Origin of the sequence: Synechococcus sp. WH 8016, from assembly GCF_000230675.1 — a bacterium.
Taxonomy (GTDB): domain Bacteria; phylum Cyanobacteriota; class Cyanobacteriia; order PCC-6307; family Cyanobiaceae; genus Synechococcus_C.
In genome coordinates this window covers 828328-879160 of sequence record NZ_AGIK01000001.1, presented here as the reverse complement: position 1 = coordinate 879160, position 50833 = coordinate 828328, and the positions used below count along the sequence as shown (strand labels likewise).

At 51.6% G+C, this 50833-nt stretch carries 71 protein-coding genes and 1 pseudogene (1 of these 72 cut by a window edge); 49 read left to right on the top strand and 23 right to left on the bottom strand.

What is annotated here, in order from left to right; genetic code table 11:
* Positions 1-307: 307 nt before the first annotated feature.
* Positions 308-631 (bottom strand): hypothetical protein, encoded by a 324-nt coding sequence (locus SYN8016DRAFT_RS04675; RefSeq protein WP_006853150.1) that lies wholly within the window; start codon positions 629-631, stop codon positions 308-310.
* A gap of 103 nt (positions 632-734) precedes the next feature.
* Between SYN8016DRAFT_RS04675 and SYN8016DRAFT_RS04670 the strand changes: the two genes are divergently transcribed.
* On the top strand, positions 735-1037 hold the full coding sequence (locus SYN8016DRAFT_RS04670; RefSeq protein WP_006853149.1) for a TIGR03894 family protein: 303 nt from the start codon (positions 735-737) through the stop codon (positions 1035-1037).
* 102 nt (positions 1038-1139) lie between these two features.
* On the opposite strand, the gene SYN8016DRAFT_RS04665 is transcribed toward SYN8016DRAFT_RS04670, so the two are convergent.
* Positions 1140-2600, bottom strand: a complete 1461-nt coding sequence (locus tag SYN8016DRAFT_RS04665; protein WP_038013371.1) for a glycosyl hydrolase family 57 — start codon at positions 2598-2600, stop codon at positions 1140-1142.
* Positions 2601-2750: 150 nt separating this feature from the next.
* Here SYN8016DRAFT_RS04665 and SYN8016DRAFT_RS04660 point away from each other — a divergent pair, with 150 nt between their 5' ends.
* The 3 genes from SYN8016DRAFT_RS04660 to SYN8016DRAFT_RS15500 all read left to right on the top strand — a co-directional run bounded on the left by SYN8016DRAFT_RS04660 (position 2751) and on the right by SYN8016DRAFT_RS15500 (position 3948).
* Positions 2751-2969 carry a Nif11-like leader peptide family natural product precursor gene (locus SYN8016DRAFT_RS04660; RefSeq protein WP_038013808.1) on the top strand — a complete coding sequence of 73 codons (219 nt, stop codon included), beginning with the start codon at positions 2751-2753 and terminating at the stop codon, positions 2967-2969.
* A gap of 551 nt (positions 2970-3520) precedes the next feature.
* Positions 3521-3709, top strand: a complete 189-nt coding sequence (locus tag SYN8016DRAFT_RS04650; protein ID WP_006853144.1) for a hypothetical protein — start codon at positions 3521-3523, stop codon at positions 3707-3709.
* 83 nt (positions 3710-3792) lie between these two features.
* Entirely contained in the window at positions 3793-3948 is a 156-nt protein-coding gene (locus tag SYN8016DRAFT_RS15500) for a hypothetical protein (protein WP_006853143.1), read from the top strand.
* Between the two features lie 463 nt (positions 3949-4411).
* On the opposite strand, the gene SYN8016DRAFT_RS15495 is transcribed toward SYN8016DRAFT_RS15500, so the two are convergent.
* On the bottom strand, positions 4412-4570 hold the full coding sequence (locus SYN8016DRAFT_RS15495) for a hypothetical protein (protein ID WP_006853141.1): 159 nt from the start codon (positions 4568-4570) through the stop codon (positions 4412-4414).
* Positions 4571-4674: 104 nt separating this feature from the next.
* Here SYN8016DRAFT_RS15495 and SYN8016DRAFT_RS04645 point away from each other — a divergent pair, with 104 nt between their 5' ends.
* The 4 genes from SYN8016DRAFT_RS04645 to SYN8016DRAFT_RS04620 all read left to right on the top strand — a co-directional run bounded on the left by SYN8016DRAFT_RS04645 (position 4675) and on the right by SYN8016DRAFT_RS04620 (position 8965).
* Positions 4675-4914 carry a hypothetical protein gene (locus SYN8016DRAFT_RS04645; protein WP_006853140.1) on the top strand — a complete coding sequence of 80 codons (240 nt, stop codon included), beginning with the start codon at positions 4675-4677 and terminating at the stop codon, positions 4912-4914.
* A 315-nt stretch (positions 4915-5229) separates the two neighbouring features.
* The gene (locus SYN8016DRAFT_RS04640; RefSeq protein WP_216725575.1) at positions 5230-5619 is read left to right on the top strand and encodes a hypothetical protein; all 390 of its coding nucleotides are present in this window, start codon (positions 5230-5232) and stop codon (positions 5617-5619) included.
* A gap of 614 nt (positions 5620-6233) precedes the next feature.
* On the top strand, positions 6234-6518 hold the full coding sequence (locus SYN8016DRAFT_RS04635) for a DUF427 domain-containing protein (protein WP_038013806.1): 285 nt from the start codon (positions 6234-6236) through the stop codon (positions 6516-6518).
* Between the two features lie 2252 nt (positions 6519-8770).
* Complete coding sequence (locus SYN8016DRAFT_RS04620; protein WP_006853133.1) at positions 8771-8965, top strand: hypothetical protein; 195 nt, start codon at positions 8771-8773, stop codon at positions 8963-8965.
* Positions 8966-9074: 109 nt separating this feature from the next.
* Here SYN8016DRAFT_RS04620 and SYN8016DRAFT_RS04615 read toward each other — a convergent pair whose 3' ends face one another.
* From SYN8016DRAFT_RS04615 to SYN8016DRAFT_RS04590, 6 genes are all read right to left on the bottom strand, one after another.
* Complete coding sequence (locus SYN8016DRAFT_RS04615) at positions 9075-9440, bottom strand: AbrB family transcriptional regulator (RefSeq protein WP_006853132.1); 366 nt, start codon at positions 9438-9440, stop codon at positions 9075-9077.
* A 267-nt stretch (positions 9441-9707) separates the two neighbouring features.
* Positions 9708-9950 carry a hypothetical protein gene (locus SYN8016DRAFT_RS04610; protein WP_038013802.1) on the bottom strand — a complete coding sequence of 81 codons (243 nt, stop codon included), beginning with the start codon at positions 9948-9950 and terminating at the stop codon, positions 9708-9710.
* 62 nt (positions 9951-10012) lie between these two features.
* Complete coding sequence (locus tag SYN8016DRAFT_RS04605; RefSeq protein ID WP_038013368.1) at positions 10013-10240, bottom strand: hypothetical protein; 228 nt, start codon at positions 10238-10240, stop codon at positions 10013-10015.
* Between the two features lie 239 nt (positions 10241-10479).
* Positions 10480-10890: a YccF domain-containing protein gene (locus SYN8016DRAFT_RS04600; protein ID WP_006853128.1), complete on the bottom strand. Its 411-nt coding sequence runs from the start codon at positions 10888-10890 to the stop codon at positions 10480-10482.
* Positions 10891-10900: 10 nt separating this feature from the next.
* On the bottom strand, positions 10901-11530 hold the full coding sequence (locus SYN8016DRAFT_RS04595) for an isoprenylcysteine carboxylmethyltransferase family protein (RefSeq protein ID WP_006853127.1): 630 nt from the start codon (positions 11528-11530) through the stop codon (positions 10901-10903).
* Between the two features lie 191 nt (positions 11531-11721).
* The gene (locus tag SYN8016DRAFT_RS04590; protein WP_006853125.1) at positions 11722-11970 is read right to left on the bottom strand and encodes a DUF2973 domain-containing protein; all 249 of its coding nucleotides are present in this window, start codon (positions 11968-11970) and stop codon (positions 11722-11724) included.
* 118 nt (positions 11971-12088) lie between these two features.
* Here SYN8016DRAFT_RS04590 and SYN8016DRAFT_RS04585 point away from each other — a divergent pair, with 118 nt between their 5' ends.
* Positions 12089-12310: a hypothetical protein gene (locus tag SYN8016DRAFT_RS04585; RefSeq protein ID WP_006853124.1), complete on the top strand. Its 222-nt coding sequence runs from the start codon at positions 12089-12091 to the stop codon at positions 12308-12310.
* 19 nt (positions 12311-12329) lie between these two features.
* Here SYN8016DRAFT_RS04585 and SYN8016DRAFT_RS04580 read toward each other — a convergent pair whose 3' ends face one another.
* The 5 genes from SYN8016DRAFT_RS04580 to SYN8016DRAFT_RS04560 all read right to left on the bottom strand — a co-directional run bounded on the left by SYN8016DRAFT_RS04580 (position 12330) and on the right by SYN8016DRAFT_RS04560 (position 16260).
* The gene (locus SYN8016DRAFT_RS04580) at positions 12330-13163 is read right to left on the bottom strand and encodes an alpha/beta fold hydrolase (protein WP_006853123.1); all 834 of its coding nucleotides are present in this window, start codon (positions 13161-13163) and stop codon (positions 12330-12332) included.
* An 11-nt stretch (positions 13164-13174) separates the two neighbouring features.
* Complete coding sequence (sodC, locus tag SYN8016DRAFT_RS04575) at positions 13175-13702, bottom strand: superoxide dismutase family protein (RefSeq protein WP_006853122.1); 528 nt, start codon at positions 13700-13702, stop codon at positions 13175-13177.
* A 48-nt stretch (positions 13703-13750) separates the two neighbouring features.
* Entirely contained in the window at positions 13751-14959 is a 1209-nt protein-coding gene (locus SYN8016DRAFT_RS04570) for a glycosyltransferase family 2 protein (RefSeq protein WP_006853121.1), read from the bottom strand.
* Positions 14960-15223: 264 nt separating this feature from the next.
* Positions 15224-15964, bottom strand: coding sequence for a DUF924 family protein (locus SYN8016DRAFT_RS04565; RefSeq protein WP_006853120.1), 741 nt, complete (start codon positions 15962-15964; stop codon positions 15224-15226).
* Positions 15964-16260, bottom strand: a complete 297-nt coding sequence (locus SYN8016DRAFT_RS04560; protein WP_006853119.1) for a hypothetical protein — start codon at positions 16258-16260, stop codon at positions 15964-15966. The genes SYN8016DRAFT_RS04565 and SYN8016DRAFT_RS04560 overlap by 1 nt, the downstream gene beginning before the upstream one ends.
* 54 nt (positions 16261-16314) lie before the next feature.
* Between SYN8016DRAFT_RS04560 and SYN8016DRAFT_RS04555 the strand changes: the two genes are divergently transcribed.
* From SYN8016DRAFT_RS04555 to SYN8016DRAFT_RS04550, 3 genes are all read left to right on the top strand, one after another.
* Complete coding sequence (locus tag SYN8016DRAFT_RS04555; RefSeq protein ID WP_006853118.1) at positions 16315-16725, top strand: hypothetical protein; 411 nt, start codon at positions 16315-16317, stop codon at positions 16723-16725.
* A gap of 104 nt (positions 16726-16829) precedes the next feature.
* Positions 16830-17000 carry a hypothetical protein gene (locus SYN8016DRAFT_RS15490; RefSeq protein WP_170952814.1) on the top strand — a complete coding sequence of 57 codons (171 nt, stop codon included), beginning with the start codon at positions 16830-16832 and terminating at the stop codon, positions 16998-17000.
* Positions 17001-17021: 21 nt separating this feature from the next.
* Entirely contained in the window at positions 17022-17375 is a 354-nt protein-coding gene (locus SYN8016DRAFT_RS04550; protein WP_006853117.1) for a hypothetical protein, read from the top strand.
* A 252-nt stretch (positions 17376-17627) separates the two neighbouring features.
* On the opposite strand, the gene SYN8016DRAFT_RS15485 is transcribed toward SYN8016DRAFT_RS04550, so the two are convergent.
* A complete protein-coding gene (locus tag SYN8016DRAFT_RS15485; protein WP_006853116.1) occupies positions 17628-17786 on the bottom strand; it encodes a hypothetical protein in 159 nt (52 codons plus the stop codon).
* 51 nt (positions 17787-17837) lie between these two features.
* On the opposite strand from SYN8016DRAFT_RS15485, the gene SYN8016DRAFT_RS15935 reads away from it, so the two are divergent.
* From SYN8016DRAFT_RS15935 to SYN8016DRAFT_RS04475, 17 genes are all read left to right on the top strand, one after another.
* Positions 17838-17963, top strand: a complete 126-nt coding sequence (locus SYN8016DRAFT_RS15935) for a hypothetical protein (protein WP_256364593.1) — start codon at positions 17838-17840, stop codon at positions 17961-17963.
* A 15-nt stretch (positions 17964-17978) separates the two neighbouring features.
* Entirely contained in the window at positions 17979-18164 is a 186-nt protein-coding gene (locus SYN8016DRAFT_RS04545) for a hypothetical protein (RefSeq protein WP_006853115.1), read from the top strand.
* A 347-nt stretch (positions 18165-18511) separates the two neighbouring features.
* Positions 18512-18670, top strand: coding sequence for a DUF2256 domain-containing protein (locus SYN8016DRAFT_RS14420; protein WP_071778021.1), 159 nt, complete (start codon positions 18512-18514; stop codon positions 18668-18670).
* Between the two features lie 63 nt (positions 18671-18733).
* Entirely contained in the window at positions 18734-19684 is a 951-nt protein-coding gene (locus tag SYN8016DRAFT_RS04540) for a metal ABC transporter substrate-binding protein (protein ID WP_006853114.1), read from the top strand.
* A 14-nt stretch (positions 19685-19698) separates the two neighbouring features.
* Positions 19699-20451 carry a metal ABC transporter ATP-binding protein gene (locus tag SYN8016DRAFT_RS04535; protein ID WP_038013367.1) on the top strand — a complete coding sequence of 251 codons (753 nt, stop codon included), beginning with the start codon at positions 19699-19701 and terminating at the stop codon, positions 20449-20451.
* A complete protein-coding gene (locus tag SYN8016DRAFT_RS04530; RefSeq protein WP_038013800.1) occupies positions 20451-21272 on the top strand; it encodes a metal ABC transporter permease in 822 nt (273 codons plus the stop codon). Before SYN8016DRAFT_RS04535 ends, SYN8016DRAFT_RS04530 begins: the two co-directional genes overlap by 1 nt.
* 97 nt (positions 21273-21369) lie before the next feature.
* Positions 21370-22002 (top strand): hypothetical protein, encoded by a 633-nt coding sequence (locus tag SYN8016DRAFT_RS04525; RefSeq protein ID WP_006853111.1) that lies wholly within the window; start codon positions 21370-21372, stop codon positions 22000-22002.
* 62 nt (positions 22003-22064) lie between these two features.
* The gene (locus SYN8016DRAFT_RS15695) at positions 22065-22349 is read left to right on the top strand and encodes a DUF3721 domain-containing protein (RefSeq protein WP_038013799.1); all 285 of its coding nucleotides are present in this window, start codon (positions 22065-22067) and stop codon (positions 22347-22349) included.
* Positions 22350-22580: 231 nt separating this feature from the next.
* On the top strand, positions 22581-22922 hold the full coding sequence (locus tag SYN8016DRAFT_RS04515) for a c-type cytochrome (RefSeq protein ID WP_006853109.1): 342 nt from the start codon (positions 22581-22583) through the stop codon (positions 22920-22922).
* A 15-nt stretch (positions 22923-22937) separates the two neighbouring features.
* Positions 22938-23897 (top strand): permease, encoded by a 960-nt coding sequence (locus SYN8016DRAFT_RS04510; protein WP_006853108.1) that lies wholly within the window; start codon positions 22938-22940, stop codon positions 23895-23897.
* A 4-nt stretch (positions 23898-23901) separates the two neighbouring features.
* Positions 23902-24591, top strand: coding sequence for a TIGR03943 family protein (locus tag SYN8016DRAFT_RS04505; protein ID WP_006853107.1), 690 nt, complete (start codon positions 23902-23904; stop codon positions 24589-24591).
* Positions 24588-25976: a hypothetical protein gene (locus tag SYN8016DRAFT_RS04500; protein ID WP_006853106.1), complete on the top strand. Its 1389-nt coding sequence runs from the start codon at positions 24588-24590 to the stop codon at positions 25974-25976. Before SYN8016DRAFT_RS04505 ends, SYN8016DRAFT_RS04500 begins: the two co-directional genes overlap by 4 nt.
* Positions 25951-26703, top strand: a complete 753-nt coding sequence (locus tag SYN8016DRAFT_RS04495; protein WP_006853105.1) for a metal ABC transporter ATP-binding protein — start codon at positions 25951-25953, stop codon at positions 26701-26703. The genes SYN8016DRAFT_RS04500 and SYN8016DRAFT_RS04495 overlap by 26 nt, the downstream gene beginning before the upstream one ends.
* Before the next feature lie 28 nt (positions 26704-26731).
* Positions 26732-27478, top strand: coding sequence for a metal ABC transporter permease (locus SYN8016DRAFT_RS04490; RefSeq protein ID WP_006853104.1), 747 nt, complete (start codon positions 26732-26734; stop codon positions 27476-27478).
* A 49-nt stretch (positions 27479-27527) separates the two neighbouring features.
* On the top strand, positions 27528-28424 hold the full coding sequence (locus tag SYN8016DRAFT_RS04485; protein WP_006853103.1) for a metal ABC transporter substrate-binding protein: 897 nt from the start codon (positions 27528-27530) through the stop codon (positions 28422-28424).
* 38 nt (positions 28425-28462) lie between these two features.
* Entirely contained in the window at positions 28463-29401 is a 939-nt protein-coding gene (locus tag SYN8016DRAFT_RS04480) for a hypothetical protein (RefSeq protein WP_006853102.1), read from the top strand.
* Positions 29402-29440: 39 nt separating this feature from the next.
* A complete protein-coding gene (locus SYN8016DRAFT_RS04475; RefSeq protein ID WP_006853101.1) occupies positions 29441-29704 on the top strand; it encodes a 2TM domain-containing protein in 264 nt (87 codons plus the stop codon).
* 281 nt (positions 29705-29985) lie between these two features.
* Here SYN8016DRAFT_RS04475 and SYN8016DRAFT_RS04465 read toward each other — a convergent pair whose 3' ends face one another.
* Both SYN8016DRAFT_RS04465 and SYN8016DRAFT_RS04460 read right to left on the bottom strand, forming a co-directional pair.
* Positions 29986-30471 (bottom strand): hypothetical protein, encoded by a 486-nt coding sequence (locus SYN8016DRAFT_RS04465; RefSeq protein WP_006853099.1) that lies wholly within the window; start codon positions 30469-30471, stop codon positions 29986-29988.
* 342 nt (positions 30472-30813) lie between these two features.
* Positions 30814-31191 carry a hypothetical protein gene (locus SYN8016DRAFT_RS04460; protein ID WP_006853098.1) on the bottom strand — a complete coding sequence of 126 codons (378 nt, stop codon included), beginning with the start codon at positions 31189-31191 and terminating at the stop codon, positions 30814-30816.
* A 73-nt stretch (positions 31192-31264) separates the two neighbouring features.
* Here SYN8016DRAFT_RS04460 and SYN8016DRAFT_RS04455 point away from each other — a divergent pair, with 73 nt between their 5' ends.
* From SYN8016DRAFT_RS04455 to SYN8016DRAFT_RS04440, 3 genes are all read left to right on the top strand, one after another.
* Positions 31265-31564: a hypothetical protein gene (locus tag SYN8016DRAFT_RS04455; RefSeq protein ID WP_006853097.1), complete on the top strand. Its 300-nt coding sequence runs from the start codon at positions 31265-31267 to the stop codon at positions 31562-31564.
* A 409-nt stretch (positions 31565-31973) separates the two neighbouring features.
* The gene (locus tag SYN8016DRAFT_RS04450; protein ID WP_006853095.1) at positions 31974-32486 is read left to right on the top strand and encodes a hypothetical protein; all 513 of its coding nucleotides are present in this window, start codon (positions 31974-31976) and stop codon (positions 32484-32486) included.
* 586 nt (positions 32487-33072) lie between these two features.
* Positions 33073-33261, top strand: a complete 189-nt coding sequence (locus SYN8016DRAFT_RS04440) for a hypothetical protein (protein WP_006853093.1) — start codon at positions 33073-33075, stop codon at positions 33259-33261.
* Positions 33262-33378: 117 nt separating this feature from the next.
* On the opposite strand, the gene SYN8016DRAFT_RS04435 is transcribed toward SYN8016DRAFT_RS04440, so the two are convergent.
* The gene (locus SYN8016DRAFT_RS04435; protein ID WP_006853092.1) at positions 33379-33975 is read right to left on the bottom strand and encodes a PCC domain-containing protein; all 597 of its coding nucleotides are present in this window, start codon (positions 33973-33975) and stop codon (positions 33379-33381) included.
* Between the two features lie 93 nt (positions 33976-34068).
* On the opposite strand from SYN8016DRAFT_RS04435, the gene SYN8016DRAFT_RS04430 reads away from it, so the two are divergent.
* Positions 34069-34305: a CopG family transcriptional regulator gene (locus tag SYN8016DRAFT_RS04430; RefSeq protein ID WP_006853091.1), complete on the top strand. Its 237-nt coding sequence runs from the start codon at positions 34069-34071 to the stop codon at positions 34303-34305.
* 8 nt (positions 34306-34313) lie between these two features.
* Here SYN8016DRAFT_RS04430 and SYN8016DRAFT_RS04425 read toward each other — a convergent pair whose 3' ends face one another.
* Complete coding sequence (locus SYN8016DRAFT_RS04425; protein ID WP_006853090.1) at positions 34314-35378, bottom strand: transporter substrate-binding domain-containing protein; 1065 nt, start codon at positions 35376-35378, stop codon at positions 34314-34316.
* Positions 35379-35689: 311 nt separating this feature from the next.
* On the opposite strand from SYN8016DRAFT_RS04425, the gene pdeM reads away from it, so the two are divergent.
* The 7 genes and pseudogenes from pdeM (at position 35690) to SYN8016DRAFT_RS04400 (ending at position 40305) form a co-directional block, all read left to right on the top strand.
* Positions 35690-36418: a ligase-associated DNA damage response endonuclease PdeM gene (pdeM, locus tag SYN8016DRAFT_RS04420; RefSeq protein WP_050802712.1), complete on the top strand. Its 729-nt coding sequence runs from the start codon at positions 35690-35692 to the stop codon at positions 36416-36418.
* A complete protein-coding gene (locus SYN8016DRAFT_RS04415) occupies positions 36415-37920 on the top strand; it encodes a hypothetical protein (RefSeq protein ID WP_006853087.1) in 1506 nt (501 codons plus the stop codon). Before pdeM ends, SYN8016DRAFT_RS04415 begins: the two co-directional genes overlap by 4 nt.
* Before the next feature lie 89 nt (positions 37921-38009).
* Positions 38010-38210, top strand: coding sequence for a hypothetical protein (locus SYN8016DRAFT_RS04410; RefSeq protein WP_006853086.1), 201 nt, complete (start codon positions 38010-38012; stop codon positions 38208-38210).
* Between the two features lie 594 nt (positions 38211-38804).
* A complete protein-coding gene (locus SYN8016DRAFT_RS16020) occupies positions 38805-38912 on the top strand; it encodes a DUF4278 domain-containing protein (RefSeq protein WP_071778020.1) in 108 nt (35 codons plus the stop codon).
* 172 nt (positions 38913-39084) lie between these two features.
* Positions 39085-39306 carry a CCRG-2 family RiPP gene (locus SYN8016DRAFT_RS04405; protein ID WP_006853085.1) on the top strand — a complete coding sequence of 74 codons (222 nt, stop codon included), beginning with the start codon at positions 39085-39087 and terminating at the stop codon, positions 39304-39306.
* 119 nt (positions 39307-39425) lie between these two features.
* Positions 39426-39587 (top strand): annotated as a pseudogene (locus SYN8016DRAFT_RS14405) (DUF3104 domain-containing protein); the annotation flags it as partial.
* Positions 39588-39966: 379 nt separating this feature from the next.
* Positions 39967-40305 (top strand): DUF805 domain-containing protein, encoded by a 339-nt coding sequence (locus SYN8016DRAFT_RS04400; protein WP_006853083.1) that lies wholly within the window; start codon positions 39967-39969, stop codon positions 40303-40305.
* A gap of 166 nt (positions 40306-40471) precedes the next feature.
* Here the strand turns inward: SYN8016DRAFT_RS04400 and SYN8016DRAFT_RS04395 are convergent, their stop codons facing one another.
* Both SYN8016DRAFT_RS04395 and SYN8016DRAFT_RS04390 read right to left on the bottom strand, forming a co-directional pair.
* Positions 40472-40750, bottom strand: a complete 279-nt coding sequence (locus SYN8016DRAFT_RS04395) for a hypothetical protein (protein WP_006853082.1) — start codon at positions 40748-40750, stop codon at positions 40472-40474.
* A gap of 15 nt (positions 40751-40765) precedes the next feature.
* Entirely contained in the window at positions 40766-41239 is a 474-nt protein-coding gene (locus tag SYN8016DRAFT_RS04390) for a L,D-transpeptidase (protein ID WP_253909778.1), read from the bottom strand.
* A gap of 78 nt (positions 41240-41317) precedes the next feature.
* Between SYN8016DRAFT_RS04390 and SYN8016DRAFT_RS04385 the strand changes: the two genes are divergently transcribed.
* Complete coding sequence (locus tag SYN8016DRAFT_RS04385) at positions 41318-42505, top strand: hypothetical protein (RefSeq protein WP_038013361.1); 1188 nt, start codon at positions 41318-41320, stop codon at positions 42503-42505.
* On the opposite strand, the gene SYN8016DRAFT_RS04380 is transcribed toward SYN8016DRAFT_RS04385, so the two are convergent.
* Entirely contained in the window at positions 42502-42972 is a 471-nt protein-coding gene (locus SYN8016DRAFT_RS04380) for a CBS domain-containing protein (RefSeq protein WP_006853079.1), read from the bottom strand. The two genes, SYN8016DRAFT_RS04385 and SYN8016DRAFT_RS04380, sit on opposite strands and share 4 nt — an antisense overlap.
* Positions 42973-43003: 31 nt before the next feature.
* On the opposite strand from SYN8016DRAFT_RS04380, the gene SYN8016DRAFT_RS04375 reads away from it, so the two are divergent.
* Entirely contained in the window at positions 43004-43552 is a 549-nt protein-coding gene (locus tag SYN8016DRAFT_RS04375; protein WP_038013359.1) for a CDP-alcohol phosphatidyltransferase family protein, read from the top strand.
* On the opposite strand, the gene SYN8016DRAFT_RS04370 is transcribed toward SYN8016DRAFT_RS04375, so the two are convergent.
* Positions 43518-44465 carry an NAD-dependent epimerase/dehydratase family protein gene (locus SYN8016DRAFT_RS04370; protein ID WP_006853077.1) on the bottom strand — a complete coding sequence of 316 codons (948 nt, stop codon included), beginning with the start codon at positions 44463-44465 and terminating at the stop codon, positions 43518-43520. The two genes, SYN8016DRAFT_RS04375 and SYN8016DRAFT_RS04370, sit on opposite strands and share 35 nt — an antisense overlap.
* 83 nt (positions 44466-44548) lie before the next feature.
* On the opposite strand from SYN8016DRAFT_RS04370, the gene hisA reads away from it, so the two are divergent.
* The 7 genes from hisA to ruvX all read left to right on the top strand — a co-directional run.
* Positions 44549-45319 carry a 1-(5-phosphoribosyl)-5-[(5-phosphoribosylamino)methylideneamino]imidazole-4-carboxamide isomerase gene (hisA, locus tag SYN8016DRAFT_RS04365; protein WP_038013788.1) on the top strand — a complete coding sequence of 257 codons (771 nt, stop codon included), beginning with the start codon at positions 44549-44551 and terminating at the stop codon, positions 45317-45319.
* Positions 45320-45426: 107 nt separating this feature from the next.
* Positions 45427-45858, top strand: coding sequence for a Fur family transcriptional regulator (locus SYN8016DRAFT_RS04360; RefSeq protein ID WP_006853075.1), 432 nt, complete (start codon positions 45427-45429; stop codon positions 45856-45858).
* Positions 45859-45927: 69 nt separating this feature from the next.
* Positions 45928-47577 (top strand): DUF3685 domain-containing protein, encoded by a 1650-nt coding sequence (locus SYN8016DRAFT_RS04355; RefSeq protein ID WP_006853074.1) that lies wholly within the window; start codon positions 45928-45930, stop codon positions 47575-47577.
* A 14-nt stretch (positions 47578-47591) separates the two neighbouring features.
* Entirely contained in the window at positions 47592-48188 is a 597-nt protein-coding gene (locus SYN8016DRAFT_RS04350) for a thylakoid membrane photosystem I accumulation factor (protein ID WP_006853073.1), read from the top strand.
* Between the two features lie 59 nt (positions 48189-48247).
* On the top strand, positions 48248-49414 hold the full coding sequence (locus SYN8016DRAFT_RS04345; protein WP_006853072.1) for a hypothetical protein: 1167 nt from the start codon (positions 48248-48250) through the stop codon (positions 49412-49414).
* A gap of 17 nt (positions 49415-49431) precedes the next feature.
* Positions 49432-50496 (top strand): hypothetical protein, encoded by a 1065-nt coding sequence (locus tag SYN8016DRAFT_RS04340; RefSeq protein ID WP_253909777.1) that lies wholly within the window; start codon positions 49432-49434, stop codon positions 50494-50496.
* A 23-nt stretch (positions 50497-50519) separates the two neighbouring features.
* Positions 50520-50833, top strand: partial view of a Holliday junction resolvase RuvX gene (gene ruvX, locus SYN8016DRAFT_RS04335; protein ID WP_006853070.1) — the 5' portion only. 142 nt of this gene lie beyond the right edge of the window; only the first 314 of its 456 coding nucleotides appear in the window; the start codon lies at positions 50520-50522; its stop codon lies off the right edge, out of view.

Sequence of the window (50833 nt, the reverse complement as noted above, 5' to 3'; positions counted from 1 at the left end):
CAGCGCTTTTGTTCAATCGCTGATTGTTTCCCATTGAACTTTTGATCCGATGTTCAAGCTGTTTCCTTGGCAGGACATCATCTTTCCACTCACAATCATTGAGCTGTGTGACAGCAGGCTCACCTTATCCACGAACGGTCGTTCAAGTCACTTAGAAGAGTCTTGACCTGTATTGAGCATCGTCCATGCAGAACAGTTTTAGCAGGGAACTGGCACGTTCACTCGTGGTCATGCTCTTAGAAATGCAAGCTGAGATACGTGAGTTTTCCTATCAAATGGACCTTGAAGAACAGCGCTTTCAAAAAGCTCAGGCAAGATCTGGATCCAAGGGCAGCCCTTTGAGTGTGAGTGCGAATTGACGGGCAGCAAGCAACCCTGGATACAAATACTTGGCTCTTTTTTTATTTTGAAAGAGGCCGTTGAGCAAGGCCAATAGTGGATCGCTTGGTTTGAGCTGGCTGCAGAGAATTGAAATGGCTTCGCTCCCGTGCCAAATTTGATCTCCATCCATCAATACGGCTCCCTCGCTTAAATTGAATCCCCGTTTACGTAAATCGTTGCGGAGATCATGTTCAAGCCTTCCGTCCCGGATCAGCAGATCTGGAATGCCTCCTTTTAGTTCGCTGCGCAATGCAAATGCTTTGCAGAAAGGACAGCCACCGTCGTAGACGAGCGTCTTCAGAAACCCCTCCAGCCGTTCGTTCGGTAAGTTGATGTCATTGACAATAATTTAGATGGCGGACAAGGAGCTACTCAAGGAAGTCGGGCAGGAGTTGTGGGGTTCTGTCAAGAAGCTGCGCCCGGGTTTGCCTCGTGAGTCTCGATTGGAGCTCACCCTCAAGGCCTTGATGGTGATTGGTGATCTTTCTGATCAGCTTCAGGCTGCGGTGGTTGTGGGTCTTATTGCAGAGCAAGAACCGCCTGAAAACGAACCTGAGGGCAAAGATGTCACCACCAGCTCTGATAGCGAACCCGAGGTGGATCAGACCCCCGATGGTCGACGCGTCGTGCGTCGTCGATCACGTGCAGCAGGGTAACCAGCTAGGACATTTCGATTCCCTGCATGACGGGGGGATTCATCAGCTCTATGACACGTCAGAACGAGTCCTGACGTGTCTCCACCTTGGTCACGGGATGGGTTAGTTCAGCAAGGCCTTGCCTCGGCTGTGAATGCTGCGTGCGTATTCCGTCCATGCTCCTTGTCCCCAGTAACGAAAGCAGCTTGTTTCCAGTAGAAGCAGATGAAGCAGCGCGTTTCGGTAACTTTCGCCCGTTGTGATCGATGGATCTTTTGCTGTTTGCTGGTCGAAGCGTTGATGAAAGTCTGCGCTGAGTTGATTCATCGGTTCCAAGACGTTGTCGTAGCCCTCAACCCAACTGAGGTTGTTAGTCCAAGAGGCCCCCTCCATCGAGAAGCCGCTGTTATTGGCTTTGAGTTCATCGATTGCTGCGTTGACGGTTTCACGCGTCGAACAGCTGCCCACCTTCTCCCATAGCTGGTGCTGCTTCACGGCTTGTACTTCGGGGAAATCGGAGGCCGTAACTCCTTCCTGTTCAAGAAGTTCAAGCCATTCACTTCCGTTGATCGCCACCGTTTGGGCTTGTTCGTTGTCGGATGGGTTGCGATTGGATGCTTTGCGGTGCGCTTGAAGGAATGCCTCAGGGAATTCATTCATCATCACCCCCCCGTTTTCGCCATCAGCGATTTGGGTCACCAAGGATGGAACCTGTCTGTTTCCAAGCGGTTGTTTCCCAAGGGTGAGAGCCTCGTAATACGGCTGCATTTGGCCCACGAGCTTTGTGTCTGAGCCTTGTGTCTTGATTAAGACTGTGATCCTTGCAATGTCTCCTGTTGAGCTGCGTGCAACCAGTTGGTTGGGGAGATATCTCTGTGCATGGGAAAGAGGGGATCCATCCGGGTTTTCGACGCTGTGTTCTTGAACCATTAACCAGCTGTAGCCGCATTCATTGAGGGCTTGAATGAAGGCATGAAGGGTGTCTGGGTGATTGGGAAGATGCATTTCCGGTGGTGAAAACCCTTTCACCCTCTTGAGTGCCTCTTCCCCAAAGAGATCAACAAACTGGTGTTGCCAGGCACTGATCTGAAGCTTGAGATCCGGAATCGGTGTTGATGGAGCCACCGCATGGCTCCAGAACGTACCCAGCCATTCCACGTGGCGTTGCATCTCCAGATCACAGGCGAGATAGCGGAGTGCCCCCGTGATGTCTTCACGGCCCATCTGGTGAACTCCCCAAAGGAGGTTTCCGGAATAATCGAGCATGATTCTTGGATTGCAGCCCTCGCTGATCAGCTGCGGAATGAGATCAGCCATCCGTCGGTAGCACTGCGCGAAGGGTTCCGCGTTGTGGTTGTCTCCTTCTCCCTGGTTCTCGACCATGTATTGCAAATGGGAAACCAGTTCTCCGCTTTTGCCGGCGGGAATCGTTGGCTGATGCATGTGCAGAGCACAGGCAAAAGCTGAGCTGATCCCCTGAAGTCTCAAATTGGTGTCTTGGAGCCAGACGGGCTCGCGGTTCTGCAAAAGGGAATGCAGATCGGCTTCGCGGCCGGCGATCGCTGGAGATTGGTAATGGGTCATGACTTGATTCGTACTCCATCGAGCCTTCGACGTCAGCTCACGACCGATTTCATGTCTTGTTGAGGTTCTTGGGATTCGCTGGTAATCGATCCCTTTGTGCATTGGTTTCGTGATTCACTACACGGAGAAAAAGGGCATGGGACACCTGTTTTGAGCGCTCTCCAGTCCTTTTTGGAGCACTTGCAACGCGATGGTCGTTTGCAAAGCCGTGTTCAATCGGCAATGACAGCTGCTGAGGTTGCGATGATCGCTCAGGAGCTTGGCTATCCCGTGTCAGGAAGTGAGCTGCTTTTGCTATCAGGTAAGTCTCTGAGAGGGATGCGGGTGGTTCGTATTGATCATCCTGGTGAATATCCACACCGTTACTGAGGCAAGCTTCTGAGTAGAAACACTGATGTGTTGAGGAGATGGCATGCGCCATAACGAAAGAGCCCATTGGGAAGGGCTCAGATCAAGCTTGATGAATGCGTCTCGCGGGCCGTGGCCGGGGGGTCACGGTCTTTTTATTGGCCTGTTGTCTCTCTGATGGATGCGTTTTATTCCTGATCAGAATTTCCTTTGAATGTGCTGAAATCTTGAAAAATGGCGGTTGTTTGTCTCTATCACCACATGAATCATCCGTGATCCCGAAGACTTCTGATCAATGTGAGTGGTTTGCACCATGTTTTGCAGGTTGGGTGCATAAGTTGAGTACATACGAAAGTTCATTGATGTACAGAATTCAGGAGCTGAGCTCTTCCGGTTGGATGGATCACGGATCCAGAACAACAGAAATAGAGGCTTTTTGGGCTGCGCATGCTCTCAGCCAGCAGGAAGGACAATCCGCGAGAGTCCTCAACCCCTTGGATGAGATGGTTTGCATCATGAACCGAGCTGGTTCGACTGCGATTCAAACTGATCACGAGTTGGTGGCTTAACCGATGGCTTATTTCAGTCACTACAAACATTTCACGATTCGCTACAAGATGTCTGATGGCAGCAAGCAGGAGGCTTGCTTCTATGCATCCGATGCTTGGGAAGCTCGCATCCTTGCCATGGAGTTTTACGAACACATTCGGCGATGGCCTAACAGCATTGACCTGATCCATGAGGTAGGGTGCCGCTTCTGATCACTCACTGCCGAATCTTCCATTAAGTCAAGAAATCGCAAGGAATGGGGTCAGAGGCTTGAACTGGCTCCAAGATTGACTTCATGACATTGACTCACTGTCCTCTTTGTATCGGCTTAGCGCTGCTCTCAGCGATTCGAACCACGGCTCATCTGGTGATGATGGTTCAGCTTGAGCGTCGAACTGCAGAGCAGTTTGAGCATCCAGCCAGCGTGCTTGGAACGGTATTTGAACTCTGAGCTGTTTGACAGATGATGCGCACACGATGAGCACTTGCTCAGTGGTGTGCGTCCTAGAGACTCTTGTGGCGCAAGGCCCCATGGAGCTTGTTGGAACTGAGGCGTCTCGAGGCTTGGCTGTTGCTTTGGGCCTATTCGGCTTGGCATGCGGATTGAAGACGACTTTTAGGATCCTCGGATTCTGAGAACTTCTCGCACTCTAAAAAATTGGAACAACAATCAATAAGGGTGAATTGAAAATTCAATCCAAGGTTTGATGGCTGCTTTTACCAGGCTTTTTTTGTGGAAAATACTATCAGTAGAGGATGAGAATTAAAATGAGGTCTTTTAAGGGAGGGAGTACCAGTCAGCAGTCACACCTAACTGGAAATCACACTCTCCTTGTCATTGAATATCAACGGAACCAACTTGGTCGTCTCGTGGATCGTATCTTTCGAGGATGCAAGCTTGGACAAGCGATGGATCACTTATTGGCGATGACCCAGGCAGTGGCGACCCGTTGCTTTAAGTAGAGATCCGCAAGGTGTCTGGCTAGCTGTTGCAGTTCCGCCACGTCGGTGGTGGAGTCAATTTGACGCTTGATGGATTCGGTTTCGAACTGCTGGGAAAGAGTGGCTTCCATGGAAGTGACTAAAGTTGTCACTACCTTAAAAATTCTTCATGAAGACCGCGGGCCACGGTTGGCCGACGGAGGCGCCAAGATGTAACGAAATCGTTACAAACCCCATGACCGTCGGCGAACTCGTGCTCGAAACCCTTTCCACCGGAGTGATTACGGAAGATGAGGTCACTTGGCTCACTGATCATCTTCAGACCTTTTCAAGGCCTGAAGAAGCAGCTGCGCTTCGTCTAGGTCGTCTTATGGATGAAGGACAAGTCAACCTCGGATGCCGTGTCTCCAAGCGCTGGCTGCATCACCGTGAGGTCCTTGTGGATTGGATCGAACCTCTGGGACGCCATAGCTGACTGATCTTTCGAGAGACTCCTTTGTCATGCCCATGAAGGCCTGGACAGAGTGATCACTCCGACTTGAATTGAGTGATTGTTTTTATTGGTTGTCTGTCAAAGCTCCAACATAGGCTTTACTATTGTTCGAAATTCTTTTGCATTAGTTTTGGAAGTTGAGGCTTTTCGGGCTTTAGAGAATGGTTATTCAGCAATATTCAGGCTGCAAAGCTTTTTGATTAGGTCGTTTTGCTTATTCCATAAACCTTTTGCTAACTTTTAAGCTTCAATCAAGGTTTTGCTGGATTCTATAATTAAAATGCCTTTATCTGAGATTTGAACAATATGCTCGGAAAATTGCGTCTAGCGAATAGGCTTGAGTTATCAGTGGGGATTGGTTTCACCCTGATTGGTTTTTTTATCGGCTCACTTTTGATTAGAAGCACGTTAAATAATAAAATCAATCTGGAATCACCTCAAGAAGTGAGTGAGCCTGCTCCCAAGCCTTATGTGAGTGAAGTTTCTCCCAGTCGTGAGACTCCTAATACAACAAACCCGCAAGAAAAAGATGTTAGCCAAACACAAAATAAGAATCTACCCGCTGCTCCCTCCGCTTCCAACGATGAATTTAGTCGTTTGTCTCAGGAAGAGAAGAATTGCGTGATTTGGAAAAATGCATATCCTGAAGCTGCTTATAAGCTCAAGAAAGGGGATGCATGCTACTGATTTGCATGCCCATAGTTTTTATGCATGTTTCTATACTCTGATGACCTGAGTGAAAGGTCATGCCTGCCTGTTTCTCTTGCGATTTGTGCTGCGCTAAGCGTTGGATTGCTTAGCTCACTCGTTGCTCCTGAGTTCTCAGCATTTCATAGGCTTTCCACAAGCCATCCACTTCTGAGCATGTCAATTCTTTGTTACAAACTCGATATTTCCCATTCCCAACGGCATCAATGGTTGAACCTTTGGATGTAGCGCAGATTCTGCTGAGAAAGGTCACTGGAATGACTCAGTTACCTTTGGTCTAGATCAGGATCTAGGCATTGCGCTCGTTTTTCCGCCGTTCCTTTTCAGATCGAAATAGATTTTCGCGGAGAATAAAGACTGATGCGTTGACCGACTGCATGGCGTCGATGCGCAATACATCCCAAGATGTCCAGATCGTTTGGTTGCATTTAAATTTAGTCCTCAAAAATTTCGATGGACATAGTTTTAAGTCAATATTTTCTGCTTTCTGTCTTATTCCATTTGAATTTGTGTTGCTTGATTCATCGAATTGATGATCTGAAGCCTCACACTACAGTCCATACCTACTTATTATGGTGAAAAAACCAAACTCAATGAAAGCAGTTTTCAATGGTTGCGTTCTTGCCGAAAGCGACGATATTGTTTATGTGGATGGGAATCCCTATTTCCCTCGTGAAGCGATGCATGCTGAATATTTTCGCGATTCTCGACACACGACGGTGTGTGGATGGAAAGGGAAAGCACGCTACTGGGACCTCATTGTTGGTGACCATGTGATCACTAATGTGGCTTGGAGCTATGAAACACCAAAGCCTGACGCTGAGTCGATTCGTTATAGATTTGCTTTTTATTCCGGCAAGGACATCATTGTTTCATAATTCATTTAAAATATCTCCTAGCCTTCTAAGAATGAATGGCTGATTACTATTCATCGCTAATAGCGCCTAGATAGATTTAGTTTTCTTTTTTCAATCCTTGGCGGCTTTCACAGTTGATGGCGTATAATTAGAATATGGATGATTTTAAGTACATGGTAGGTGAATCATCTGAAGCTTTGCGGTCAATCTCTGATGGCTTAGATACTAAATCTTCTTCGTATCGTATTGTTCGCGATGATCTTCAAGAAGATTCGATCACGAAGTTTCGATTTGCTAATTACGATGACGCCTATGATGAATTAGAACGTTTTTATGGAGATCTTTGTTGCTCTGATGAGCGGGTTGAATACTCAATCGTTTCGATCTGACCTGATTTCTTTGCCTCGTGTGAGCTTTGGCTTCTTCATTGTCTTGGTTTTATGCGCTAGATCGCTGTCACATTTTATTGTGACAGCTGGTTGTAGATCTTCGAAAATCTGTTTGGCGAGTTTTTGCTTTTAAAGCTTTACACAATGTAGTCATAATCTTGAGTGAATCGAAACTCATGCACTCTTAGGGTGTGTTGTCCCTATGCTTTGCACATCACAACTCAATGTGATGCGAAAGGCCGGGTGATGGGGATTACTTGGTTGCAGGCCGCTCATGTGTTGAGCGGTTTTTTTGTGGTGTCACGTATCTCTCTTGCCCTCGTTCAATGCTTTGAGCCATTTTATAGAGCTTCAATGTTGTCTCCAGTGTATGAATGAACAGGAGTTTGACATGAATTCAACTGGCTTTTCTTTTCTGTACTCGCTATAATCTTTTCTATTGTTTTTGTTTTGTGAATCCCACCAAAGTTTTGCGTGTAATCGTTATTGTTGCTTCTCTCGGATCAGCTATTTTGGCGTTCCAACTCACGAGTGGATTGAACGATTCTGATTCTTCTAATGAGCTGCAAGAGGCTATGCCTGCTCTTCAATAATGATGCGTCGATTCACGCAGCTAGTGATTCGAAAATAGCTGCTTTTTGCATGCATCGAGTGTGATTGTATATCTTACGTTGTGCTTGTCGTCCACAACTCTATAAATTTTGCCAGTAGCCATACATTTTGTCCGAGCATCAACAAATGCTTTGAACTCAGTTTCTCTGGTTACTTCTGCTGTCCAGCTTTCATCAGAAAGGTGCTCAATCGTGTACATCTAGATCTAACCGTTATCGATATGTTGGCCTCTCGCGGGACAAAAGCGTGCGATCTACTGATTAACCTTGGAATCAGAAATAAATTCTGAATTAATCAAATGCATTTCTGTATTTTTTATTTAATTTCACTTAAATCGCCGCGGACTTGTGCGAAGAGCTTGAAGTGGTGGCCTGGATCTGGTGATGGTTTTATTTTGTACTTTCCGTTGGCTCAAGGCACCGAGTTTGTCGCTCAAAGGCTTGTGCCTGACTCATCTTGTTGAGCAGCTTATGGATGTCATGGGCAGAAAGCTCTCCATTCGATGCCCACTTCATCGATGACAATTCGTATTTTTGAAGAGGTGAGGGCATCGACCAGTCCAATAGGTAATTGAGCTTACGTTGGATCTTGAAATCCAAACGGTCTCAATCTCTCTTCTGCCCTTCAGAAATTCTGTAATTCGTTGTTTGCTTGACGGGCTTTCCCCTGATCCGATGGTTTTTCGTGGATTTCGTTTCTGTGTGTCTCTGACGGCTTGCCGGGGCTGTGGAGGTTGTGGCGTAAAGGTGCGCTGATCTGTCTATTGCGCAGCAGGAGCTCAAGGGAGCATGATAAAGAAAATCTGTAGTTATCTCTCGTGGCTCACGGACCCTGTTGCCCCCTCCATCAATCCACCCTCGATTCACCCGACTATTGGACTGATCCAGCTTTGATGCCATCGGCACTCCCAGCCTCTTCCTCGGAATGGCGACGTTGGGAAATTGAGAGTCGGAACCGTCACGCGAAGTGGGCGGCCCGTCATGGCTAATGACCGCCGACACCCGATCACGGCTAGGCCTTGTTGGCTTTGACGCGTATCTCGCACGATGCATTCAGCAGCTATCGAGGCTTTGTGATGGGGGTGATTGGCTGTGTATGGAGGCTTTGGTGCAACATTCTCTGAATGATGCTTATTGATGAGTTGAAAAGTCTTGCACCTGCAAGGATTTAATGGTTAAACGTGTTGTTGATGCAAGCTTCGATGCTTGCCTTCCAATGTGCCCTATCAGTTCACTCGATAAGGCAGACTGTATCTAGGTCTAGGATCCAAGCATGGCAACAGCAGAAGAGAAGCGCACCATTACGAAGAAGCGCCTTCAGGAACTTCGCAATATGTGTCGCGAACACTACAACGTTCTGATTGAAGAGGGCACCATGCCTGATGCCGCTGATGTTCGTGTGACCAATCAGAAGCTTGAGGAGTTGATGGAGCTCCTTGATGGAAAAATTAAATGGGATAATGCTTAATTATTGCTTTTTATCGTTCAATTTCTAGTTGTTCTGTTTTTGATATTTTTTAATGTAGTTCGCAAACAAAAAGAGGTGTGTAAAGCCTCCTTTTGTTTGCTGAGACTAATTAATCTTCGGTATCTTCACTGCCTTCGGGGATGAGACGGATTTGCTTTCGACCTAGCTTGATGGTGAAATTGTCGCCAGGGCTCAGATCAAGCATCGCTGTATAGGCTTTCCCGATTAAGAGGTTTCCATTGCCTTGCACTTTGGCGATGTAGCTGAGCTTGCGTCCGCCTTTGCCAATTCCCCCTGCTCCGCCTCCGAGATCAATACCTTTGGCGTTCAGAAGAGCCTCATAAAATGCAGTGAAATTTACACGATCACTTCCGTCTTTCTTCTTTGAGACGTAGCCACACTGAGTGGCTAAATCGGTCTTTGATACATCGCCAAGATCTTTGACCTTAGCGAGCAGGTCTGCACCAGTGAGCATTTGGGAATAAGCCTCAACAAACTATTACTAACAGCGCATCCTCATCTACGTCAACACTTTGGATTGATTTGATTTTTCTTTGTGTATTTCTGGCCTGTGGCTTGTCATTTCGATCCAGATGTCTTTTGTGCCTCTCGTTCTCTAGGTTTTGCTTTTGCCTGTTGATGTTGTTGCTTCGCTTCTTCGGCCTCTGTGCGCTTGCTCCAGGATTTGTGTGGTAGCGGCTAGCTGGTCGGCGGACCTGGAGGCCTCCACCTGGTCCTGGTCTCAGCTTGCCGACGGATCAACATCATGCAATTGGGACAACACGCGTGCGGCCAGTCCCCTTGAGATCCTTCTTTCAATCAATAGGTTGCAAACCCAAGTAAAAAGGGGGGGGTTGGCTGGGTTTGAGGTCAGTCGGTCTTGCAAGAGCATCAGCTCTGGTTTCGTTTTGATTCCTCGTAAGGCATCAATCAGCATGTCTTCGCCTGTTGTGGCTTGAACCGTGCGTTGAGCTGTGCTGGTCATCTGCCAAAGGCATGTGTTCTCTTGTTCTGGCACGTCTTGCGGTGACTTTGCAAGGCTTTTTCCTACTGATCAGCCAGCTTTTCAAGGGAATTAGCCGTTCGATACAACTGGTGTGATGCCTGCGGGCTGATTCCGTCAATGGAACTCGCGGAATAGATGCTTCCATCCCAAGCCAGATACTGAATCCCCTTGTCTTCGCTCCACATCCAACCGAGAACATTAATGAATGCACTGCCATCTCTAATGGCGTGGACGTTGGAGAAGGCTTGAAACTCGCTGGGAATGTTCATTGCGATTTTGATTATTGGCATGCTCGTCGTTTGTAGCTTGGCAACGGATGTCTAGAAGAACCACATCCGTTGCAAGCTGTCTTCACGCTTTCCTTAGCGATTGCCTTTCCATCGCAGCATGCTGATCCAGATCGCGAACAGCGTTCCAACGGGGATCACGATCACGAGGAGCTGAGCGATCACCAATTGTCGTACCTCTGGATCCATGGTGTCGGCTCTTCGTGATGAGTTCCTCGCTTTTAGTTGTTTTGATTGACTGGAACGATGGTCATTCCGATGGGAGCTATAGCAATCACAGCGAGTTTGATGTGCTGAATCCCGAAGGGGATCCCAATGATGGAGACGAAGCAGGCCAGTGCTGAGGTGAGATGGCCGATTGCCAGCCACCAGCCAGCCACTAAAAACCAAATCACATTTCCGATGAGACCCATCGGTCCGGTGCCTAAATCAACGCGCCCATTGAGCTCTCGTCGATTAATGGCTTCAAACCCAAAGGGCCATAGAGCAAATTTACCAATCACAAAACACGAGCGACTCCAAGGCAGGCCCACGATGCTGATGGCAGAGAGAAGACCCGCCAACCACCAGCCCAAGGCCATGGGCAGGCCACCAAGAATGACCCAAAGAATATTGAGAATTGATTTGACCATGCACGTATTCTTACCAAATCCCAGGAATTAAGCGAAAACTTGTAGATTTGTAATCCGAAAAATCCTGATATTTGATTCTCATTGATGCCTCTTTGTCGCGTATGCGTTGTAAGTACAAAAGAAAAACTGAGAGTGGCACTAAGAATGCCCAAAGGGAACCTGCTATCACACTAAAACTTAGGTAGCGCATCAAGTCTCCTGTGTAATTGATATGGCGTACACCACTCCAAATTCCTGTACGAACCAAACCGGTTCCGCTTTCTTTCGCTGTTGTTTTTTGGATGTCAGCAGCCGTGTTGATCAGGCTTCCGAAGTAAAAAAGTGGAATTGCCGTTGCCGTAGCTGCGATGGAAAGCTCTGTTGAGTTTGTAAAGGCTAAAAATGCTGGTAGTGAATAAAAAACTCCAACAATCACCAGTGCACCAACAAATCCAGAGAAATCAACTTTTTCTGTGAAAATCTGCTTGCGACGCTCTGGATAAATCCTTTGCTCTATAAGCCACCATAAGCAATAGCTAATGTGCATACACGCGTATAGGATTTGCCGCTGACCTTCGATACCAAATAGCCCTATCAAACCAAGAATCAAAAGGATCGTGACCGCTTTTGCCCAATTGATTGCAGTTAGTTGTGATGACATTGTTGACGCATTGTTATTTTCTTAGCAGTTTCAACACAACGAAAGCCGTGCAGATGGCGAGGATCCACCAAAGCCAGGTTGAACTCGTAACGATGGCAATGGAAATCCCTATGACCAAGAAGATCAAAAATTGATTGAGGGTCATGGGCCACAGGTATGGAATCCCATTCTGAATGGGACTTAGCCCCTCTTCAATCAGTGATGGACGCTTCGGGACGATCCTGGCCCGGGAAGTGCACGACCAGAAGATCTTCTCCGGTGATGGAACCGTTGGCGTCTAGGAGTTCGGGATGGGTGGTTAACAAACCTGTCCGGTCTGTCCGGCGTCTTGAATTGGCAGGGGCCGTAGAGCTAGAGCTCATGCGCATCATTCGAAAGGCTTGGACCAACAGGAAGACGAAGACGCTTCCATAAACCAAGGGAAAAAGTGCAGACAGCATGTGACAAATCCCTGTTATTAAGAAATATTAACGGGTTTGTTGTTGATTCGCGTTTCTGAATCAGCTGTAAACCGGAAGCTTCGTTGGTTTTGCTCGTGCTTTGGGCCAGCTTTGGGTCATGACGATCTCCCTTCAACTTGCCGTTGCTCGATGCACCGCTCGCGGTCTGATCAATGGAACGGCTGCTGCCGATTACAGCGAGGTCATCACCCTCCACCGAATGATGCAGCTTGAGGGTGAAACGGCTCTTGCCGCAGGCTTGTTAGCGCTGGCGCGCTCTTTGAATCCATCTGAGGCTATGCGTGATGTCTCTGCCCACAGACGACATCCCTCGGCGTAAGGGAATGCTCGATGCCTTTCTAATGACTGATGGAGTGATTGTTTGAAGGGTTTGATGGGTGTAATAACCAGCGTTGGAGTTGGCTCACACACTCGGACGTTGATTCATAGGGAAGAACGTTGCGTCCATGAATGCTTGCGCTCACAGCAGTTGGCATCTGCTGCGCATAGGTTTGGATGCGTTCTTGTGCGTCATCCCATTGCTTGGAGCGGCCGATTCCGGTGGCCTCTTGCCCGAACAACAGCCACACAGGTTGGTTGATTTTCTGCCATTGACTGATCCAGTTGCGTCTCCAAAAACCAGCTAAAAAAGAAAATGTTGCCCAACGCGTACTCATGTTGGCTGCTTCTTGTTCCAACGTGTCGAGCCATTCGTCGTCAACGTCTTTGTTGTTGGCAAATAAATTATTGACAGAAAACGATTTTAAAAAGGCTCGACGGCGTGCGTAGCGATAAAACCAAAAGCCGATTGGGCCCTGAAACAGCAATCTCCAGATCCATTGAGATTGTGTTTGCGGAAAGGGTTCCTCAAGAATGCGCCAACTCGGTGGGCTGATCGCAACCAGGCCGGCGACGAGTTCCGGTGCGGACTTGGCTACAGCCAAGGCAATGGGAAGAGAGGCTCCTTGTGAGACCAGAACCGTTGGTGTGTTGGTTTGGTCTCTTAGAAGATCGACCAGTGGGGCCGCCCAATCTTCGGGGGCAAGCTGTTGATTTGGATGCTCGTGTACACCGCATCCGAGTAGGTCTGGAGCCAGCAAGGTCGTCGTGTCGTCAGAAGCTTGCCAACACCTGATGAAACGATCCCAAAACCGACTGGATAAACCAACCCCAATCGGATGAATAAGAAGCAAGCGTGATGAGCTCAAGACCCCACACCGCAGGCAATACGAGCACCACCTCCACCTAGGGGAGGCGAGTCCGCATAGGTGTCTCCCCCTGCATGGACCACCAGAGCCCGTCCGCGCAGGTCGGAAGCCTTGAGCCGTGGTGCCACCACGCTTGTGGTGGTGTTGCCATCTCGGTCCACCACTAATCGGCTGAGGTCACCGCGATGGCCATTCCCGAAAGGTCCGAGATGGGTGTCGGTTTGATCTGGATCCCAATGTCCCAGTGCTGCAAGGCCTGCGACGGAGTCTCCTTCTGCGTTGGTTTGTGCAGCGCACTGATCGCCAGCATGCAAGTGGAACCCATGCTCGCCCTCACTCAGTCCACTGAGTTCAGGAATAATCACCAATCCTTGATCCGTGTCTCGTGCACTAATCGTGCCGATGGATTCGCCGATTCCCTCACTGGTGATGCTGTTGATCGTGATTTCAATCGTGCTGGCTTGCACGGTTGCAGGCATCAGCAATGCCAAGCACAGAGCCAGGAGTGCACCAAGTCGGTACATGGGGTGTTTACAGATGCATTCATTTTGTCTGGACGACGGCTCTAACTGTTAGAGCGCCTGAGCCTCGGCAAGGGAGCGGCCTTTCCAGGTCCAGCCCTTTCCCGTCAGGCTCTTCCAAACGGATGTGGGTGCGATCAGCCCGATGATGAGGCCGCCAATGCCCATGAGCCACCAATGGCGTAAGGGCACCGAAAATCGGGATCGTGTCCAGAGGCGAACGCTGAGTTGCATCAGGATTGCGATCAATCCGAGACCAGCATCTCCGAGCCAAAGACTTTGATCATGACTGCTCAGACACGCCATCGTCAGGCTGGTCGGCAGGAGTAGCCATGGCAGCGTGAACATCAACAGCACCACGCCGCCAGCTCCTAAGGATTTGCTGATGCTGCGATCCAGCCCAAGGAACCAGTTTTTGCTCCAGCCTTCCCAAAGAGCCTCGAAATTGGCGTACATCTGTAGGTCGACGGCATCAATTCCGAGCACGTATCGCAGGCGAAACCCCCCCTCCTTAATCAGCCGCGCCAAAGCCAGATCTTCGACAACTTCCCCCGCGAGGGCCCTGTGGCCGCCGATGGCGTTGTAGCTGTCCCTTCGGAACAACATGAAGGGTCCTGCCGCAAAGGCCACTGTTGAATCAGGATCGTTGGCTTCGAGGATCGGAAACCCAAGCCCTAGCAAGCTCGCCATGATGGGTTGAACCATCCATTCGGTGAGACATCCACAGGTCAAGCGTGGAGCAAGGCTGAAGAGATCGGCCTTCTCCTGGATGCTCTGGTGGAGTGCTCGACGGATGGCATCGGGTGCCAGGCTGACATCGGCGTCGATGAACAGCACCCATGTGCTTTGGACCTGCTCCATGGCTTGGCTGCAACCCCAGTTCTTTCCTACCCAACGCTCTCCCTTGGGGCGTGGACCAGCTTGGAGAACGGCTGCATTGGGTTGATCAGAACCGGCGAAAGCACGGATGGTCTGTTCCGCAATGTTGACCGTGTTGTCGCTCGACTGATCGTCGACAACAATCACCTCCCAGTGAGAGCAAGGCTTATCAGACTTCAGTACGTGCCTCAGACAACCGTCAATATTGAGCGCTTCGTTGAAGGCTGGGATCACAACGGTGAGACTGGTCTTGCTGATGTCTTGATCGTTGTGGTGCCAGAGCGTTGGAGCTGAGGCAAACACGCGCTGTAGGCCGAGAAGAAGGATGCTCAGTCCAAGCGCAGCCGCTAGGGCTGTGACTCCTACAACGCAAGCCACCATCTGGAACAGGGTCAAGAGTTGGGCCGCTTCTGCTGCCTACTTTGACCAACTTCGGCCTCGATGTTGTCTTTGCAGGTTGAGCAAAGCAGATGACCCTTGTGTTTCCAATAGGTGCGGGTGGAACGTTCGATTGTCTGCTTGCAGAGCAAACACTGAAACATGGGGCTCATGGTTGAAATGCCAGCACGTCTACCCCTTATCCCACGGGCCCCAAACACGTTTTGTTCATGGGGATTTTTTTCTTAGCTCAGATGGATTCGTTGTTTATCGGCGTTGTCGGTCGCGGCGGTTTGCTTTTCGCGTTCCCCCATATTGATAACCGGGATGGTTTTGCAGCTTGTTCCAGCAGCTGGGGCATGCCAATTGCCAGTGAGGTTGGGCTGCAGTTTTCACCCTGTAATGAATGGGCCCATGACTGGAGCATTGATCACAAGCATGAGATTGGGAGCGTTTGCGTTTGCCACGGGATTGCCAATCCTTTAAAAACTTCAGTTCCTCGTCGCTGGAAGCCCTCCCCAGGGCGGCATTGCGTTGGGGATAACGTCCGAAACGCTGGATCAGATTCTTGTGGCGTGAGGCGACTGCAACGGTGGCTGGGTCGCTCCAGCGTTCCAGGTGGGTGATCGCTTCCTGAATCACTGCCAAGTCCTCACTGTGCAGCATTGGCATCAACCAAAATTGGCGACGCACCCGTTCTGGTTCTTCGGCGATCCATCCCTCCGCGATCGCTTTGCGGGTCAGCCTTAGGGCATAAGCATCGCCAGCAAACGCACGGGGTTCGTGCCTCCATATCTGCCGGGTGAACTGATCCATCATCAAAACCAGTGCAAAAGCACTGGTCGCGTCCTTCTCCCAGTGGGTTAGTTCACCTTTCAATGCTGATGACGTGATCTTGCCGAAGCGGTCCAGCACCACCTGATCAAACTCCGCATTGCTGCGAAACCATTGGTGCGGGCGACAGTCTTGAAACCAGAAGTGGAGCACCGCTTTCGGGCTGGTCTCCATCAGTTGTCTTGACGCACTGCCTTCACAGCCAAGCCGGCTTCCGCGCTCGTCACAGCGGCGAGAACAATCAAACCGATCAGTCCAACGAGTTGGTTTTGCGGTTCAGCTGCAGTCGCGGAGTTTTGAGCCAAGACGGCACCCACCACAAACCAGGTTGTGGCCAGGAGAGAGGTGATCCAGTAAGCCTTCCAGCGTCGTTGGTACAAATAACCAGCCCCAAGACCGGGCACCACGTTGAGCACAACAGCCACCCAGCCAGCGGATGCGGCGAGCACCTGTTCTCTTGTTGGAGTCATCAAAACGCTTTGTCTTCACGACACTCTGTCGTGTTCAGTGCTTGGGTGGGGTGAATGACTTCGCCTGCCTTGCGCTCTCTGTTTTCGTTGTGTTTTGTGGCTTTGTTTTGGCTCGTGCCCTGTGCGCCTGTGTTTGCAGACAGCTATTGGTGTGAAGGAGACCTGCTGACGGCGGAGCGAACCAATTTGGGTCGGGAGGCGATCGGCGCTGTGGTGGAACCGATCCCTAACAGTGCCGATGGAACAGTGCCTGGCGATGGGATCCTGATCCATTGGCGAGACCTCAGCCTGCAACTGCCACGCACCAACAATGCAGGTCCACCCAGCTACACCGATGGCCGTTGGTGGTGGCGGGTGGAAGATGCGGATCATCCTGAATTCCGCCAGAGGAAAGCCTCGATTGAAACCTATGCCTGTGAGGCTCAGGTGGAGGGTGCTAACCCTCTCAACAACAAGAATTCATAGATCGCGACTGCGCTCACTAACAGTCCAATGGCTCCAACCACGAGCTTGCCGTTCATCGCAGAAATCCTCACAGCCACCATCATGGAGGTATTCACAATGTTGTCGTGCACGGTTCTGCTTGGATCTTGTTGGCTTGGTTCGTCGTCGCGATTGCCTGCGCAACCCGTTTCTGGCGGATCACAGCAGCCTTTCGTCGAAACAATGGATTGGCTGAGCCCTCTAGCAAAGCGATGAGAGAGGCCCTCGAACGGGCATGGGAGCGCAGTCCGCGCTGAAAACGGCGATAAATTGGGGGTATGGAACCTTCTTTCACTACGGACAAACTTGAACAAGAGCTCAAGCAGGCACAACAGTTCGGGCGCTGGCTGAGCGACGAAGAGCGTTTGGCCCTGGAAGAGGAGAAGATGCAAGCGTTAAGAATGATCGAACAGCAGCGTCATCGACGCCTGCGTCTCATCGTGTTGACGGCTGTTTGTCTGCTCATTCCTCCGCTTTGGGGCATTGCCGCAGGTCTCAGTTTTTATTTGCTGTTTCCAGAGACGGCAAAACGGCTCGCTTTGTTTGCTAGTGGTGGACTGATTGTTCTTGCCGTGTTATCAGCCCTGGTGATTGGATTCTTGTTAACAACTATTGCTAATCTGCTGTTTTAATTTTTGGTTTGATTGAATTTAAGTTGATTTGATTTTGTATTGCAACCGCCGGATCGCAAGCTAAGGTGTGTCTGCAAGTATTTAAAAATTAAGCTTAAAAATTAAATTTGAAAAGAAATTGCAAGCAAGATTTAAATTTTAAGAATCAGCCAAGCGAGTGTGCAGCTTACGACCAATGAAATGATTCCAGCAAGCGCTCTCCAGAAACGGGGGTCATTTGTTTGATACATGGAGAAAGACGCAACAGATCATTCAGGATGACAGCTGAATCGTTCCTGCTTCAATGCGTTTTAAGAGATTGCTTCTCAGCTTTTGATCTTGTTCATCCATTCCGCGGTTCAGTAAAACCTCGCGATAGTGCTCAACACTGATCTGGTTGTGCAAGGTGGCATCAAGGTAAAGCTCGACCATGACGTGTAGATAAGAAGTTATGTAAAGCTATGCGCCTGAATCGGCAACTGCGTGCAGTTTTTCGTTCGGTTCTCCACCGCTCAGGGATGGCAGCAGCTGGACGCTGCTGAGTTTGGCGGTCGTTGTGCAGGTTTTGCTTGGCTCCTCCCTCGCTGCACCCTGCTTGGTCTTCGATGATTATTGCTTTCGCTTATGGACCATCGCTTGCGTCAATACAGCCGTTTTGGTTTAAGAGCGTTGCGCATCGCGGCAAGCACTTTGGCCTTGGTTGAGTTGCTCCGCTCTGATTGGGTGGCGGGAGCAGGAGCCTCGTTGGCTTGGTTTCTGTTTGTTCAAGTTGAGCGACGCTGGACAGATCCAGCAGATGTCGATTCCTGAGCTTTGAAAGTTGCGGCTCGTGAAGACGTCACGCATCTGACGCTTGATCATGAGAAAGCGAGCACCTCTGTTTGAAATTCTTGATTGGAGTGTGAATGGGATTCATCCTTGGAATGATCTAGTCATGATTTCTGTTGATTGAATTGCCATTCATTGGCAGGAATGAAAGCAGCAAATAAACAATTGGTGCTTAAGAGACATTGCCGGCCACTTGAAGCAAAACCAAAGTGGCCTCCTCCTCTGCTTCACCATTCAATGAGGCTCAACTCAGCATCATCAGCCTTTAAAATGGGCAAGATCGAGGTTTTCTAAGCCTGATTAGCCGTTCCTTAGGGTGTTCTCGTCTGATGGCGCCATCGCTGGATCGCCCCACAAAAATCTGTGCCGTCTGCGGTCGCCCATTCCAATGGCGGCGCAAATGGAAAGATGTTTGGGAAGAGGTGCGTTATTGCTCTGAGCGCTGCAGACGCCGGCGTGGGGAAACTTCAGCACAACGGCCCTCATGAACCAATGATCTTTCCGTCACGGATTCAGCTGTTTTGAAGATCATCAGCATCTACCCAGCAAGGATGTTTGGACGTCGTTTTTTGCGACGCTTTACTGCACTTGCTATCGCTTTACCCCTTGCTGTTGCTTGCACAAAGCAGGATACCTTGCCTGGGAAACGAAGTCATCATTCTGATGATCGTCCGATTGTTTTGACAACATTTACGATCCTCGCTGATATGGCTCGTCAGGTTGCGGGTGATCGCTTACAAGTTAAATCCATTACGAAACCAGGAGCAGAAATTCATGGATATGAGCCTTCTCCCAAGGATTTAGAGCAAGCATCAGGAGCAGATTTAATTGTAGAAAATGGGTTGGGATTGGAACTTTGGGCTCGTCGTTTTGTTCAATCGGCTGGTGATGTACCCACGGTCACTCTCACCGAGGGGATGGAGCCCTTGCTCATTGAGGGGGATGCCTATGCCGGTAAGCCCAATCCCCATGCCTGGATGTCACCTCTTCGGGCTCAGGGATACGTGGATCGACTTGTGGATGCCTTTTCTCAACTTGATCCAGAGGGGGCCGAGTTGTATCGAAACAATGGCAACCGCTACAAGCTCCAGTTGGAACAATTGGATGCTGAGTTACGCAACCTGCTCGCTGTCATTCCCAAGCAACAACGTGTCCTTGTCAGCTGTGAAGGGGCATTTTCTTACCTCGCCCAAGACTATGGATTTGATGAGGCGTATTTGTGGCCGGTGAACGCTGAAAGTCAGATCACTCCAAAACGCATGGCCCGTCTGATCGAGCGTGTCAAGAACGATCAGGTTCCCGCCGTGTTTTGTGAAACCACAGTGAGTGATAAGGCCCAACGGGAGGTGGCTCGAGCTTCGGGTGCTCGATTTGGTGGCAGCTTTTATGTGGACTCTTTATCAAAACGCAACGGTCCTGCGCCAACGCTGCTCGACCTTCAACGCCACAATGTGAAACTTCTTAGGCAGGGGTTGGCTGCGTCCGCCGAAAAGTCCTCATGACTCAGAGTGAATTGATGCGGATTGAAGCCGATCAGATCTGTGTTGACTACAACGGCACAGTGGCTCTCTACGACGCTTCTCTTCATTTGCCTTCGGGATGCATCTGTGGATTGGTGGGCATGAATGGGTCCGGCAAATCGACACTCTTCAAGGCGCTAACTGGCTTTATCCGCCCCTCTCGCGGCCACATCAGAATCAATGGCCGCAGTGTTGCCCGGGCTCAGCGCGATCAAGCCGTTGCCTATGTGCCTCAGAGTGAAGGCATCGATTGTGATTTCCCCGTCTCTGTTTGGGATGTGGTGATGATGGGTCGCTATGGAGCCATGAATGTGCTCCGGATTCCACGACAGTCAGACAGGGTGGCCGTTCGCGATGCCCTGGAGCGCGTTGAGCTTCTTGATCTCAGGGATCGTCCGATCGCTGCTCTCTCTGGAGGTCAAAGGAAGCGGACATTTTTGGCAAGAGCCATTGCCCAGCGTGCATCGGTGTTGTTGTTGGACGAACCCTTCAATGGCGTGGATATACGTACGGAAAAGTTGATGGCCGAATTGTTTTTTCAGTTGCGTACGGAAGGACGCACTATTTTGATTTCCACCCACGATCTCAGTCATGTCAGAGACTTCTGCGATCTCACAGTTCTGATCAATAAAACGGTCTTGGCTTACGGTGAAACCTCTGAGGTGTTCACTCCGGAAAATCTTTCCTTGGCCTTCGGGGGCCTTCCTCCAGATTTATTGACCGGCCATAGTTCCTCGGAGGACGCTTGATCACATTTCTGCTTGAGCCTCTTCAGCACGCCTTCATGGTGCGGGCTTTGCTGATCAGTGCCACCGTCGGTGGCGTCTGTGGTCTCCTCTCTTGCTATATGACCCTGAAGGGTTGGGCTTTGATGGGTGATGCTGTTTCGCATTCTGTCTTGCCAGGGGTGATCTTGGCCTATGCATTAGGGCTACCTTTTTCGGTTGGGGCCTTTGTCTTTGGTGTGGGATCAGTGGCCACGATTGGTTTCGTTAAGCAGAAATCTCGAATCAAGGAAGACACCGTGATTGGCCTCGTGTTTACAGGCTTTTTCGCTCTGGGTCTGGTGTTGGTCTCGAAGACGCGTAGCAATATTGACCTCACACATATTCTTTTTGGCAATGTGCTTGGCATCTCTATTGCAGATATCCAACAAACCATGCTGATTTCAGCCCTTGTAACGGCTGTTCTTTTGTTGTTTCGTCGTGATCTGCTTCTGTTTTGTTTTGACCCTACGCATGCACGCTCGATTGGCATTAATACCGGCGTTCTCCACTATTTGCTTCTCTCCGTTCTTTCTCTAGCGGCGGTTGCTGGCTTGCAAACCGTAGGCATTATTTTGGTCGTTGCCATGTTGGTGACTCCTGGAGCTACCGCTTATTTACTCACCGATCGCTTTGATCGAATGAGTTGGTTGGCGATAGGAAGCAGCATCCTTTCCAGCATTCTTGGGGTTTATACAAGCTATTGGACGGATAGTTCCACCGCTGGTTGCATCGTTCTTGTGCAGACCGGTTTGTTCTTGGTTGCGTTCCTCTTTGCTCCTAAATACGGTATCGTTAGATACTAGTTTTCTGTTTGGTTGTGAATTTTTTTTAGCTAGGTCGATAAATCAGTGACATAGAATGTAAGGCTGGGAAGTTCAAGAATTGTCACTTTTTCTTCCAATGAAAATTTCGCATCTTCCTTTTTATGGAAGCGTTGTAGCAGCTCTTTCTGCAGTTGTTTTAGCACCCGCTGGGTTTGCTTCACCCAACCTCCAAGTTGAAGAAGTTGATGGGTTTGAACGAGCCAACCTCCAAGTTTTTGACAACACAATTACCCTCAATGAAGTCTTGGACGCGCAGAAAGCCTGGTGTGCAGGCTTGCTTGCAATTAGCAAGGCCTATCAGAAAGGTGGATATGATGCCGCAAAATCGGTCGCTGTGGATGTTATTGATGGGGCTTATGCCTACCAATTTGGACCGATAGCGTTTAAACCTACTTACACCAGAGGAGAGTCAACATTCCGTGCAGATCGCGCTGGCGCGATTGCTTATTTCGTAGGCCCTGATCCCTCGATTAGCCGATTTGGTAAGGATCAGGGCTTTGCTACTTATCGCAATTGGACCAGTTGCAAGATTGTGGATGATGTTGTCCAATTGATGGGCCAGACAGCTAACACAATGGGATATATAGAAATTGTTGATGCCAAGGGTGGTCTCGCAAGACCCGAGAAGACTTGGACGTTCTGGAAGCAAAAGAATGGAAGTATTCGTATTATTCTCCATCATTCTTCATTACCATTTGATGCTCGGTAACAAGCGAAGCGGTCCAGCGGGACCTGATGCAGCAAACTCAAAATGTTGCAATCAAATCTGAGATGCGTCGCTCCCCATCCGCTGGACTGCTTCTGAGCTTGCTGGCTTTGACGACTCCAGCAATTGCTCATCACGAGATTGGTTCTGACCACAGCGGCACGTTGCTTTCGATGGAGAAGCAGCCCTCCCCATCGAAACTCGGCACTGCGCCCATCAAAGCGATGTATGACACCAAGGCAGAGGCAGAGGAGGCCGCAACCTTGTTCAACTGCAAGGGCGCTCATCAGATGGGGGCGAAATGGATGCCTTGCGACGCTCATAATCACGGCCCCAACGCAGGCCCCTGAATAATCGCCCCTCTCCCCCTCCGTTGCCCTTCTCTTGCTGGTGTTGATGGGTGTGCAGGGTCTGCGCTGGCTGAACTGATTGTTGGCGCTCAATCCAGACGTCTGCTCGCCTGCTTGTTTGGATGCTCTGACGATGGAACCGCTGACAGATTCATTCCATAACGATCTGCAGCAACGTCAGCACCGGTGCTTCAGATCTCCTGAGAATGGTGAGGATTGATATTGGGAACCATGCGTTTTTTGCTATCTGCTGCTTTTGCTTTGCTGCTGGTCTTAAGCATGCCAATGCGTGCGATGGCTTCTGACACCGTGAGGGGTGGTCAGATTTTTAATACCAATTGCGCCGCATGCCATGCCGGCGGTGGAAATATTGTGAAGAGTGAGCGGACATTGCGGCAGGCCGACCTTGAAGCTTTTCTCCCCAACTACGTGACTGGGCATGAGACCGGAATCGTGGCTCAGGTCACCTACGGGCGTAACGCAATGCCAGCATTTCTGGATGTGCTCAGTGAAAATGAAATTGCCGATGTTGCGGCCTACGTTGAAGATCAAGCCAGTCATGGCTGGAGTTAGCCACTTCAAGGGTTGATGACACGTTTCGCCACTGGCTGGGCCATTTTTCAAGGTCTGTTAATCGAAGCGCTCCCCTTCTTGCTTCTGGGCGTTGCGATTGCTGGTTTGGCGAGATGGCTGGTACCCCAGTCGTCATGGATCAAGCGATTGCCACGCCACCCGCTTCTGGCCCCAGTTGTTGGGGCTTTGCTCGGATTTGCTTTGCCCGCCTGTGAATGCGGGAATGTTCCCGTTGCACGACGTCTGCTTGCAAGCGGAGCACCGCTGGGCACTGGTTTTGGTTTTTTGTTTGCAGCGCCAGTTCTTAATCCGATCGTGTTAGCGAGCACTTGGGCAGCCTTTCCAGATCAGACCTGGTTGCTTTGGGGACGACCCATTGGTGCCTTCCTGATTGCGATCGGGCTCAGCGCTCTTCTCGGCTTGCTGCCTGAATCACGTTTGTTGGCGTCTGCCTTGCTCGAAGAGCGAAGACTGAGTCAACCCCTCTCTCGCGTTGGACTGCTCGAACGTCGTAGTGGGCTGGTGGGTGTGGACTTCAATGCTTCGGAACGTCGGCTGGAGGAGGTTCCGCTGCGACCTGCAGAGCTGCTTCAACACAGCACGCGTGAATTCTTGAGCTTGCTCGCCCTGCTCGTGTTTGGCTGTGCCCTTGCCGCTGCGGTTCAAACCTGGTTGCCACGAAGTTGGCTCTTGGCTTTGGGGTCAGGCCCTACCGTTTCGGTGCTGGCTTTGATGGCCTTGGCACTCGTGGTTTCGGTGTGTTCCAGCGTTGATGCCTTTCTTGCGCTTGGCTTTGCAGCTCAGGTCACACCGGGAGCTTTGCTGGCCTTTCTGCTTCTTGGTCCAGTGGTCGATCTCAAGCTTGCTGGCTTGTTCACGGTGCTTCTCTCCACGCGCGCCATTGCAATCACCGCAGTTGCAGCAACGTTGTTCGTTCTTCTGATTGGCCAGTGGGTCAATCTTGTGATGCTCTAAAGCGATGCCACGTCTGAACCGGATTCGACAAACGCGATACCTACCACCCCTTGTGTTGCTGCTTTGGGGATGGGTGTTGGTCTGGAGCAGTTTGTCGGCTCGTTTGGATCTGCTTCTGAATGCAATTTTTCATCCAGTGGTTGCGATTGCAGGCGTTGTTCTGATGGTGCTCGGTGCTCTTCAGCTGCGCTTTGCTTCACGCTCAAAAACGTCTCCAGCTCCTTTGAGCTGGCTGATTTCAGTTGCGGTGGCCTGTTTGGTTTTGCTGTTTCCCCCATCACCCTCCTTCAGTGATTTGGCTTCGAATCGCAGCGATAACTTGCCTGAGGCGCCGCGATTGAGTTTTTTCCTACCGCCTGAACAACGCACGTTGACCGAATGGGTGCGGCTGCTCCGCAGTCAACCCGATCCCAATTTGCATGCAGGCGATCCCGTGCGAATTAGCGGCTTTGTGCTTCAACGTCCAGGGATGCAACCCCAGCTCGCCCGTCTCACCGTGCGTTGCTGCCTGGCTGATGCCACCCCTGCTGGACTGCCGATTGAATGGCCTGAGAACGCGGATCCAAAGCCGGATCAATGGCTGGCCATCGAGGGGACGATGACAACGCAGACCCAGGATGGACTTCTGATCAATGTGGTCAAACCCACCACGATTCAATCCATCCCGCGACCTGAGCGGCCTTTGGAACCATGAGCTCAAAGGGGGTTGGCCCATCAACGGGCAAGGTTCGACTCTTGAGCATGGCTCTGCTGGGCTTGGGTCTTGTCGCTTTGGTGCAGCAGCAGATTTTGCTGCGTCGTCCCCCGCGTTTGCGATCCGTCGCGATTCAATCCATTCGTTCAGGTGCTGCAGCCCTTGACGTGCGTTTCAGTCGGACGATGAACCGCGCGTCGGTGGCTGAAAATAGTCGTCTTGTCCCCCATCAGCCCCATCAGTGGTTTGGCCAACAGGATCAGTTCCGCCTGCTGCTCGATCCTGATGCCCTGATTCGTTCGCCCCAGAAGCTTGTTCTTGCTGGTGATGATCAACGGGGGCTGGTCCTGCCTAGCCGTTCACTTTGGTGGGATCCTCGTTCGTCTCTCGTGGCAGTGATGGTCGAGAAGGAGGGAGAGCAGGTGAAATTGCGCCGCAAGGATGGCAGTTGGTTGCCGCTGTCGTCTATTGAGCAGCGCATTCTTCAGCTTGAGCCCTTGGGCAATGGAGGGGGCGTTGCCTTCGTGACCGATAACGATGCTTCCAAGCTTGAGGTGTTGCTTCGCCAGCTCACTCCGCGGGCCATTAGCCATCAAGCGGAAGGATTGGCAGATCCCCTCCCAGGTGCCATCCAATCCTTGGCGTCTGGGTCACTTTTGTTTGCCCACTTAAGTAGCAATCAGCGAGGGGAATTACTCGTGCAGGTGGGAGGTGTTGAAGCTGGTAGCGATCGAACCTGGGTTCGTTCAGCTAACGCCAAACGCCGTGACCTCAACCTGGAGGTTGCGGGCGCGATCCGTCTGCTTCCGGATGGCAGCGGAATGGTTGTTCCTTCCTATGACGGTCTTGATCTCTTGCCCATGAACCCTGATGGGAAAGGAACTTCTCCCCAAAGCCTCCCCGGCAGCCGCGAACTCAAGTCGTTTTGCTCTGGTTCCGGCCGTGCGGTGTTGTTGAGAAATTGGCCTGATTACCGACGTTCGATTGAGCTGGTGATTCCCGGACAACCTCCACGAGAGGTCTGGTTGGGGGAGGCGGGGGTCATGGCCACAGCTTGTGATAACCGGGGAGAAAATATTTGGATTGTTCTTCGCGATGCAGAGCCAACCCTTCAAGACGAATTACTCCTTGTCAATAGCTCTGGATCAGTCCTCAAGCGAAGGACTATTCCGGGATGGTTTTTAGCTTCAGGAGCTGTTCTTGATGTGGATCCCGCCACGAATCGTCTTCTTACGGTGATGACGAATGACGATGGCGAGAGACGTCGAGTTGCCCTCATTGATGGCAGCAGTTTGGATTTTGAACTCCTTAATCCACAAGTTGTGTTGGCACGATGGTTGCCTGCGGCTGGTGAGTTGGATGAATTTCATCCAGTCCGTCGATAGGTTGAGCCAACTTGATGGTTCGATTTTGGGAGAGCCAGTTCTGAGAGCAGAGGGCGTTGATGTGCAATACGGCGATCGTGTTGTGCTCGAAAACGTGGCAATGACGCTGCACTCAGGCACGTTGACGGCGCTGGTTGGTGCGAATGGAGCCGGTAAATCCACCCTGCTGCATGTGCTCCAGGGGCAACTTCGTCCCCGAGGTGGCTCGGTTTACTGCGATGGAGATCCGATCGAGGAGTGTCGCGAACGGGTGGTGTTGATGCCTCAGCGCAGTCGGATTGATTGGTCGTTTCCGATCAGCGTGCGAGATCTTGTCGATCTTGGATCGATGAATGGCCAATCTCTTGGATGTTGCGATCGGGAGGCAGCACTTCAACGCGTTGGTCTTTCCGCTCTTGCCCATCGACGCCTTGATTCTCTTTCAGGTGGACAACAGCAACGCGCGTTGCTGGCCCGTTCGCTGGTGCAACCCTCTCGAATGCTTCTCCTCGATGAACCCTGTGCCGCAATCGATCCGCCATCCCGGGATCAACTGTTGCTTCTGATGCGTCAGTTGGCTGATGCCGGTCATACCTTGTTGGTCAGCAGCCATGACTGGGGCGAAGCGCTTGATTCCTACGACAGAGTCATCGTGCTTGATCGGAGTGTTCTTGCCGATGGACCTCCCGCTGAGGTGAGGCGCTCTCTCAAGGGTTTGGTTAATCCGGGGAATCATCACTGTGGATGAGGTTGTTTTTTGGTTGATACCTCTGCTGATGGCAGTGTTGGTGGGGATTTTGTGTCCTGTCACTGGCACGCTCTTGGTGACCCAACGCCGGGTGCTTCAGGCCAATCTCATTTCCCATGCCGTGCTTCCAGGATTGGCGCTCTCGGTTGCCTTCGGCTTTGATCCAGCCTTGGGGGGCGTGGTAAGCGGCATCCTTGGGGCCTTACTGGCGGAACGATTGCAGCGCAGCTCGAAGCTGAACGGGGAAGCGGTGATCAATACGGTGCTTGCTGGCTTTCTTGGCCTCGGAGTTCTGCTCATCCCTTTGCTGAGTTTGCGCCTTGACCTTGAGGCCTTGCTGTTTGGTGATTTGCTGACGGTGGGTTGGCTTGATGTGGGTCGCGTGTTGGTTGCTTGCCTGGCCTTGGCCATCCTTCTGGGCACTCGCTATCGCGAGCTTGTTTATTTGGGGGTTGATCCAGAGGGTGCTGCCTCGGCGGGATTGTCGGTGCGTGGGCTGCGGCTGGCCCTTTCTGCCGTCACAGCTGTGGTCATTGTTAGTGCCATGGCAGCGGTGGGAGTGATTTTGGTGATTGGTTTGCTGTGTGCCCCCGTGCTTCCAGGGCTTCATCGGGTGAGCAGTCTGCGCGCTGCGATGGTTCGGGCTGCATTGGTGGGTTTGGCCCTCAGTGGCGGTGGATTTCTTTTGGCCTTGCCCCTCAATCTCCCCCCCGGACCTTTGATTGGAGTGGCTTGCGTTGTGTTGCTTTGCCCACTGGCCTGGAAAAGCACCTAGGCAGCAGTTTTGAGAATGATTATCATTCTGGGAAGTTCCAAGCTTTCTTGTGCCACTGCCTGCCTCCGTACCTTTTGCCAGTGTCTTGCTGGCGGCAGCCAACACTGCGAGTCCAACAGTGGTGGCCGCGGATGGGATTCTTTGCGATCTCACGCGCACCCTTGCTGGGCCTCAAGCCAACGTGATTTGCTTGACCAAACCCGGCTCAGATCCTCACACCCTGGCGTTACGTCCAGCTGATCGAGGCAATCTCGCGAAAGCCCAACTTGTGTTGCTGAATGGATATAACCTCACGCCAGCGCTTAACAAGATCAAAACCCCTGGGGCTGTTGTAAGGGTTGGAAATAAAGCAGTCCCTAAGAACCCTCTCAAAGATCCTCACATTTGGCATGACCCAGCCAATGTGAAAGCGATGGCCAACTCCGTGGCATGGAGTTTGAAGCCCTTATTTGATGCCAAGGGTGATGCTGCAATTGATCAACGCCGAGCGAAGGTTGATGGTGTACTTGCCTCTCTTGGTGGCTGGATTGGTCAACAAATTGCCACTGTTCCACAAAAACAGCGCGTTCTGGTGACCGGGCATCGAGCTTTTTCTTTTTTGGCCAAGCGTTACGGAGTGCGTGAATTACCCGTGCTTGATGACTTCACCACGGGGGGAACGCTCCGACCCTCGAGTTTGTCTGCGATTAGCAAGTCGATCAAAGCATCTGGAAGTAAGGCCATCTTCGCTGAGTCAATTCCGCCGTCTAAAACGATGCGACGAATTAGTCGTAGCAGTGGCGTTCCAATAGCCAAGCAAGCACTTTTCGCTGATGGTCAAGCACCAGGCAAAAGTTTGGTTCAAACAGCTACGAACAATGTTTGCATTTTTGTGAATGCTCAAGGAGGTAGTTGTAATGAAGCCGCTGCTAGCAGTCTTCAAAATCAATGGTCCTCTATTAAATAATTATCTTTAATTTTACCTCATTCTATTTGACTAATTTCATGTTTTCTTCATTCAACCTACAACTCATTCGTGCTGGTATCTCAGCAGTATTCCTTGTAATTTCAACCTCATCTTTTACAGCCGTAAGAGCTCATGGCGCTGCAGGGGGCGAACAATTAGAAGCTGGAGAATTTAAAGCTTCGCCAGTCCTGACCATTGAAGGTCATGCAGGATTAGAAGATAATCTCGAAGGTCAACCAAGGCATTACGCTATTGATCTCCAGTTTGGAGGTGTTTTTGAGTGGGGGCTCGAAAATGATGGTGCTTTTGCGATTGAAGCACTGATCGGCCCAGCTGCTGTCTACGGTGAAGCGGAGCACTTTTATGGCAGAGTTGAAATCGAGGAGGAAGGTGAAGAGGAAGAAGAAGAAGAATCTGGGGCACCCTTTCGAAGGGTTGATGCAAAAGCTTATTTAGCAGCCAGATATCAGCCTAATGATCGTTTCTCTGTTTCAGTTGATTGGAAGCCTTACTACGTAACTTCTAGCATTGCCGAAGACACAAAGGGCCTTAAGCATGAAGTTGGAGCTAAACTAGCCTATGCATTTGGAGATGGTGATCTGAATTTTGCACTTGGTGACGGGCTGGAGTCAATTGCAGACGGCATCTTTATTTCAGCTGAAAATCGGAGTGGATGGGAAAGTGATGGAACTTATTTAGGGAATTACACTGATACGTGGCTTGGTTTCGGTTTCAACGTTGATTTGTTAAATGTGACTCTCACTGGAGGACCACGTTTTTACTCTCCAGGAGACTATTCGGGACTATCTCAACGAACTGACTGGGGTGGTGAAATTGCTCTTGAATACCCGATTAACGACCAAGTCGTTTTATATGCTCATTGGGAGCCCATCTATAGCACCGATGAACGTAAAGGTGGGGGATGGGGAATAGGTTGGCAGCATCATATTGGTACGGGTGTTAGCTTTAGTTTTTAATTTTTGCTAGCATTTTAGAGATTAAATCTCCTAGTATTTATGAATCATGTTGATGATATTCGCCGCTTTGCCATCAGCCGTCTTAGCCTCAAGAGGGCCTATCGGCATCAAGTGATCAATTACCTCTGGGTGAATGCTCTCTTGATTGTTGTGTGGGCTTTGAGTGGATTTGGCTTTTTCTGGCCGATCTACTCACTTCTCGGCTGGGGGGCTGCTTTGCTGATTCAAGGATGGAAAATCACTCACCCTCATCGTCACGCGTTCAGTGAAGAGGAGATCAATCGAGAGATCGAGAGAATCTGAAATCAATCGGTGTTGGGTGCGTGTCTCTTAGATCCGCACTTTGCCAACCTCCGCTTTGATCGGCTCCCTTCCGGTCCCTACAAGAATGGGGAGACGCGTGAAAATTTCAACTCGGATCCCCATTCTTGCAATCACAATGAGGGCACGACTCACAAAAAAGAAGGAAAGAACGATTGCGATCGGCCATCTCCAGCTTGCTAGAGAGTAAAAAAAATCACTCATCTGCTGATGGTATTGGATTCTCTTTGCAGTGATAGCAAGCTTTTCAGGGGATGAAATGCTTAGAGCGTTTCGGGGTTGAGTCGGCTTGGTCGGTAGGCAATCAGAAATTTCTGCACATGTCCGTTTGTTCGTTTTACGGCTGTGATCAGGTCCTCACCTGTGTTCCAGACCCAGAGCTGATCCTCATAGCTGTTTTCTTTGATTGATGTGCTGATTGGCTTGCCGTGCCGAGCACTTAAACCAGCAAGGACTTCTGTCATGTCATCCATGCTGAACTCGTAAGCCAGTGACTCCAGTCCACCTTGCTCGTTCATGTCCAACGTGAGCTGCGGAACAGGTAATTGATCGAGATGGACGTTACGAGCGATCAAGCGTTGAGAGTTGAGGTCTTCCTGTTTGATGGCACCGTGGAGGTGGTCGTTGATTTCTGATTGGGGCATTCCCCAAGCCAATCCTTCAACACAAGCGATGGCAGTGGACGGATAGATGACGAAGCAGGCCACCAGTGCGAAGGCGAAAAGTGCAGAGTGCACAGTTCGAATCATGCTCAGTTGATCAAGGGTCCAGAATCAGTCTGTTCGATTTTGGTCTTGACTTTACAAAACAAAAATGAAGCTCTTTCGCGGCGAGTGCCTGACGTCGTGCATAGATCATTTCCAATGCTTTGGAGACTTTCGAGAGCCTGAAGATGCGCTTGTTTGCGATGAATGCCTCTTTTGACGTTCCATGTACTTATGCAGTCTATTTTTTATTTGCTTTTGTCTGCCGATGTAGATCGAAAGGCTAAGGAATCTATTTTTATGGAGGTTGATTCATGGGATTTTTGTTGCTGTGTTTGGATTTTTGCTTTTGATTTCGAGATCATGTCTTGATTCAGGTCAATCTCTTTAATTGTTATGATTGTTGCACACAAATTCGCTTTCTTGTTGTGCTTGTGATTGGGGCGTTGCCCTATGCCATCGCATCTTGCTCGTAACCTCTTCTTTGCTGTAGGTGTTAATTTGGGTGATGTACCAATATCTCATCAAGATTTTGTCGTCTTTGCAGTTTACAAGAATAATGTTGTTGTCTGAGTTTTGATAGGAAAACTCGTTGTCCCCCAACCCTCTTATTTTTTTGATAGATATCTTTTTGTGTTCTTCTGATATTCCAATATCAACCCATTCTTCATTTTTTTTGTTATCTGCAGGGGCTGGGTTTAGGACTGAGAATACTGCCAATAGCAAAATAATAAAAGCTTGCCTTTTAGGGATGAAAATTTGCATTTCATTGTCCTCACTCGGCAAATTCTACAGACTCATGATTCCATTGTATTGGCCTTGGCTTCTTGGGCTTTGCATGGAGATGTTGTTTGTTGCAAGCAGCGAGTATTCGTTAGAACGCCTTGAGCTTTTGTTGATTCATTCAATATTTCTGAATAGACATGTATTCAGAGCAATTGGACTTTTTGAATCTTTGTTTGCGTCGAATATGGTGAATGACGCGATGCATGCTGCTGCCTTCAAGCAATCGTCTCTAAGTGAGCTCGTGGCTTTGAGCGATCTTGAGTTTTTCTCGTTTTCGCTTGATCCGGCCTTGCATGCACTCCTTGAGATCCATTGGCCTTACAGGGTTTTTGGGATTGAGATGCGGAATTGAGATATCTTTCGCGAAGGAATAATAAGAATTCGTCACGATCTTTTATTTGTCGTATTGTCATGGCACCTCTAGGGATAAAAGTTATGGCCGAAATTCAAAGGCGGATTCGCTTTAACACCATCAGCATGAGTGTGCTGATGATTACTATTGCCGTGGGAGTGATGACTGCGATGTGGATGTATGCGGATGGACTTGTTTAACTTCTGGCCTAAGGATCTCAGGCTTGGTTCTGTAGTTCTCTACAAAATCTTCTTTGGATGAAATTGTTGATATGATTGTTTTTGATAGTCCGTAATTGTTATTTAAATGGCGGTTGAGCGACCGTATGACCCATTGGTATCAAGCACTTTGTTGTTGACACCATGATGGAACCATTACAGCTGTCGTTTCTAACCGTTATTTTGTATGCATGACTATTTCAGAAGACCGTGTCAAGCGATTGGTGGAGCAGTTGTCTGAGCCTTTGGCTGTCGTTGCCGCTGACGTGAAAAAGCGCCTGGTATGGGATTTCAACCTTCCAGTGGCTGTCATTGATGCGCGACAAGAACCACCTGTGTTGATGCAATCGTCGGTTGGGAGTTTGGGAAATGTATTGCGCGTCTCAACCAAGATTGACCATCCCTTAATTCGTCAATTGTTTGATATTTATCCTGACCGTGGCTCTGATGCTGCTATTGATGAAATGCTAAACGGTCAGCATGGAAAAGAGTTTGCTGAAGTTTTTGATGAATATCAAGAAGAGAAAAAAGCTGGCACATTGATGTGGGGAGCTGATGATTTGGCTGGTTTTGTTGTTAAATCACGCACTTGTTTTGAAGATGACGAGTTGGCCATTGCAGCGGTCTTTCCTGCTGAGACAGGTGACAATGGTCATGCACTAGCGACATTTGGTATTCCTTGGAGATATTTTACTACCCTGTGAAATTAATTTGTTGATGTTTATTTGGCTTTCTGGCGGATTCTCAGCGGGCAATATTAACTGGATTGAATCATAATAATAATGAGCAGTGTTCCGAGTCCGATGGCCCACCAAATCCAGGGCCGATTATTTGTGCGAAATGATTGTTGATTGGCTCTGTAGGTTTGTCCTTGACCAACTGGCGTACCACAATTTGTGCAAACGATGCGTCCACCAAGGGAGCGATCGGCCCGGAGAGAGTTTGATCCACAGCGCGGGCAGGATCGATTGGACATTGACTGTTTTCTCCTGGAGTTATTAGCCCTGCAGGGTACATCCTTTGCACCAAAATTATACTCGTTCTAATCGCGCCTTCTCCCATCAGGAATGGGGTGCAGTGATTAATCTCGTCTATTTTACTCAGGCTTTTTGTGGTTAAACCCTTGCTGCGTTCATGTTGTCTGTGATAAATGCATTTTTAGTCCACGCTTGAATAGCTTTTTTGCCTTTGGTGGTCTGCCTTGGCTTGCTCAGTACCACTGCTTCGGTTACAAATGCTTCTCAAGATCCCAATGGTGTCATAGTCTCTTTTTGTGAGACACACTCGGCTATGAATTTCACAGCAAAAATTGATGCCTTGCAGCTGATGCTGACGGATCTCAGAACGCGAAACGAGCCGATTCGCCATAAAGCTGCGTTCCGCGGTTGTCAGCCTGAGTTTCAGGCGCTTGTTACGAAGTTGATTCAACAACTAGAAACTGAGTTGCTTCATGAGAAACAGCAGTTTAGAGAAAAGTAATTGTTCACCTTGAAACAACCATCCATTGTGAGAGACACTTTGTCTTTTTCTCGGTTGATGCGAGGATATTTCTTGTCTAAGTGTTGTTTAAATTCTTGATTCCGATGAGCACTGTGCTTATTTGAGTGCGATCAATTCGCCTGATCGCTGTAGCTTTTCAAGACTGTCGAAACCACCAATTGTTGTGCCGTCAATAAAGACTTGTGGGAACGTATTCATCCCACTACGTTGTTTGCATTGTTGAAAGGTGAGGTCGTTGTCAACAGTGATGACTCGATGTGGAATGTTGTAAGCCTCTAATAGGCGTAGGGCACTGTTGCACCATGGACATCCAGGAAGGACGGCGATCTCTAAGCGTGTTTTGTGGGCCCTTTGCGCTTCTTGACCCTGTTTGAGAATGCCTAGAAGTAGATCGGCACCTTTCATGATCAGCGAGCCCTGTTCGAGGTGCCCGCCCCAGACCTGACATGCTCCATCGGAGAGGCTTAAGTGGAGATGAACCCCATCGGCATCAAAGGTGCCATTTAAGGTGATGATCTCTAATTCACCTTCGAGAACGGTTGGTTTGTCGCGTCCTGGACACTGAAAAGATGCTTTTGATAAATTTCCAACCACCCCGAGTAAAAATCCGCTGATTCGTTTCTCTTGGGCTATCGCCGAAAGCGATAGCAGCAGGTCTTGGCCTGGCTCAAGATGAAGCGTCAGCGTATCCATTCGTCGAGTTGGTCTTCCCTTCAATACAAAGAGACTAACCGGAGCCAGATGTCTTAATGCGGTACGCTTTGGTCTCGCCTGCGTAACGTAATCGTGTCATTCCTCGAAAGTCTGCTCCATGAGTTGCAGGATCAGCTCCTTCCTGGGGACCCTGCAATCAGCGCAGGTCAAGTGGCCGAGGCAGCCACGTCCGAGCGGCTTAACGTGACGCTTCCGGCTGGCATTATGAATCGGCTTAAGCAGCAGGCTCTGAAGGAGGGGAGGAGCTGCAGCAGCTTGGCAACATTTTTGATCGAAGATGGTTTAAGACGGCACACGGTTATTCAATAAGAGAATTCCTAGTCCAATAATCTATTTTCAATACGTTCTGTTTCTCCATTCCGTTCCATTCCTAGCAGTTCAATATTTAATGGATTCCTCAATGGGCTTCCCATTGGTAGGACGAATCCGTAGGTTTGGACGGCTAGTGGAAAGTTGGCTAATTTCAAATGACTCTCTTTGTTTTCTTTGAGATAGTGGCGTAGGGGGGCTTCGTCGAAGATAATTCCTTCCACCTTTCCCTCCTTTAAGATTTCGATTGCTTCGTTGAGATTTTTGGTTAGGAATGGATTGATTTCATATAATCTCCCCCATTTTAGGCTTGTTGTTCCTTCTACGACGGCTATTCGTTTTCCCCTTAAATCACCTTTGTTTCGAATGGATGAAGGTGCCAGTTCCGCTAGTGACAATGTAAATGCTGATGCAAGACCAGCGGTGATTGATGAAACCGCTACCAGTGACATCACCATCCAAACACCAGCAATTGTGCGTCCACTTCTTGAAAGTGGTGCCCGATCGCCGTATCCGACCGTGGTGAGAGTGACCAGCCCAAACCACATTCCGTTCCCAACGCCATGCAGGTATTCACGAGGAAACTGTTCCGTGTTTTTACGTCGCTCAGCTAGCCATATGAGATTTCCAAAAATGAATAGAAGAGAAACTAAGATGCCAACCGATGACAAAGCTGCCCAGCCAATAAAAGGTCGTAGACGTGCAATCAGTCCTGGCGCCTTTTTGGGGATGAGTAATCCTTCGTAGCCATGGAAATAGGGTTGGGTGAAATCGATCTTTGGATTGGCTAATCGCTTTGGAGTAATGCTGATGGGGCCAATGGCTAGATCAATGCTGCCCTCTGCGACAGCTTGCACATTTGCATTCGTGTTCGTGTGAACAACAAATTTGTACTGGTGATCGAGACGGTTGGCGACGTCTTTCCAGATTTCAATACTGATCCCACTCAGCACACCATCCTTTTCCATCACAAAGGGAGGCGATCCGCTAACTCCCACGCGCAACTCTTTGGCGAATCCCTGAATGGGAAGCGAAATCAGGACGATTCCCGTTAATAGAAGAGTACGGATCACTGTGACCTCGTCTGGTTAGCCCCTTTCAAGGCGTCGAATAATCAAACCCATGGCCATTAACGATCCAAGGAGGGCCAGTAGCAATGCCAGGGTCATCAATTCAATGCGTCTTACTCCAAAGACTCTCATCACAGCTGTCTTCAGGGAACTCCCTAAGCAAGGGATGTGTGATATCTGCAATCAAATGGCTGTTGGAAACCCGTGCTGTGGGATTGGAGGGTCTTGGCAGAAATCCTTTCTGCTTTCCTGGCTTTCACCGGCCTGCTGAAGACGTCAGGATGGTGTGAAGGGGTCACCTTTTGAGTGCAGAGTTGAGCCGATTACGAAACGGTGTCCCTTCGCGAGAAGGGTATGGCACGTCCTGGAGCTGGGAGCAGGAGCGGCTTGAGTTGCTCCCTGAGAAAGCTCTCTGGCGTCCTGAAGGGCGTGAACTCCTGATTGCCGATCTGCATTTGGGTAAGGCCGAGGTGTTTCAAGCCCACGGCATCCCCCTGCCCAGTGATGGCGATCGCGGCACGCTCAATCCACTGTTGGATCTCTGCGCGCGCGTGAAGCCCAAGACCCTGATCATCCTTGGTGATTTGGTTCATGGTCCGCTTGGCTTGACCCACCCTCTACGCGAGACGTTGAAGGCATTGCCTGAGCTCACCGGTTGTGCCATCACCCTGGTGGGGGGGAACCATGATCGACCCTGCCAACTTGTGGGGATGCCTCAGCATCCGAGCTATCAACTCGGACAGCTTTGGTTGAGCCATGAGCCTGAGCATCCACCGGATCATTCCAGCCAAAAAGCTTGTTTGCTTAATATCTGCGGGCACATTCATCCCGTTGCGACCCTCAGTTTTGGGGGTGATCGCCTTCGACTTCCCTGCTTTGCCTACGACGCCACTGAGGAAAGAATGTTGATTCCATCCTTTGGTGAGTTGACGGGAGGACATGAATGCGGTCAGCTTGATCGCAAGTGGCTGGTGGCTGAGGGCACCATCGTTCCTTGGCAGAACCCCGAATCCCGAGCTCGAAAAGGAAGGCTGGTCCGGTGATTCGAAATCGGACGTCCGTTTCTGCTGCAGACACTTCCTCTCAGAAAAAGAAACGTAAGCGCAAACCCACGCCCCAGCGTTCACGCCTTTGGCGAAAGCGCTGGTTGATTGTCGTGATTCCAGTCACGGTGTTTGCGGGCCTGATTGCTCTTGCGCCCGGAACCCCCGAAAAAAAGCAGACGTCCCCTGAGCTCGAGCCTGTTGAAACGTCTAATGCGTTAGCAGGGCCTTTTGCATACCAACCAGACGATGAGGTGTATGCCCTTGATTTCGATCCTCGCGATGTGCGCCTAGGCCTGCTTGAGGGCTGGGATCGCGAACAGGATGCCTTTGAAGATACCGCCGCTCTGGCCTACGTCTCTGGACCGATGTATGAGCGGCATATCGATGAGTTTGGGCAGGAAATCACCGTTCCACTCGGTGACTTGAAACTTGGGAGCAGGGTCTGGCGTGGACGCAATCGAACGGCCTCAAGGCAACGGGCCTTCATTGGCATCCTCAAGGATGGAAGCGTTGACTTTGGATACGGAGAATTAACCCCCGCCCGGGCGAAGACCTACGACATGTTTGTGGGCGGTCTGCACAGCATTTACAACGACCTGGAGGAGCCACCTGAGAGCTACAAGGGGGCTTACAGCATCAGCATGGGGCAACGGATTCGTTACTACCTGCCACGCATTCGCATGGTCTACGGCTTGAAATCTGATGGCCGAATCGAAATGCTGATGAGCAAGGATGGCCTCACGCTGGAGCAGACGAAGGATTTGGCCCGCAGGCGGGGTCTTGTGGCGGCCTACATGCCCGACCACGCATCCAAAAGTCGTCTGATTATTCCGGGAGTGAAAGGTTTCACGGAGGAGGACGCCAACTGGATTAGTGGTGGCGCCACCAGTTTTGTGCATGTTCCCTACTTGCTCAGATTGAGTGAGCGTCGTGTCCCGCTGAAAGGTGGGCTGATGGCTGACTTGACCCGACGGATCGAAAGCAGCAAGCGCTGTGAAGGCCCATCGGACTGCGCCTTTTTCTATGGGGGGCAGCTGATGGATCGCGCCTTGGCTGGTTTGAACCGTGTCATGGAGCAAGGTGTTGAGCCGATTGCGCGCATGATCTGGGCACCTAAGCCCTCACCACGCCTCGATCACAACCAGACCACGCCTGTCACCGAAACGCTTCCTACCAGGCAACCGCTCCGGGAACCACCGATTACTGCTGACCCACTTGTGCTCCGAGAACGGCCTGATGTGGAGGCCGAGCAGGACGAGTCGTTCCAATCAGATGCTGAGACCCAGCCATGGGATTTCGATCTGCCTCCGGATTTACCGCCACCTGTGTTGCTTCAGGAGGATCAGATCCTTCCAGAGGATCCGGAAGCGTGGCCTCAGCCCATCCCTCCAGCCCCTGCGCTCAAGGAACCGGAACCGGTGTCCTCAGCTGATGAGCAGGAGAGCATCATCTATGGAGCACCACCTCCTCCAGTGCTTCCTCCTCCGCCTTTGCCCTGAGGCTGCTGATACCGCGTGGAATGGATCCTCTGACATCTCTGGCTTTTGGGCCGACAGCACGAGATAACTTGGTGATCTTCATCAGATCAATGCCTCAATTCCTCCTCCGCGATGGCTCCCGCGTCACTGTGGAATCAGACCCAGCTGCGTTTGACGTGTGCAGCTATGAGAAAGCCTCTGGTGGTGCGGTGCATGCGGTCCTCTCCCCCCAGGCTGAGAAGGCCGTTCTTCGATCAGTGGATCTGGACAATCTCGTTGGATTGACCAAGACCGCCCCCTCCTTGCTCTGAGGGCGCTGCTTCCATGCCTTGATCTGCCATGCCTTGATTGGCCATGGCTTGATCGGCGATTGTTTGACTTGATCTTTCTTGAGGCTTGAGGCCGCATTCAGGGCAGGCATGCCTCAGCCCCGAATGGAAATGTCCGCAATGGATGCAGCAAATCAAAGCCATTGCTCAGCTCGCTCTCGATCACTGAATTCTCGTTGCCTTCCTTGAGACGACAACCAAGTTGAGTGATTTGACTTAAACCAAGCGTTAGAAAACCCGATGAGTCCGGGCTGGCGTTTGGTTGCGAGCCTTAAGCCTCTCCCCTTGTGGGTGGAGGCTTTTGTTTGTTTTGTATCTTGTAAGCACAAAATCATGGCTTGAACGAAAACTCTGTAGTGAGTTGAACAATGGCTGTGTAGCTTTCAGTTTTGTTTTGTATTCGTAAGGCACATAAAATCGCCTTCTTTGTATCATTCTGAACGCGATTTGTGTTGACTTGATCGGTATAAAAGAGTGGTAGCTCATCTACTCCTAACGTTCACCTCGTAACCCCATCTGCGAGGCGCAGACAATCCAGGCCAAGGAACGGGGGCCTGTCTTTCTGAGGAACCTCTCATGACTTTGACCTATCGTGGCAAGCAGTATGCACCCGCTAAGAGTGCATCGAGCATCGCTTCTAATAAGATCCGTCTTACTTATAGGGGCGTTGTTTACGCCAAGTGATTGAGTCAGTTCACTTCAAGCTTCCCTCACCGAATCGGTGGGGGTTTTTTATTGCCTTAAGCGTCTGTGAGCAAGATCACAGATCGGCTTGAGGCTGGTCATCATCTACTCCAAGCATTTGAGAGATGGTATGTGCATCGGAGGGAATCACCTCCACCGCAACTTCAAACCAATGAACAACACCGAACTCACTCTTGATCAGCTTCAAACCATCGCTGGTGGAGGTGTTTTTGCAAAACTAGATGGTATTAAAGGCGGCGTTGAATGCAAAGTCCCCCCATCTGTAGAGGACGTTTTCCTTGCGCCATTAGGTGGTGAAGATGTTTTCAGCGGCGGCAAGATGGAGGCTAAAGGAAGTTATATTGTGGGTGATAATCACTTCCGAGCTTTGTAAGAAGAATGTCAAAAAAGACTTCGCTTGTGATGGCGAAGTCTTTTTTTTGGAGATTAAAGAGTGGCAAAGCTGGAATGAGACCTTGTTTAGAACTTGCTTAGCCGTTCAACGACAACTGGTGGATGGGGCAGGTCGTCTTCTGTGAAGAAGGTGCTCATGATCCAAAGGTCAACACGCTGTTTCCGGTGTCCAGCGTCGATGACGGGTTGATCACCTGGGTCAACGCTGATGAGGTGACACACGTTGTCCGCCCGCCCGATGGACCGGCGCTCAAGGCTTGAGGTCGCTTAGGCGTTTGCTGCCAGGTTTGCGAAGGCTGCCATCACCATGATCGCGATGATCACCGTGCCGCCAAAGAAGGCGATGTTGGGATTGCGGTTCATCCTCTGATCCTGAGTGCCGCCACCCTAGTCAGATCGCTTTACATTCCGTTACGTACGTATTAGGTTCCTCGCGGCGACCTTTGAACGGGATCCGCAAAGAGAAAGGTCCTCGTGCAAGGGGACCTTTTTTAATGTCTGCTTCTGAGCGGTGGCAGTATTTGCTGACCACTTGATGGACTGCTCGTGAAATAAAAAAGACTCTTTGGAAAAGTGAACCTTTGGTTTACGACCAATCTGATGACCTGTAGAACAGAGAACAAATAAACAGCGTCGATTAATGGAGCCGGTTGAAGCATTCACCACTGCTTGGAGGAGGTCATTTAACTACAGCGGCAGAGCAACAAGAGCCGAGTATTGGTGGTTCTGTCTCTTGGCGTACTTGATTCAATTTTTTTTGCCTTTGCTTTTGGCTTTTGTTCCTGCAATTGGTGCAGGTCCAGTCTTTGTCTATGGGCTCGCACAAATATTTCCGACTATCTCGATTACTGTTCGTCGGCTTCGCGATATAGGCAAAGACTGGAAGTGGCTATTTATTAGCTTTGTCCCATTCATTGGTATTTTCTGGCTTATTTATTTGCTGTGCCAACCCAGCGGCCGTTATGAAAAGGAAGTTTAGCCTATTGTTTAATCATTAGATGGACTGGCGCTCAACGCTTGGAAACGACCGACTCGTTTTGCTCTAACGCTTGTTGAATACAAGCTTTGTCCCTTGTTATCAGGCGGTTAACCTCGGAATGCACCGCTGCACAGGCAGGCACGACGGATGTGCTGCAGCTAGCTGATTATCGAGTGAACAATCCATTGCAATCACCTTTGGGGGGATTGCTGAAACACACATTGTCTGGAGACCAATAGCCCACGGCAGGAAATTTCAGGCCTTTACGGCGGGCTTCAGCGTTCACCGCATCAGCACCAGGGGCTGTAATCAGCACATGGCCAGGGGCTTCAACTTGATCTAAAAACTTTTGCTCCGGCATCTCTTGGCTCGATGAGCCTTGAGCTGAAAGGGGGGCGGCGATGCAGGCTGAAATCGCAACCAGAAGAAGTGGATTTAAACGCATGGCTTGATGGAGTGGTTATTTAGATGTCACAACGACGGGCGTCCCGACATCGACTTGATTGAACAGGTTGATCACATCTTTGTTGAGCATGCGAATGCAGCCAAGGCTGACAGCCGCTCTGAGATTGACCCAGTTGGGCCAGGCTGTTCCATGAATGGCGTATTCACCAGTCCCAAGCTGGAAGTAAGCCATATAACGGACCCCAACAGGATTCTTTGGACCTGGAGCGATCACTTTCCCTTTCTTGTGATAGATCGGCGCATCTTCCATGCGGGTGATCTCGTAGCTCCCTGCTGGCGTCGGTGATTCCGGCGCACCAATCGCAACGGGATAGCGAGCCACCACAACCCCGGAATCCAGCAGCTTCAAGTAGCGATCCTTCAAGCTGATCTCAATCGTCTTCTCAGCGCGTGCTGGAAGCTGTGTCGCCGAAGCGACAACAGCGAGACCGATGCAAAGCGCCATTCGGCGCACCCAAGAACTTGACATGCGGCGCTCGTAAAACTCTGCGTATTTTGACTCATCAAAATAGGGAGCTACCGTCTCTGCACGACAGATGTTCAACCAATGATCCGCCCATCGCGCCAGAAGTCCCGTCACCAACTCCATGGCCGAGTGCTGCTGATCTGTTCTTTGCTGGCGTCAGCTTTGCTGACTCCCCCTCAGCGTGCTCTTGCTGGGTTCACTGAAAAGCAACTGGCTGGTTTTGAGGTGACGGAGCTCACAGGCACCGTGAGTGAAGCTCTGTCCAAAGAGAAGGTGATCGAAATTGTGGATCCTGAGGGGCACACCGAGATCTACACGGTTGGCCTGGATTTAGCGCCCCTAGGCTTACAACCTGGGGATGAGGTGAGCCTCTCCGTTCTCGATGGTCTGTTAGTGGACCTTGAGCCGAGCCAGGATCAAGAGCTGAGCTTTAGTCGTGAAGACATCATCCTTCCCACTGATATGGGGAAGTTGAAAAAAGGAATGCGTGTCGCGCTTGCCTCAGGAACGGGAAGGGTGGTCAAGCTTGATCGTCAAGATGGGAGTCTGAGCCTGATGGGTCCTTTTGGCGGCATCAACAATCTCGACGTCCTAGTGACGCCAGAGAATGATCCGCTTGAGGATTTGAAGGTTGGCGAATTCGTTGATTTCCGCCTGGTTCAGCCCGTCGCCGTAGACGTTCGCAAACTCCCTACTCCTGCGCGCGGCCCTTCTGTTTTCACGCCCCCCTTGGCCGCCGATTTGCTTCGGTCTGGAACCACTCTGAAGGCGGAACTTCTCGAGTCGTTTGAAATCACCCACCTACACGCCACCGTGACCCGCCTTCTTCCAGACCAGCAGGTGCTGGAAATTGAAGGCCCCGAAGGGCACAACATTCTTGTGACGTCAGCCGTGGATCTCAACACGTTGAGGTTGCGTCCTGGAAGCAACATTTCCCTGGATCTTCTCGATGGCTTAGTGGTGGATCTACGCCCTTCCACCAGCAAAGCCCTGAGTTTTGAGCGCCAGGATGTGGAGATCGCTGGAGACTTTGGTCCCGTTCCGAAGGGCACGCGTGTGGCGATGGCCACCGGCAGCGCTGAAGTGGTGAGGATTTCGCGGACCGATCGCACCTTGAGTCTCCGCGGGCCATTCGGGAAGGTTCACAATCTCGACGTCAGCAAGCGAATGCCTGGAACGGTGTTTGACGAGCTAGCGCTCGGCGATTTTGTGGAGTTCCGTTTCATCAAGCCAGTGGCGATTCGAATCACGCCACTCGCGTCTCGTTAAGGCTGCCCTGAGGCCAAGGCTCGGACGATGTCCCCCCGTGTCAAAACACCCACGGGGCGTTTGTTGTCGTCCACCACAATCAGGCGCTGGGTGCTGCGTTCATGCAGCAGGGATGCTGCTTTGGGCAGAGGAAGACTCTCTGCGCAACTGTGAAGATCACGTCCCATCAGATCGCTCACCGTGGTGCCCAGCACTTGATGAACCTGCTTGTCCCAATTGAGTGGATTCTTCAGATAGATCACGCTGTCCAACAGCATCACGTAGGGGCCGGCATCAACTCCGCTTTCGCGCACCATCAGGTCTTGCTCGGTGAGCTCCCCAATCAAGACTCCGCTCTGATCCACCACTGGCAGGCCACTGATGTGGTGATCGCTCAGCAGACTCACGGCATCTTTTAATGCCGTTTCTGGTGTCACAGTCAATACGGGCGATGACATCACCTCCTTAACCGTCTGCTGAAGCACCATGGAATCCACGCATCTCAATGCATTCTGAGCCTTGATCTCTCCCTGGCGCCTCTGGGCTGATCGACTCACCTTGGCTCGAGCCCTGATGGGACTCCCGCTTCTTCTCGCCCTGGCGACGGATTACGACGCTTTGGCCTGGTGGTTATTGCTGATTGGAGGTTGGAGTGATGCAGCGGATGGCTGGTTGGCAAGACGTGCCGATGGAGGCAGCACCTGGGGAGCTCGCTTGGACCCTCTCGCTGACAAGTTGTTGATCAGTGCCCCACTGATCTGGTTGGCGTCAGAGGGAATCCTTCCTGTTTGGGCGGTTTGGCTTTTGCTGGCCCGTGAATTGCTGATCTCGGGGTGGCGGGGTGACAGCCGTGATGGGGCCCCCGCATCCACGGCAGGGAAAGCCAAAACAATCCTTCAATTCCTCAGCCTTGCGCTCATGCTTTGGCCCCCCCTTTGGGGGGATCCAGCCCTGGTTCAGGGTTTAAAACTGGTTGGTGTGGGTTTGTTTTGGCCCTCGTTGCTGTTGGCTCTGTGGTCAGCCTGGGGGTATCTCAAGCCTCACCGATCAGAGCCTGGTCAGCGCTGAAGTCGGGATCGGACGTGGGCTGATCCTTGTACTCCCGTTGGTAGCTGTCAGCGAGCGAGGCACAGGCGTCAAAGCGTGGTTCCCAGGCCAGTTCACGCCTGACGCGGGTGGTATCGGTTAAAAAGTGACTGAGCCTTAGAGGAAACGCTTTGCGGGCTTTGGGGTCGAGTCCGCTGGGGTCAAAGGGGCGTAGATCCAGTCCTTTGGGGTCGCGGCCGCAGGCCACGGCTGCCGCTTCGATCAAGCCCCGGAAGGTGATGCCCCGGCTGGCGCTGCAGTTGTAGATCCGATTGCTAGCGGCATCCACTTCAAGCGAGCGAGCCATGGCCTCAGCCAGGTCTTCGGCATGGCCGATCTGGGTGATGGTTTCGCCTGATCCTGGAAGAGGAATCGGTCGATCATTGACGATGCGGTCAAAGAACCAACGCTCCACCGGGTTGTAATTTCCAGGCCCCACGATGTAAGTGGGACGGAAGCTGGTGAAGGGAATCCCCTGCTCTTGCAGCCATTGTTCGGTGTCAGCTTTGCCGGAATGGCGACTGGCGGGATCGATGGCAGCTGTTTCATCCAATGGCCACTGCGTCGACGCGGCGTAGACCCCGGCGGAACTCACGTACAGAAAGCGGTGTGCTGGGGCGCCCGTCACGGCCAAAACGCGACGACTGTCGTCCAAACTGCGCCCCGAGCTGTCGATGACCACCTCAAAGGTCCGTCCCTTGAGTTGGTCGAGATCAGCATCAACGCTGCGATCTCCCCGGACGGACTCCACACCTTCGGGTGCGGGAAGTCGACCTCGTGTGAACAGGGTGAGTGCATGCCCCTGCTCCTGAAGCCTTGCCACCAATGGCTTCCCGACAAAGCGGGTGCCACCCATTACGAGAATTTTCATCAGCAAGCCGCTCAACCCAGCCATTGAAGCGCGGCCCTTCAACAGCAGTCATGAACCATGCCCCTCTGGCCTGCAGGATGGGGAGAGCGAAACGTGCCACCGGCGTCATGGAGATCATCCCCGCCATTGACCTCTTGCAGGGCAGCTGTGTTCGTCTGCATCAGGGGGACTACGACCAGGTCACTCGCTTTAGTGATGACCCATTGGCCCAGGCTCAACAATGGGTGAAACAGGGAGCAACCCGCCTGCATCTGGTGGATCTCGATGGTGCGCGAAGTGGTGAGCCCATCAACGATCAAGCGGTGCGCTTGATTGCCAAAGAATTAGCGATTCCCGTGCAACTGGGTGGCGGAGTGCGCTCGTTGGAGAGGGCTGAAGAGCTGCTCAGCTGTGGACTCGATCGGGTCATTCTCGGCACCGTCGCGATTGAGAAGCCCGAGTTGGTGGTGGAGCTTGCCAGCCGTCACCCTCACAAAATTGTGGTGGGCATTGATGCACGCAACGGTTTTGTGGCCACGCGAGGATGGGTGGAGGAGAGCAACGTCGAAGCGACAGCTCTGGCCAAACGTTTGAGTGCGGCTGGTATCGCGGCCATCATCAGCACCGATATCGCGACAGATGGCACCTTGGCTGGGCCGAATCTCGACGCATTGCGCGCCATGGCTCAAGCGAGTGCGGTTCCAGTGATTGCCTCTGGAGGGGTGGGCTGCATGGCAGATCTCCTTTCACTCCTAGCCCTGGAACCATTGGGCGTGGAGGGTGTGATCGTGGGTCGAGCGCTTTATGACGGTCGCGTCGACTTGCATGAAGCCATCCAGGCCATGGCGGCTGGCCGTCTTCAAGACCCTCTTCTTGGGCAGAGCCGCACAATTGCTTGATTCGAATGCTTGATTCGAAGCTCGCGACGAAGTCTTGAATAGGGTTTTAAGATGCGATCAATAAAATTGCATTAGTGGCGGTCGATAGCACGCATCAAAGTTCGGAAATGTCTGCTGCTTCCAGTGGACTGCAAGCCACTTTTGAGTTGTGCCGAAAGCTTGGGATGCGCCTCAGTCAGCAGAGGCGAATGGTTCTCGATCTGCTTTGGACTGAAGCCAGCCACTTGAGCGCGAGAGATATTTTTGAGAAATTGAATGACCAGGGACGAAGGATTGGGCATACATCGGTGTATCAAAATCTCGAAGCTCTTCAGAGAGCTGGCGTGATCGAATGTCTGGATCGGGCCAGTGGTCGCCTCTATGGCTATCGAAGCGACCCACACAGTCATCTCACCTGCCTTGAGAGCGGACGAATCGAAGACCTCGATGTGCAATTGCCTGATGAACTCGTGCGGGAAATCGAGGAGCGCACTGGCTACACAATTGAGACCTACACGCTTCAACTCAGCGGACGTCCAAGAGCGTTAGATGGCGATTGATCCCGCCTGCATGAGCATTTGCTCCTTCACCATTTCCTTGCGATCATTTGACCGGGACGATTTACAGCGGTGAACGGGATTCCAAACAAGATTTTGCTTATCGCAAGGAATCTGCTTGCTGAATCTCTTTTGTCCGGGCTGGCTGGCAACAAAGAGCTCGTCATTTCTGTTTCAACGGATCAGCTGGATGGCCAACCTGATCTGGTGATCTGGTCCATTGAATCGATTGCCTCGCCGGCCCTTCTTCAGCTGGAGGTCTTGAAGCTTCAAAGCCGTTGGGGATCAACCCCTCTTTTGCTGTTGCTTCCCGCGAAGCTTCCTTGCGATCCCACGGAGCTTTTGTCGCTGGACTGCGCAGGATTGCTTCAAGATCCTGATCTCGCGCAATTGCAGCAGGGCATTGAAACCTTGCTGTCTGGGGGCAGGGTGGTCGAACTGACAGCGCACAGTTCCTGGGAACGAAGCTCTGAGACGTTTGCACCGTTCCCGTCACCAGGGCTGGGTCCTTGGTTGTTGATGACTGGGCTGCAGCAAATCAATCACGACCTGCGCATGATCGAGGTCCTGTTGAATCCCCCTCCAGAGAATCCGCTGTTGCGATTCATGCTGGAGGGTCGCTGTCGTGAACTGCGCAGCGCCCGTCAGCTGTTGCTCTGGATTTGGGGTCCCTTGCAATTAGGTCTTGACGGTGCTGTTCCTCTCCAACAATCGTCTCCTTTCCACGAACCTTCAGGAACCTCGATTCAGTTGAAGGAGAGGAATGGTGCTGCCGTCTGGGATGCGATTCATCAACGTCTAGAAGCAGCGGTGATTGGAGGCTTAAGCAACGCCACGGGGCAGATGCTGGCGATTGAAGGTCTCCAACCTGAACGACGACGCGAGCTCTTGCTGGCCCTTTTGCGACAGCTCAATGAGGTGCTGCATCGGTTGCGCTCTGATCAGCAAGCCTCCGTTGAGAAACGATCGGATCGCGCGCTCTCGGAGCACTGGCAGGCTCTTCAACCTGAATTGCGCCAGCAGGCTCTTTGCACGATGGCGGGTCATTACGTACGCCTTCCCATGGGCGAGGAGTTAAGCGGTGTGGCCGATCACCTGCTTCTCAACACAGAGCTCGAAGACACCGACGAGGAACTGCCCAATCCGAAGCGAATGTTGGCCCCTTTTCTCGACGACCAGCCCGTTCTGGTGGATGGGCAACTGTTGCCTGCCGATGATCCCCGCGCCTTGCTGCAGCTCGAAACGTTGGTGAGCAATTGGTTGGTACGCACGGCGGAACTGATTGGTTCTGAGCTTCTTGGCGTCTGCGGAGACTGGCCTGAGTTGAGGCGCTACCTGCTTGATCAACGCTTGATCTCCACCCGTGAGTTGGAACGTCTACGCAACCAACTCAATACCCAGTCCCGTTGGCAAACCTGGATTCAACGTCCGATTCGCCTCTACGAAAGCCAGCGGCTTCTGTATCAACTCAACGATGGAACGATTGCACCGCTCCTGTTAACGGAACCCAGAGACGAAGAGCTGCGTCGTCTTGGCTGGTGGCAACAACAGGTTGCGCTCCTATTAGAAGCGCGAGATGCCCTGGCTCCTCAGGTTCAACTACTCGTGCGCAAGGTGGGGAATCTGCTGGCGGTGGTCCTGACCCAAGTGATCGGTCGAGCCATTGGACTGGTTGGTCGAGGCATCGCTCAAGGGATGGGCCGCAGCTTCAACCGAGGCTGATCCCAGCGGTCAGAATGCTGCATCCAGTGTTCGGCGCCATGCCTTTGCTCAGCACCATGCTTCTGCTCAGCATCTTGCGCTCGGTCCTGCGTTCTCTCGTCGCTGCAGGATTGTGCTTGCTGCTGATGGCGAACCCAGCTGAGGCGGCGAGGGACACCGACAGTTACGACGGCAATATTTTTGCGCTGTATGCAGGCAATGGATCGCTTGTTCCACCCGCGACAACCCTGAAGGACGCCTTAGAGAAAGAACGCACCAGCGTGATCGTTTTTTACTTGGATGACAGCAGCACCAGCAAGATTTTTGCGCCTGTGGTGTCTGAACTTCAGCGTTTGTGGGGGCGTGAGGTGGACTTGCTTCCCTTCACCACCGATGCCTTTCAAGGGGATGCCAGCCAAGACCGATCCGATCCTGCGACCTACTGGCATGGCACGATCCCGCAGGTTGTGGTGATCGATGGCAAGGGCAAGGTCCTGCTCGATGAGGACGGACAGGTTCCTCTGGAAGCCATCAACGCTGCCATCAGTGCAGCCACAGGAATTGAGGCCCCTGCCGAGGGCAGCACCACCATCAGTTTCAACGAGCTCAATACAGAAGTGCTGTCCCGCTGATCAATCCACCGGAACCCTTTACGCTGCTTGATTGTTTCCGGTCGGCTGACCGTTTTCCTATGTGCACGCTGCTGCTGATCTTGCTCCTGCTCGGCATCGGTGTGCTTTGGATTGAGGCGCGGCATCGGCTCAGGCCGTCGTCCCCCCTTCAATTACGGGCCCACGATTGGCAAGTGCAGCACACGTCCAAGAGCCTCGTTATTGAAGGTTGGTTGACGATTACCAACCCCCATCAGCGCATGGAAGTGATGGTGCCAGAGCTGGGCGTGGAACCAACATTGCTTGGGAACAACGACCTGAGTTCCGTCAACGTTCAAACCAAAATCACTCCGCATCACCCTGATGAGGACGCCCGCCCGGATGGGTATTGGGCTGCTTACATCGTGAAAGGTCGTAAGAGCACCCGGGTGAAGGTGCAACTCACCTTCAGTGCGGATCAAGAGGTTGCCATCAACGATCGGGTCGACAGCGTTTGGGTTGATGTGCATTGGGTGAATTACGGGCCCTTTGGCCGTTTGCATCGCCGTCAAGGCATGGTGGTTCCAACCCATCAACCAGAACCTCTTCAGGGGGCAGGCGCTGCATTCCGTCAGGGGGATGGATGCGCGGTTTTGCCGATCAAAACGCACTTGCTCGGTCCCTTAGATGACACGGTTGACGTGCTCAAGCACTACGCAGGTGGTTTGATTCAGCCTGGAGATGTGCTCACGATTGGGGAAACACCCGTTGCGGTGATTCAGGGTCGATACGCGCACCCCTCCACGGTTCAGCCGAGTTGGATCGCCCGCTTGCTCTGTCGTGTGTTCCATCCCACGAGCAGCTTGGCAACAGCCTGCGGCATTCAAACCTTGATCGATCAGGTGGGACCAACACGGGTTCTGGTGGCTTGGAGTGTGGGGTTCGTTTTAAAACTCGTGGGTCTGAAGGGTTGGTTCTATCGCCTTGCAGGTGACCAAGCACGACTGATTGACGACATCACTGGCACCACGCCTCCCTATGACCAAACCATTGTTCTTGGTCCGGACTCACCCGCAGAGCTTTGCAATCTCGCCGCAGAGACGCTTGGCGTGTCGGTGGCGATTGTGGATGTCAACGATCTCGGTCGGGTCAAAGTGCTGGCCTCCAGCCGTGGCTGCGATGAAGCGTTGCTCCACCGAGCCCTGAAGCCAAACCCTGCTGGCAATGCCAACGAGCGGACGCCTCTTGTCTTGGTTCGACCGGCCTAAATCCTCGGCGGCCCGAGGTGAGCGATACATTAATGATCTATAGCGGACGCGATGTGGATCAAGCATCCGGCAGCTCTCCACGGGTGGAAGCTCTCAACGCAGCCCACATGCGATTGCTGTTGACGTCTGCTCAGGTCAGCACATCGAACCAGTGGGCCGATCAACCGCAGGCCTTGATGCTCCAGACCTGGCTTCTCCGCAAGCTGAGGGTGCTCGTCGCCTTGGAGCAGGACGCCACAAAAGCGGATCGTTTGCTGTCTCTTGTGATTTTGCGGTCGCTCAACCGCCGCAAGAGTTGTTGGCAGCTGGAGCTCGAGGAACGGCAAGAGCCAACGGGCACCAGCAGAATTTCTGTGGTCCGGCAGTTGCTCCATGAAGCCCTGAGCGATGGGGTCGCCCGTTCACAGAGTTGGTTGATCCGATGCGATAGCAACGATCAAGACCAGCTTGACCTTGCCCGTGAACTGGGATTTCAACCGCTGAGACGATTTGGGGTTTGGCGGGTTGATCCGCCGTCCGTTTCGGGGCCACCCGCCTCCGAGTTACCGAGTCAGTGTCGTTGGAGCGCCCTCGACAACAGCACTGCAAGACAACTGTTTGCTCTCGAGCAAGCCTGTTGTTCCACGCATCATCGGCAAATTCTTGATCGCCAATGGCAAGACCTTGTGGACCAACGTTCGAAGGGTTGCGGCCTTTTGGAACGAATCGATTCCGATCAAAATCAGGTGCTTGCAGGACTTGTGGCAAGACCCTCTGGCTTTGCCAGGCCAAGGCTTGAACTGTTGCGTGGTGTGGCCTGGGATGACCGGCTCATGGATGCCTTGCCTCCTGCTTTGGAGCGCTTGGCCCGGCTTCAACCCGCTCCTGAACTCCTGGTGGATGAGGATGATGAACGCCTCCAGGTCATCGTTCAGCGTTGTGGATTTCAGTCGCAGCAAACCCAGCTCGTCCTGGGTCGAAGCCTCTGGCGCAAGCTTGGTAGCCGAGAGCTCAGTGGCATCCGTCCCCTGGAATCGATGCTGGGACGTCTCCAGCCCCAGCAGCCGCCGTTGCCGACGCCAACACTGGGTCGCGAGCGCTGATCTTGAGCCCATCACCCCGATCGATGTTGAGCCTGGATGTGGGCCGCAAGCGCATTGGCTTGGCAGGGTGTGATGCCCTTGGCATCACGGTGCGTCCCCTCCCTGCGTTGTTCCGCAGGACGTTTAAGCATGACCTGGAGCATTTGGGACAGGTCTGTCTGACCCGTCGAGTGCAGGGCTTGGTTGTCGGTCTACCCCTAGATGCAGAGGGCCAATTCACAGAGCAAGCAGGCCATTGCCAGCGCTACGGACAGCGCTTGGCCATGGCTTTAAAGCTGCCCCTGGCGCTCGTGAATGAACACAGCAGTAGTTGGGCCGCGGCCGACCGACATGGCTT

Coding starts and splice junctions, on each gene's coding strand:
- SYN8016DRAFT_RS04670 (WP_006853149.1), top strand. CDS start 735: ATGGCGGACAAGGAGCTACTCAAGGAAGTCGGGCAGGAGTTGTGGGGT.
- SYN8016DRAFT_RS04665 (WP_038013371.1), bottom strand. CDS start 2,600: ATGACCCATTACCAATCTCCAGCGATCGCCGGCCGCGAAGCCGATCTG.
- SYN8016DRAFT_RS04650 (WP_006853144.1), top strand. CDS start 3,521: ATGGCTTATTTCAGTCACTACAAACATTTCACGATTCGCTACAAGATG.
- SYN8016DRAFT_RS15500 (WP_006853143.1), top strand. CDS start 3,793: ATGACATTGACTCACTGTCCTCTTTGTATCGGCTTAGCGCTGCTCTCA.
- SYN8016DRAFT_RS15495 (WP_006853141.1), bottom strand. CDS start 4,570: ATGGAAGCCACTCTTTCCCAGCAGTTCGAAACCGAATCCATCAAGCGT.
- SYN8016DRAFT_RS04645 (WP_006853140.1), top strand. CDS start 4,675: ATGACCGTCGGCGAACTCGTGCTCGAAACCCTTTCCACCGGAGTGATT.
- SYN8016DRAFT_RS04635 (WP_038013806.1), top strand. CDS start 6,234: ATGAAAGCAGTTTTCAATGGTTGCGTTCTTGCCGAAAGCGACGATATT.
- SYN8016DRAFT_RS04620 (WP_006853133.1), top strand. CDS start 8,771: ATGGCAACAGCAGAAGAGAAGCGCACCATTACGAAGAAGCGCCTTCAG.
- SYN8016DRAFT_RS04615 (WP_006853132.1), bottom strand. CDS start 9,440: ATGCTCACTGGTGCAGACCTGCTCGCTAAGGTCAAAGATCTTGGCGAT.
- SYN8016DRAFT_RS04610 (WP_038013802.1), bottom strand. CDS start 9,950: ATGACCAGCACAGCTCAACGCACGGTTCAAGCCACAACAGGCGAAGAC.
- SYN8016DRAFT_RS04605 (WP_038013368.1), bottom strand. CDS start 10,240: ATGAACATTCCCAGCGAGTTTCAAGCCTTCTCCAACGTCCACGCCATT.
- SYN8016DRAFT_RS04600 (WP_006853128.1), bottom strand. CDS start 10,890: ATGGTCAAATCAATTCTCAATATTCTTTGGGTCATTCTTGGTGGCCTG.
- SYN8016DRAFT_RS04595 (WP_006853127.1), bottom strand. CDS start 11,530: ATGTCATCACAACTAACTGCAATCAATTGGGCAAAAGCGGTCACGATC.
- SYN8016DRAFT_RS04590 (WP_006853125.1), bottom strand. CDS start 11,970: ATGCTGTCTGCACTTTTTCCCTTGGTTTATGGAAGCGTCTTCGTCTTC.
- SYN8016DRAFT_RS04585 (WP_006853124.1), top strand. CDS start 12,089: ATGACGATCTCCCTTCAACTTGCCGTTGCTCGATGCACCGCTCGCGGT.
- sodC (WP_006853122.1), bottom strand. CDS start 13,702: ATGTACCGACTTGGTGCACTCCTGGCTCTGTGCTTGGCATTGCTGATG.
- SYN8016DRAFT_RS04570 (WP_006853121.1), bottom strand. CDS start 14,959: ATGGTGGCTTGCGTTGTAGGAGTCACAGCCCTAGCGGCTGCGCTTGGA.
- SYN8016DRAFT_RS04565 (WP_006853120.1), bottom strand. CDS start 15,964: ATGGAGACCAGCCCGAAAGCGGTGCTCCACTTCTGGTTTCAAGACTGT.
- SYN8016DRAFT_RS04560 (WP_006853119.1), bottom strand. CDS start 16,260: ATGACTCCAACAAGAGAACAGGTGCTCGCCGCATCCGCTGGCTGGGTG.
- SYN8016DRAFT_RS04555 (WP_006853118.1), top strand. CDS start 16,315: ATGACTTCGCCTGCCTTGCGCTCTCTGTTTTCGTTGTGTTTTGTGGCT.
- SYN8016DRAFT_RS04550 (WP_006853117.1), top strand. CDS start 17,022: ATGGAACCTTCTTTCACTACGGACAAACTTGAACAAGAGCTCAAGCAG.
- SYN8016DRAFT_RS15485 (WP_006853116.1), bottom strand. CDS start 17,786: ATGGTCGAGCTTTACCTTGATGCCACCTTGCACAACCAGATCAGTGTT.
- SYN8016DRAFT_RS04545 (WP_006853115.1), top strand. CDS start 17,979: ATGGACCATCGCTTGCGTCAATACAGCCGTTTTGGTTTAAGAGCGTTG.
- SYN8016DRAFT_RS14420 (WP_071778021.1), top strand. CDS start 18,512: ATGGCGCCATCGCTGGATCGCCCCACAAAAATCTGTGCCGTCTGCGGT.
- SYN8016DRAFT_RS04540 (WP_006853114.1), top strand. CDS start 18,734: ATGTTTGGACGTCGTTTTTTGCGACGCTTTACTGCACTTGCTATCGCT.
- SYN8016DRAFT_RS04535 (WP_038013367.1), top strand. CDS start 19,699: ATGCGGATTGAAGCCGATCAGATCTGTGTTGACTACAACGGCACAGTG.
- SYN8016DRAFT_RS04525 (WP_006853111.1), top strand. CDS start 21,370: ATGAAAATTTCGCATCTTCCTTTTTATGGAAGCGTTGTAGCAGCTCTT.
- SYN8016DRAFT_RS15695 (WP_038013799.1), top strand. CDS start 22,065: ATGCGTCGCTCCCCATCCGCTGGACTGCTTCTGAGCTTGCTGGCTTTG.
- SYN8016DRAFT_RS04515 (WP_006853109.1), top strand. CDS start 22,581: ATGCGTTTTTTGCTATCTGCTGCTTTTGCTTTGCTGCTGGTCTTAAGC.
- SYN8016DRAFT_RS04510 (WP_006853108.1), top strand. CDS start 22,938: ATGACACGTTTCGCCACTGGCTGGGCCATTTTTCAAGGTCTGTTAATC.
- SYN8016DRAFT_RS04505 (WP_006853107.1), top strand. CDS start 23,902: ATGCCACGTCTGAACCGGATTCGACAAACGCGATACCTACCACCCCTT.
- SYN8016DRAFT_RS04500 (WP_006853106.1), top strand. CDS start 24,588: ATGAGCTCAAAGGGGGTTGGCCCATCAACGGGCAAGGTTCGACTCTTG.
- SYN8016DRAFT_RS04495 (WP_006853105.1), top strand. CDS start 25,951: ATGAATTTCATCCAGTCCGTCGATAGGTTGAGCCAACTTGATGGTTCG.
- SYN8016DRAFT_RS04490 (WP_006853104.1), top strand. CDS start 26,732: ATGGCAGTGTTGGTGGGGATTTTGTGTCCTGTCACTGGCACGCTCTTG.
- SYN8016DRAFT_RS04480 (WP_006853102.1), top strand. CDS start 28,463: ATGTTTTCTTCATTCAACCTACAACTCATTCGTGCTGGTATCTCAGCA.
- SYN8016DRAFT_RS04475 (WP_006853101.1), top strand. CDS start 29,441: ATGAATCATGTTGATGATATTCGCCGCTTTGCCATCAGCCGTCTTAGC.
- SYN8016DRAFT_RS04465 (WP_006853099.1), bottom strand. CDS start 30,471: ATGATTCGAACTGTGCACTCTGCACTTTTCGCCTTCGCACTGGTGGCC.
- SYN8016DRAFT_RS04460 (WP_006853098.1), bottom strand. CDS start 31,191: ATGCAAATTTTCATCCCTAAAAGGCAAGCTTTTATTATTTTGCTATTG.
- SYN8016DRAFT_RS04455 (WP_006853097.1), top strand. CDS start 31,265: ATGGAGATGTTGTTTGTTGCAAGCAGCGAGTATTCGTTAGAACGCCTT.
- SYN8016DRAFT_RS04450 (WP_006853095.1), top strand. CDS start 31,974: ATGACTATTTCAGAAGACCGTGTCAAGCGATTGGTGGAGCAGTTGTCT.
- SYN8016DRAFT_RS04440 (WP_006853093.1), top strand. CDS start 33,073: ATGAATTTCACAGCAAAAATTGATGCCTTGCAGCTGATGCTGACGGAT.
- SYN8016DRAFT_RS04435 (WP_006853092.1), bottom strand. CDS start 33,975: ATGGATACGCTGACGCTTCATCTTGAGCCAGGCCAAGACCTGCTGCTA.
- SYN8016DRAFT_RS04410 (WP_006853086.1), top strand. CDS start 38,010: ATGCCTCAATTCCTCCTCCGCGATGGCTCCCGCGTCACTGTGGAATCA.
- SYN8016DRAFT_RS16020 (WP_071778020.1), top strand. CDS start 38,805: ATGACTTTGACCTATCGTGGCAAGCAGTATGCACCCGCTAAGAGTGCA.
- SYN8016DRAFT_RS04405 (WP_006853085.1), top strand. CDS start 39,085: ATGAACAACACCGAACTCACTCTTGATCAGCTTCAAACCATCGCTGGT.
- SYN8016DRAFT_RS04400 (WP_006853083.1), top strand. CDS start 39,967: ATGGAGCCGGTTGAAGCATTCACCACTGCTTGGAGGAGGTCATTTAAC.
- SYN8016DRAFT_RS04395 (WP_006853082.1), bottom strand. CDS start 40,750: ATGCGTTTAAATCCACTTCTTCTGGTTGCGATTTCAGCCTGCATCGCC.
- SYN8016DRAFT_RS04390 (WP_253909778.1), bottom strand. CDS start 41,239: ATGTCAAGTTCTTGGGTGCGCCGAATGGCGCTTTGCATCGGTCTCGCT.
- SYN8016DRAFT_RS04385 (WP_038013361.1), top strand. CDS start 41,318: ATGATCCGCCCATCGCGCCAGAAGTCCCGTCACCAACTCCATGGCCGA.
- SYN8016DRAFT_RS04380 (WP_006853079.1), bottom strand. CDS start 42,972: ATGGTGCTTCAGCAGACGGTTAAGGAGGTGATGTCATCGCCCGTATTG.
- SYN8016DRAFT_RS04370 (WP_006853077.1), bottom strand. CDS start 44,465: ATGGCTGGGTTGAGCGGCTTGCTGATGAAAATTCTCGTAATGGGTGGC.
- hisA (WP_038013788.1), top strand. CDS start 44,549: ATGGAGATCATCCCCGCCATTGACCTCTTGCAGGGCAGCTGTGTTCGT.
- SYN8016DRAFT_RS04360 (WP_006853075.1), top strand. CDS start 45,427: ATGTCTGCTGCTTCCAGTGGACTGCAAGCCACTTTTGAGTTGTGCCGA.
- SYN8016DRAFT_RS04350 (WP_006853073.1), top strand. CDS start 47,592: ATGCTGCATCCAGTGTTCGGCGCCATGCCTTTGCTCAGCACCATGCTT.
- SYN8016DRAFT_RS04345 (WP_006853072.1), top strand. CDS start 48,248: ATGTGCACGCTGCTGCTGATCTTGCTCCTGCTCGGCATCGGTGTGCTT.